Source organism: Proteus terrae (assembly GCF_003144325.1).
GTDB lineage: Bacteria > Pseudomonadota > Gammaproteobacteria > Enterobacterales > Enterobacteriaceae > Proteus > Proteus terrae.
This window is the reverse complement of the sequence record NZ_PENS01000004.1, coordinates 230,686-288,356: the sequence shown is the minus strand read 5'-3', so window position 1 is coordinate 288,356 and position 57,671 is coordinate 230,686. Positions and strand designations below refer to the sequence as shown.

52 protein-coding genes, 1 tRNA gene and 2 pseudogenes (2 of these 55 only partly in view) are annotated in these 57,671 nt (G+C 39.0%); 29 read left to right on the top strand and 26 right to left on the bottom strand.

The window, feature by feature from the left end:
- The 4 genes in view from pilQ to DK857_RS04695 are tightly spaced (each overlapping or abutting the next) and all read right to left on the bottom strand, a layout consistent with a single transcriptional unit that may run on beyond the window.
- Positions 1-47, bottom strand: the 5' portion of a protein-coding gene (gene pilQ, locus DK857_RS04710) for a type IV pilus secretin PilQ (protein ID WP_109401675.1). 1,027 nt of this gene lie to the left of the window's left edge; 47 of the gene's 1,074 nt are visible here — the first part of the coding sequence; it begins with the start codon at positions 45-47; the stop codon falls past the left edge of the window.
- Complete coding sequence (locus DK857_RS04705; protein WP_109401674.1) at positions 44-574, bottom strand: hypothetical protein; 531 nt, start codon at positions 572-574, stop codon at positions 44-46. The genes pilQ and DK857_RS04705 overlap by 4 nt, the downstream gene beginning before the upstream one ends.
- Positions 571-1,146, bottom strand: a complete 576-nt coding sequence (locus DK857_RS04700; protein WP_109401673.1) for a fimbrial assembly protein — start codon at positions 1,144-1,146, stop codon at positions 571-573. The genes DK857_RS04705 and DK857_RS04700 overlap by 4 nt, the downstream gene beginning before the upstream one ends.
- Entirely contained in the window at positions 1,134-1,958 is an 825-nt protein-coding gene (locus DK857_RS04695; RefSeq protein ID WP_109401672.1) for a type IV pilus biogenesis protein PilM, read from the bottom strand. The genes DK857_RS04700 and DK857_RS04695 overlap by 13 nt, the downstream gene beginning before the upstream one ends.
- A 115-nt stretch (positions 1,959-2,073) precedes the next feature.
- Here DK857_RS04695 and mrcA point away from each other — a divergent pair, with 115 nt between their 5' ends.
- Positions 2,074-4,608, top strand: coding sequence for a peptidoglycan glycosyltransferase/peptidoglycan DD-transpeptidase MrcA (gene mrcA / locus DK857_RS04690; RefSeq protein ID WP_109401671.1), 2,535 nt, complete (start codon positions 2,074-2,076; stop codon positions 4,606-4,608).
- Positions 4,609-4,654: 46 nt separating this feature from the next.
- Here mrcA and nudE read toward each other — a convergent pair whose 3' ends face one another.
- On the bottom strand, positions 4,655-5,206 hold the full coding sequence (gene nudE, locus DK857_RS04685) for an ADP compounds hydrolase NudE (protein ID WP_109401670.1): 552 nt from the start codon (positions 5,204-5,206) through the stop codon (positions 4,655-4,657).
- Positions 5,207-5,559: 353 nt separating this feature from the next.
- Between nudE and umoB the strand changes: the two genes are divergently transcribed.
- The 4 genes from umoB (at position 5,560) to pckA (ending at position 10,888) form a co-directional block, all read left to right on the top strand.
- Entirely contained in the window at positions 5,560-7,668 is a 2,109-nt protein-coding gene (gene umoB, locus DK857_RS04680) for a flagellar biogenesis regulator UmoB (protein WP_109395206.1), read from the top strand.
- A gap of 71 nt (positions 7,669-7,739) precedes the next feature.
- A complete protein-coding gene (hslR, locus tag DK857_RS04675; protein WP_109395207.1) occupies positions 7,740-8,153 on the top strand; it encodes a ribosome-associated heat shock protein Hsp15 in 414 nt (137 codons plus the stop codon).
- A 26-nt stretch (positions 8,154-8,179) separates the two neighbouring features.
- The gene (hslO, locus tag DK857_RS04670) at positions 8,180-9,064 is read left to right on the top strand and encodes an Hsp33 family molecular chaperone HslO (protein WP_109395208.1); all 885 of its coding nucleotides are present in this window, start codon (positions 8,180-8,182) and stop codon (positions 9,062-9,064) included.
- Positions 9,065-9,268: 204 nt separating this feature from the next.
- Positions 9,269-10,888, top strand: a complete 1,620-nt coding sequence (gene pckA / locus DK857_RS04665; RefSeq protein WP_109395209.1) for a phosphoenolpyruvate carboxykinase (ATP) — start codon at positions 9,269-9,271, stop codon at positions 10,886-10,888.
- A gap of 198 nt (positions 10,889-11,086) precedes the next feature.
- Here pckA and DK857_RS04660 read toward each other — a convergent pair whose 3' ends face one another.
- Together DK857_RS04660 and DK857_RS04650 are read right to left on the bottom strand one after the other, a co-directional pair.
- A complete protein-coding gene (locus DK857_RS04660; RefSeq protein WP_109401669.1) occupies positions 11,087-11,788 on the bottom strand; it encodes a pirin family protein in 702 nt (233 codons plus the stop codon).
- 618 nt (positions 11,789-12,406) lie between these two features.
- The gene (locus DK857_RS04650) at positions 12,407-13,606 is read right to left on the bottom strand and encodes a BaiN/RdsA family NAD(P)/FAD-dependent oxidoreductase (RefSeq protein ID WP_109395211.1); all 1,200 of its coding nucleotides are present in this window, start codon (positions 13,604-13,606) and stop codon (positions 12,407-12,409) included.
- Between the two features lie 309 nt (positions 13,607-13,915).
- Here DK857_RS04650 and pitA point away from each other — a divergent pair, with 309 nt between their 5' ends.
- Complete coding sequence (gene pitA / locus DK857_RS04645; protein ID WP_109395212.1) at positions 13,916-15,415, top strand: inorganic phosphate transporter PitA; 1,500 nt, start codon at positions 13,916-13,918, stop codon at positions 15,413-15,415.
- Between the two features lie 66 nt (positions 15,416-15,481).
- Here the strand turns inward: pitA and uspB are convergent, their stop codons facing one another.
- Positions 15,482-15,814 (bottom strand): universal stress protein UspB, encoded by a 333-nt coding sequence (uspB, locus tag DK857_RS04640; RefSeq protein ID WP_075672586.1) that lies wholly within the window; start codon positions 15,812-15,814, stop codon positions 15,482-15,484.
- A gap of 406 nt (positions 15,815-16,220) precedes the next feature.
- Here uspB and uspA point away from each other — a divergent pair, with 406 nt between their 5' ends.
- The 3 genes from uspA to DK857_RS04625 all read left to right on the top strand — a co-directional run bounded on the left by uspA (position 16,221) and on the right by DK857_RS04625 (position 19,149).
- The gene (gene uspA / locus DK857_RS04635; RefSeq protein WP_023583131.1) at positions 16,221-16,652 is read left to right on the top strand and encodes a universal stress protein UspA; all 432 of its coding nucleotides are present in this window, start codon (positions 16,221-16,223) and stop codon (positions 16,650-16,652) included.
- A gap of 255 nt (positions 16,653-16,907) precedes the next feature.
- Entirely contained in the window at positions 16,908-18,248 is a 1,341-nt protein-coding gene (gene gdhA, locus DK857_RS04630) for an NADP-specific glutamate dehydrogenase (RefSeq protein WP_075672585.1), read from the top strand.
- Between the two features lie 151 nt (positions 18,249-18,399).
- Positions 18,400-19,149 (top strand): SDR family oxidoreductase, encoded by a 750-nt coding sequence (locus tag DK857_RS04625; protein ID WP_109395214.1) that lies wholly within the window; start codon positions 18,400-18,402, stop codon positions 19,147-19,149.
- 74 nt (positions 19,150-19,223) lie between these two features.
- On the opposite strand, the gene rsmJ is transcribed toward DK857_RS04625, so the two are convergent.
- The gene (gene rsmJ / locus DK857_RS04620; RefSeq protein ID WP_109395215.1) at positions 19,224-19,970 is read right to left on the bottom strand and encodes a 16S rRNA (guanine(1516)-N(2))-methyltransferase RsmJ; all 747 of its coding nucleotides are present in this window, start codon (positions 19,968-19,970) and stop codon (positions 19,224-19,226) included.
- Positions 19,971-19,973: 3 nt separating this feature from the next.
- Entirely contained in the window at positions 19,974-22,016 is a 2,043-nt protein-coding gene (gene prlC / locus DK857_RS04615) for an oligopeptidase A (RefSeq protein ID WP_109401668.1), read from the bottom strand.
- A 241-nt stretch (positions 22,017-22,257) separates the two neighbouring features.
- Here prlC and DK857_RS04610 point away from each other — a divergent pair.
- Both DK857_RS04610 and DK857_RS04605 read left to right on the top strand, forming a co-directional pair.
- A tRNA-Sec gene (locus DK857_RS04610) sits at positions 22,258-22,352 on the top strand.
- A gap of 164 nt (positions 22,353-22,516) precedes the next feature.
- Positions 22,517-23,714: pseudogene (locus tag DK857_RS04605) on the top strand (tyrosine-type recombinase/integrase).
- 396 nt (positions 23,715-24,110) lie between these two features.
- On the opposite strand, the gene DK857_RS04600 reads toward DK857_RS04605, so the two are convergent.
- Genes DK857_RS04600 through DK857_RS04580 form a run of 5 tightly spaced genes read right to left on the bottom strand, consistent with a single transcriptional unit; the run spans position 24,111 to position 31,089 of the window.
- Positions 24,111-25,235 carry a hypothetical protein gene (locus DK857_RS04600; RefSeq protein WP_109401667.1) on the bottom strand — a complete coding sequence of 375 codons (1,125 nt, stop codon included), beginning with the start codon at positions 25,233-25,235 and terminating at the stop codon, positions 24,111-24,113.
- A complete protein-coding gene (locus DK857_RS04595) occupies positions 25,232-25,495 on the bottom strand; it encodes a PAAR domain-containing protein (RefSeq protein WP_109401666.1) in 264 nt (87 codons plus the stop codon). The genes DK857_RS04600 and DK857_RS04595 overlap by 4 nt, the downstream gene beginning before the upstream one ends.
- A 13-nt stretch (positions 25,496-25,508) precedes the next feature.
- The gene (locus DK857_RS04590) at positions 25,509-26,468 is read right to left on the bottom strand and encodes an SEL1-like repeat protein (RefSeq protein WP_109401665.1); all 960 of its coding nucleotides are present in this window, start codon (positions 26,466-26,468) and stop codon (positions 25,509-25,511) included.
- Positions 26,469-26,471: 3 nt separating this feature from the next.
- Positions 26,472-28,391 (bottom strand): phospholipase D-like domain-containing protein, encoded by a 1,920-nt coding sequence (locus DK857_RS04585; protein WP_109401664.1) that lies wholly within the window; start codon positions 28,389-28,391, stop codon positions 26,472-26,474.
- A gap of 1 nt (position 28,392) precedes the next feature.
- On the bottom strand, positions 28,393-31,089 hold the full coding sequence (locus DK857_RS04580; protein WP_109401663.1) for a type VI secretion system Vgr family protein: 2,697 nt from the start codon (positions 31,087-31,089) through the stop codon (positions 28,393-28,395).
- Between the two features lie 370 nt (positions 31,090-31,459).
- Here DK857_RS04580 and DK857_RS04575 point away from each other — a divergent pair, with 370 nt between their 5' ends.
- A complete protein-coding gene (locus tag DK857_RS04575; protein ID WP_109395222.1) occupies positions 31,460-31,711 on the top strand; it encodes a hypothetical protein in 252 nt (83 codons plus the stop codon).
- 195 nt (positions 31,712-31,906) lie between these two features.
- Here DK857_RS04575 and DK857_RS04570 read toward each other — a convergent pair whose 3' ends face one another.
- From DK857_RS04570 to DK857_RS19470, 3 genes are all read right to left on the bottom strand, one after another.
- The gene (locus DK857_RS04570; RefSeq protein ID WP_109401662.1) at positions 31,907-32,116 is read right to left on the bottom strand and encodes a helix-turn-helix transcriptional regulator; all 210 of its coding nucleotides are present in this window, start codon (positions 32,114-32,116) and stop codon (positions 31,907-31,909) included.
- Between the two features lie 105 nt (positions 32,117-32,221).
- Positions 32,222-32,821, bottom strand: coding sequence for an inovirus Gp2 family protein (locus DK857_RS04565; protein WP_109401661.1), 600 nt, complete (start codon positions 32,819-32,821; stop codon positions 32,222-32,224).
- Positions 32,822-33,059: 238 nt separating this feature from the next.
- Positions 33,060-33,191 (bottom strand): hypothetical protein, encoded by a 132-nt coding sequence (locus DK857_RS19470; RefSeq protein ID WP_264371806.1) that lies wholly within the window; start codon positions 33,189-33,191, stop codon positions 33,060-33,062.
- A 110-nt stretch (positions 33,192-33,301) separates the two neighbouring features.
- On the opposite strand from DK857_RS19470, the gene DK857_RS04560 reads away from it, so the two are divergent.
- Positions 33,302-33,622: a hypothetical protein gene (locus tag DK857_RS04560; RefSeq protein WP_109401660.1), complete on the top strand. Its 321-nt coding sequence runs from the start codon at positions 33,302-33,304 to the stop codon at positions 33,620-33,622.
- Positions 33,623-33,788: 166 nt separating this feature from the next.
- On the opposite strand, the gene DK857_RS04555 is transcribed toward DK857_RS04560, so the two are convergent.
- Together DK857_RS04555 and yajD are read right to left on the bottom strand one after the other, a co-directional pair.
- Positions 33,789-34,151 (bottom strand): YibL family ribosome-associated protein, encoded by a 363-nt coding sequence (locus DK857_RS04555; protein ID WP_109395225.1) that lies wholly within the window; start codon positions 34,149-34,151, stop codon positions 33,789-33,791.
- Between the two features lie 105 nt (positions 34,152-34,256).
- Positions 34,257-34,604: an HNH nuclease YajD gene (yajD, locus tag DK857_RS04550; protein WP_006534437.1), complete on the bottom strand. Its 348-nt coding sequence runs from the start codon at positions 34,602-34,604 to the stop codon at positions 34,257-34,259.
- Between the two features lie 185 nt (positions 34,605-34,789).
- On the opposite strand from yajD, the gene DK857_RS04545 reads away from it, so the two are divergent.
- Both DK857_RS04545 and DK857_RS04540 read left to right on the top strand, forming a co-directional pair.
- Entirely contained in the window at positions 34,790-35,323 is a 534-nt protein-coding gene (locus DK857_RS04545) for a DUF2058 domain-containing protein (protein ID WP_109395226.1), read from the top strand.
- 107 nt (positions 35,324-35,430) lie between these two features.
- Positions 35,431-35,907 (top strand): cold-shock protein, encoded by a 477-nt coding sequence (locus DK857_RS04540; RefSeq protein WP_161710725.1) that lies wholly within the window; start codon positions 35,431-35,433, stop codon positions 35,905-35,907.
- Between the two features lie 10 nt (positions 35,908-35,917).
- On the opposite strand, the gene DK857_RS04535 is transcribed toward DK857_RS04540, so the two are convergent.
- Positions 35,918-36,625 carry an RluA family pseudouridine synthase gene (locus tag DK857_RS04535; protein ID WP_109401659.1) on the bottom strand — a complete coding sequence of 236 codons (708 nt, stop codon included), beginning with the start codon at positions 36,623-36,625 and terminating at the stop codon, positions 35,918-35,920.
- A gap of 121 nt (positions 36,626-36,746) precedes the next feature.
- Here DK857_RS04535 and DK857_RS04530 point away from each other — a divergent pair, with 121 nt between their 5' ends.
- The 7 genes from DK857_RS04530 to DK857_RS04500 all read left to right on the top strand — a co-directional run bounded on the left by DK857_RS04530 (position 36,747) and on the right by DK857_RS04500 (position 43,726).
- On the top strand, positions 36,747-36,992 hold the full coding sequence (locus DK857_RS04530; RefSeq protein WP_098944033.1) for a DUF2543 family protein: 246 nt from the start codon (positions 36,747-36,749) through the stop codon (positions 36,990-36,992).
- 197 nt (positions 36,993-37,189) lie between these two features.
- Positions 37,190-37,930, top strand: a complete 741-nt coding sequence (locus tag DK857_RS04525; RefSeq protein WP_098941581.1) for a MurR/RpiR family transcriptional regulator — start codon at positions 37,190-37,192, stop codon at positions 37,928-37,930.
- Positions 37,931-38,264: 334 nt separating this feature from the next.
- Complete coding sequence (locus DK857_RS04520; RefSeq protein WP_109395229.1) at positions 38,265-39,821, top strand: PTS transporter subunit EIIC; 1,557 nt, start codon at positions 38,265-38,267, stop codon at positions 39,819-39,821.
- A gap of 11 nt (positions 39,822-39,832) precedes the next feature.
- Entirely contained in the window at positions 39,833-41,203 is a 1,371-nt protein-coding gene (locus tag DK857_RS04515; protein ID WP_109395230.1) for a class-II fumarase/aspartase family protein, read from the top strand.
- Between the two features lie 262 nt (positions 41,204-41,465).
- Entirely contained in the window at positions 41,466-42,302 is an 837-nt protein-coding gene (kduI, locus tag DK857_RS04510) for a 5-dehydro-4-deoxy-D-glucuronate isomerase (protein ID WP_109395231.1), read from the top strand.
- 83 nt (positions 42,303-42,385) lie between these two features.
- Positions 42,386-43,147, top strand: coding sequence for a 2-dehydro-3-deoxy-D-gluconate 5-dehydrogenase KduD (kduD, locus tag DK857_RS04505; protein WP_109401658.1), 762 nt, complete (start codon positions 42,386-42,388; stop codon positions 43,145-43,147).
- 66 nt (positions 43,148-43,213) lie between these two features.
- Positions 43,214-43,726, top strand: coding sequence for a YgjV family protein (locus DK857_RS04500; RefSeq protein ID WP_109395233.1), 513 nt, complete (start codon positions 43,214-43,216; stop codon positions 43,724-43,726).
- A 74-nt stretch (positions 43,727-43,800) separates the two neighbouring features.
- Here the strand turns inward: DK857_RS04500 and kdgR are convergent, their stop codons facing one another.
- Positions 43,801-44,622: a DNA-binding transcriptional regulator KdgR gene (gene kdgR / locus DK857_RS04495; RefSeq protein WP_109395234.1), complete on the bottom strand. Its 822-nt coding sequence runs from the start codon at positions 44,620-44,622 to the stop codon at positions 43,801-43,803.
- 423 nt (positions 44,623-45,045) lie between these two features.
- Here kdgR and kdgK point away from each other — a divergent pair.
- The 6 genes and pseudogenes from kdgK to DK857_RS04470 form a co-directional block, all read left to right on the top strand.
- Positions 45,046-45,960, top strand: a pseudogene (gene kdgK, locus DK857_RS19330) (2-dehydro-3-deoxygluconokinase); the annotation flags it as partial.
- Positions 45,955-46,626 (top strand): bifunctional 4-hydroxy-2-oxoglutarate aldolase/2-dehydro-3-deoxy-phosphogluconate aldolase, encoded by a 672-nt coding sequence (locus tag DK857_RS19325; RefSeq protein WP_227003119.1) that lies wholly within the window; start codon positions 45,955-45,957, stop codon positions 46,624-46,626. The pseudogene kdgK and the gene DK857_RS19325, both read left to right, overlap by 6 nt.
- 34 nt (positions 46,627-46,660) lie before the next feature.
- Positions 46,661-47,134 (top strand): YhcH/YjgK/YiaL family protein, encoded by a 474-nt coding sequence (locus DK857_RS04485; protein WP_109395235.1) that lies wholly within the window; start codon positions 46,661-46,663, stop codon positions 47,132-47,134.
- Between the two features lie 340 nt (positions 47,135-47,474).
- A complete protein-coding gene (locus tag DK857_RS04480) occupies positions 47,475-48,485 on the top strand; it encodes a TRAP transporter substrate-binding protein (RefSeq protein ID WP_109401656.1) in 1,011 nt (336 codons plus the stop codon).
- Between the two features lie 52 nt (positions 48,486-48,537).
- A complete protein-coding gene (locus DK857_RS04475; RefSeq protein WP_109401655.1) occupies positions 48,538-49,098 on the top strand; it encodes a TRAP transporter small permease in 561 nt (186 codons plus the stop codon).
- Positions 49,099-49,100: 2 nt separating this feature from the next.
- Positions 49,101-50,408: a TRAP transporter large permease gene (locus DK857_RS04470; protein WP_109395238.1), complete on the top strand. Its 1,308-nt coding sequence runs from the start codon at positions 49,101-49,103 to the stop codon at positions 50,406-50,408.
- 117 nt (positions 50,409-50,525) lie between these two features.
- Here the strand turns inward: DK857_RS04470 and DK857_RS04465 are convergent, their stop codons facing one another.
- Positions 50,526-51,842 carry a sodium-dependent transporter gene (locus DK857_RS04465; protein ID WP_109401654.1) on the bottom strand — a complete coding sequence of 439 codons (1,317 nt, stop codon included), beginning with the start codon at positions 51,840-51,842 and terminating at the stop codon, positions 50,526-50,528.
- A gap of 614 nt (positions 51,843-52,456) precedes the next feature.
- Between DK857_RS04465 and fdhF the strand changes: the two genes are divergently transcribed.
- Positions 52,457-54,625 (top strand): formate dehydrogenase subunit alpha, encoded by a 2,169-nt coding sequence (gene fdhF / locus DK857_RS04460; RefSeq protein ID WP_109401653.1) that lies wholly within the window; start codon positions 52,457-52,459, stop codon positions 54,623-54,625.
- A gap of 83 nt (positions 54,626-54,708) precedes the next feature.
- Here fdhF and fdoI read toward each other — a convergent pair whose 3' ends face one another.
- The 3 genes in view from fdoI to fdnG are tightly spaced (at most 10 nt apart) and all read right to left on the bottom strand, a layout consistent with a single transcriptional unit that may run on beyond the window.
- A complete protein-coding gene (gene fdoI, locus DK857_RS04455; protein WP_109401652.1) occupies positions 54,709-55,368 on the bottom strand; it encodes a formate dehydrogenase cytochrome b556 subunit in 660 nt (219 codons plus the stop codon).
- A complete protein-coding gene (gene fdxH, locus DK857_RS04450; RefSeq protein WP_099659236.1) occupies positions 55,365-56,294 on the bottom strand; it encodes a formate dehydrogenase subunit beta in 930 nt (309 codons plus the stop codon). The genes fdoI and fdxH overlap by 4 nt, the downstream gene beginning before the upstream one ends.
- A 10-nt stretch (positions 56,295-56,304) precedes the next feature.
- Positions 56,305-57,671 carry the final stretch of a formate dehydrogenase-N subunit alpha gene (fdnG, locus tag DK857_RS04445; RefSeq protein ID WP_109401651.1) on the bottom strand. The gene runs 1,681 nt beyond the window's last position, so 1,367 of the gene's 3,048 nt are visible here — the last part of the coding sequence; the start codon falls outside the window, past its right edge — the gene reads right to left on this strand; its stop codon occupies positions 56,305-56,307.

Genomic DNA, 57,671 nt, shown 5'->3' with positions numbered 1-57,671 from the left:
ATGGCGGTTGTCATACATAAGATGATAATTAAAATTCCTATCTTCATGATATATCACCCTGTATTGCGCTAGGATAACTTAGCTCTGTAAGGCTCATTTTTACTGAAATTAAATGGGTTTCTATTGGAATAATATTCAGAGAAATAAGCGCTAAACTCGTTTGATTAAGGTATTCCAATAGCGCTAAAAATTGTGAGTAAGACAAAGTAAAAGTAAGTTTATATAAAGAGTTAGGCATAACTTCCCAAGTCTCCGGTATAAAGTGATAAGCCATCAGTAAGCGTTGTAATTGCTCACTAACTGGTGAGTTATTTAATGGGATGTCATAATCTATTTGCTGTGTGATCAGTGAATTAATAGAAGGCATTGTCTCTAACGTACTTTGATGGTGATTAATGCGCTTTAGCCTTTGTGCAATTTCTATATGTTGTTGGGTTATCTCTTGTTGGTAGTTTGTGTAGATAAAGAGGTAATAAAATAGAAAGGTAATAAAAGGTATAATTAAGCTCAATAAAGTGAGTTTCCACTTAGGTAAAAATGCAATAAATAACAACCATTGTGCATTTATTTTCATTGGATTCCCTCATCTTCTTCATTTTCGTACCCTCGATCTTGCTCTTCTGATTTTCCGTTTAAGTGTACTTCTGTATAAGACGGATCAGCTTTGCTTTGTTTTAAATAACTCAATGTTAAAGAGGATAAAATAGGGTGAGTTTTAAGGTTGGTAATAAAGGAGAGTGATTGTGTATTGGGGAGAGTGAGATACAGAGAGCGTTGATTATCTGCTTCATCATAGTGGTTAATCCAACCTGTTGAAGGAAGATGCGTTTCGATAGCTCGAAAGAAGCGAATGTAATGTAAATAGCGCAGCCAGTTTTGATAATAGAGTGAATAGTTTTGATAGTGTAAAAGTGTCTGCTTTCTTTGTTCTTGATATATATCGAGCTGTTTTAGTAATAAATCTTCTTGTTGTTGTGTTTGACGTTGTTGTGTCGTTATGAGTGTTCGTTTTTGTGTCAGATGGTAAGTGTAATAGCTACAAATAACGAAAGTGATTGTGACCAATGATAGCGTTTGAGAAAGCCATAACATTGCTTTCTGTCTAAATAACCGGTGGCGCCAAGGTAGGTAATTTACTTGGTACATAACACCTCTTCAGGGCGTAATGCCAAACCCAAAGCAATAAGTGGAATGAGATCTTTATTTGACGTTATTTTAAATAAGTCGTGGGAATGACAGGGCCAAATAGGCATTAACTGGCTAAAATACTCCTCATTATCACCCGTTAAGTAACAGTGCTCTAATGACCAATGATATTTTTCTATTAACTGGTCAATACATGCTTGTTGTTCTTGTTGGTTTTCATAGGCGAGAGAGCCGTAATGGGGCATGTTTTCATCAGATGATACCCAAAGTAGCATTTTGTTTTTACAGTATAAAAGTGGATCTTGAGGTGAGATATCAAGGTAAGTTGCTAAGTAGCGTAGTGCACATGCAGGGGTATCAATCGCAGTTATTGTTAAGTTTATTCGAGAAAATAAGTCAATATACTTATCTAAAATTGGTTTATGACATAGATGAATAGCGAGTTTCCCTTTATTTTGCCGATAATCAAAATTAACAGGGATTTTCGTGTTTTGTGTGTAAGATGTGGCTCGTAGTTGCGCTAACCGATAACATGCTGCTGATGTAAGGGAAATAGCATGAGGTAGTGGGATAATTTGATAATTTTCATAAATATCCGGTAGAGAAAGCGTAACATTATTAACAGAGGGTAATTTTTTACGCCAATCTATTAGGATTTTTCTTAATTTTATATCATTCAAATCGTCATTAAGAGGTAAAGGGAATTGCCAAAATGCACTGATCTTCCATTGATTATTCTGCTGAAATACCAAAACTGCATTGATATGATGAGTGTTAATTTCAATACCAATCTGGTAATTGTGTGTTTCCATAAATGATATCCATATCTATTGATGAGTAATTGCCTATTTTCAAAGTGGCGTTACCTTTATACTACGCACTGTTTGTTTATAAACCGCCCAATTCACACTACATGGGAAATTTAAGGTGAAGTTCTTAAAATATTTTTTCATCTTCGTTTTTGCTTGCATAATTTTGGGAGGAGCCTCGATATACGGTATGTATAAGTATGTTGAGCCTCAGTTACCCGATGTCGCGACATTAAAAGATGTTCGTTTACAAACCCCTATGCAGGTATTTAGTGCAGACGGAGAGTTGATCGCGCAATACGGAGAAAAACGTCGTTTACCGTTAACATTGGAGGAGATGCCTCCTCAACTTATCAATGCCTTTATTGCAACAGAAGATACACGTTTTCGTGAACACCACGGTATTGACCCTATTGGGATCACTCGTGCTGTTGTCGTGGCATTAACATCAGGACAAGCCTCTCAAGGCGCAAGTACCATCACGCAACAATTAGCTCGAAATTTCTTTTTGACACCTGAAAAGAAATTAATGCGAAAAATTAAAGAAGCCTTTTTGGCGATCCGCATTGAGAAAGAGCTTACTAAAGATGAAATTTTAGCGTTGTATCTAAATAAAATTTATCTAGGTAACCGTGCTTACGGTGTGGGTGCTGCAGCTTATGTTTACTTTGGTAAAAGTGTTCATGAGCTTAGTCTAAATGAAATGGCAGTGATTGCTGGTTTACCAAAAGCGCCATCGACACTTAACCCGCTCTATTCTTATGATCGTGCCTTAAAACGTCGTAATATTGTTTTACAGCGTATGTATGAAGAGAACTATATCACTCGTGCACAGTATGAAAGTGCAAGAGCAGAGCCGATAGTTGCTAAATACCATGCACCGCAAATTGATTTCTCTGCACCTTATCTAACAGAAATGGTGAGAATGGAGATGTATGAGCGCTATGGTGAAAATGCTTATACAGATGGCTATAAAATCTACACTACGGTTGTTCGTAAAGATCAACTAGCAGCAGAAAAAGCGTTGCGTGACAATGTTATCGACTACGATATGCGTCATGGTTACCGAGGTGCTCAAGAAGTTTTATGGAGTGAAGGGCAAACGCCATGGGATAACGAAGCTATCAACAAGAAATTAAAAGGGATCCAAACGTATGGCCCTTTAATTCCGGCTGTTGTGTTATCCGCGGATGCTAAAGAAGCTAAAGTTATCTTAAAAACGGGTGACAACATTACGCTAGATTTAAAAGCGGTTCGTTGGGCTCGTAAATTTATTTCTGATACCGCTCAAGGTGCAACACCGACAAAAGTTGATGCCGTTGTCCATGTTGGTGAGCAAATTTGGGTACGTCAAAATAACGAAAACAATTGGGTATTAGCGCAGCTTCCGGGTGTTAATGCTGCATTTGTTGCATTAGATCCAATCAATGGTGGGATTATTGCGCTTGTTGGCGGTTTTGATTTTGAGATCAGTAAATTTAACCGTGTTTCTCAATCTTTACGCCAAGTCGGTTCAAACATTAAACCTTTCTTATATGCTGCGGCGTTAGATAAAGGGTTGACGTTATCAACACTGCTTAATGATTTACCTATTAGCCGTTGGGATGCTGGGGCAGGAACAGATTGGCGCCCTAAAAATTCACCGCCAACTTACGCAGGCCCTATTCGTTTACGTCAAGGTTTAGGTCAGTCTAAAAACGTAGTGATGGTACGCGCAATGCGTGCAATGGGTGTGGATTATGCTGCTGATTATCTATTGCGTTTTGGTTTTCCTAATCAAAATATTGATAGAACAGAATCTTTAGCATTAGGATCACCATCATTTACACCAATGCAAATGGTACGAGGGTTTGCTGTTATGGCAAATGGCGGATATCTCATTGAACCTTACTATATCCAACGTATTGAAAATGCTGATGGTGAAGAACTGTTTACTGCAAAACCAAAAGTAGCTTGCCCAGATTGTACTGATATCCCTGTTATTTACGGCGATACTATGCGTTCTATTGCATTATCTGATGACTATATGGAAAACGTTGCTCAATCTCATCAGTCTCAGTCTGTCAATGTAGCTCCTGAAATTGAATTAGAACAAGCACCACTGGCTGAGACTGTAAAAGAAAGCCCTTATGCACCACATGTTATCAGTACACCTCTTGCTTATTTAATGCATGATGCATTGAGAACAAACCTTGTGGGTGAGCCGGGATGGTCTGGTACAGGTTGGCGTGCTGTTCGTGATCTTAAACGCCAAGATATTGGTGGTAAGACAGGAACAACAAACAGCTCTAAAGATGCGTGGTTCTCTGGATATGGTGCCAATATTGTTGCCACAGCTTGGATTGGCTTTGATGACAGTAGCCGCAATTTAGGTCGAACCGCTGCTAGTGGTGGTGAAGCGGGTGCTAAAACAGCGCAACCTATTTGGAACGACTTTATGAAAGTGGCTCTGGATGGAGTACCCGTTAATATGATGCCTGTACCAAAAGGTGTCGTGGCTGTTCAAATTGATAGAAGAACAGGAAAACTGGCAGGTGATGGCGCTTCAATGAAAGAATATTTTATTGATGGCACTCAACCGACAGAAAGAGCAAAAAATGAAGTGGGAACAAAGATTTTTGAGGATAATGGTGAATCTAACGAGCTATTCTAATTAATCGAAAATAAAAACCGGATGTCAAAGTCCGGTTTTTTATTATCTACTTATTTTGTAATAGATAGCGATGTGCTAAGAAGAGAGCACTGACGCTACGAGCCTCAGTGAAGTCTGGATGATCGAGTAAGTCCATCATTTTTGCGATAGGCCAACGTATTTGGAACAATGGTTCAGGTTCATCACCTTCAAGTTGCTCTGGATAAAGGTTATGTGCAATAACAATGTTCATTTTGCTAGAAAAGTAAGATGGCGCCATAGAAAGCTTTGCAAGCTCTATTAATGAGTGAGCACCATAGCCAATTTCTTCTTTTAGTTCGCGGTTCGCGGCTTGTAGGGCATTTTCACCAGGATCAATAGCGCCTTTGGGAAAACCAAAATCATAATTTTCGATACCTACGGCGTATTCGCGAATAAGAATAAGATTGTCATCAATAATAGGAACAATCATAACGGCTTCACGATTAGCAGGTTTCATTCGCTCATAAGTACGCTTTTCTCCGTTACTAAACTCCAGATTAACGGATTGGATCTGAAATAATCGAGAACGGGCGATGTTATCAACGTTTAATATATTGGGTTTTTTTAGTTTTTTCATAACAGCCCCTGGCAGAATAGAGATTAACCTGAATTTAACACACTAATGACAAAATAAATCTAACAATTAGATTTAGCTTTTAAAGAAAAATTGAGTACACTCCGCTATCAAACCTAGTTATTTATTGATTTTTTGAGAATATTATTATTTATTGATTCGCTATTTTACCCGAAGATAGCATTGTTAGCGGATATAAACTTGATAAGAGATATAAATTATAACGCGGCAACAAGAATATAATCTATTGTATTTAAATAAAAAATAGAACAAAAGAATAGGAATTGCCTTATGTTAGGCAGGGTTTTAAATTTGTTATTGTTACTACGCAGCATCAGTATAAGTATGGGGAAAAAATGAGATTATCAGTCATTATATTGGCTATCTTGATGATAAGCCTATTTATAATGGCCGCCTTTCTATTCTTTAAAAGAAGGCGGCTTGATGGCTCACATCATCTCCCATCTCTCGCTAAACCTACTTATCGCAAGCTCACTTCTGATGACTATGGGCTTATTAGTGATTATTTATCTTATTTTGGTACATCTGACTTCTCTTCTGGCTATTCATTACAAAACTTCCCCGAGATGCCAATTAAAGGCGAAGTCGTTACTACATTAAGAAATATCGTTAATCGCTTTGCGGGCTCTAGTGAAGGATTAAATCATTGGCGCTACTATATTGATGCTGTAGAAATTCATATCCCCCCGCTGCTTGTTCCTTATCTTCAGCAAGAAAACGTTCTTGATGTTGTCTGCACCCCATCGATCCCCATCGTGGTTGGCGTGAATGGCCATTTTTTAAAAGATGAAAAAATTCATTTTTCTGCTTTAAGTTTAAAGCAGCTTTCTGAGCCTATATTGGCAAATGGTTCATCAACAATTCAAAAGAATGAAGGTGATGCGGCTCACTTATTACAAATCCGAGAAGAAACAAACGAAGAATATCGATTACATAACTCATCTGGTTTTTGGGATGGTTCTTTTATTTGTATAGGGCTTACTTTGTGCCTAACAGCCTTAATGATGCCTCAAGTTTTTCTTCCTTGGATTTTAGCGACCGGTAGTGCTTTTCTTGCTGTTGGTGTTTTTCTGATCCACAACCCTTTGATCAAACCTCGTAAACAAGAAATCCACTGCTTTAAAGGTCGTTTAAAGCGCTGGGGGCTTTTTGGCAACTTTGATCATGGTCAGGTAAAGAATGTTTCTTTAGGGGGGATTGATCTCGTCTACCCGCCTCATTGGGAGCCTTATATTCAAAGCGATATTGATAAGGTGACTTATTTAGAAATGTATCCAAGTCATCATGTTGTAAAGCAAGGAAATTACCTTTCATTGCATGATGAAGAGAAAAATTATCCATATAAACGCTATATTAAAAATATTATCTTCGTTTTTTGGAGCCTGTTTATTATTTGCATGTTGTATCTCTATCAGCCTCTTTCTCTTTCAATGAAACTCAGTTTTTCATGGCTTAAAGATACAGAACCTCATTTAGTCACTAATTTTACTGAGTTGGAAACAACTGATTTGCATGTAGGAGACATTATTCAAGCGAAAGGCGTTGGGATGTGCTACATGCCACCTAATTTATCAAGTAAGAATAATAAAACGATTTTTGCACCTTTTGATTGTTCTGGAATTTATTGGAATAACAGTAATCCCATGCCAATGCCTGAGTCGAGCACGATAGAAAAAGCTGCCGCGTTATTGCATATGGTTGAAGAACAATTACATCCCGTTTCTAATAACCGAGTTAACCCGAGTTTAGGCCAAGCGATTACTAAATCTGGGATGAATCTGTTAGATAATTTTGATGGCATTGTGTTGAAAACACAGGATTTATGCCCAAGAGAAAATGAGTGTATTCGCCTTAAAATGGCGTTAGTTAACCTAAGTAATGTCAATGATTGGGCTGCATTAGTTCAACGAGCTGAAAGTGGTAAATTAACCGGAACCAATGTTTTATTGCGTGCTGTGAGTGCTGAGGCCTTGGAAAAGCTTATCGACACCACCACATCTTCTTTTATCTACCGAGAAATAGATAAAGCCGCAATACTGTTAAACAGTCCTCCACCGGGTGGTGTGCTGTTAATCAGTGATGAAAGAAAACAGCTTGTTGATTACGCTTCAAGTTCAAACTCTGTGTTTGAACCTACTCCGTTAGAACAGTGGCGAGAACTACAACGTTTATCCGATATTTTATTACATACACCTTTTGATACAGGTGGCGTAATAACCGGCATGGTTGTTGATGCGAATGGTACGTTACAGATATTTTTACATAGCCTGCCCGATTCGATGACGATGTTATATTACATCGGGAATACGTTATTATTGTTTATCGCTATTGGGTTCTTAATATTGAACCTATTTCTTATCATCCGGCGTCGGCGACAAAATAACCAACGCATGAATAAAATCAGTCTCTACTATGAGCACTGTTTTTATCGCCCTCCTCAGTAAGTCCCTTGTTGTGGAAGGCTATGTGTTTACACTATCGCCTTCATAAAGAAGTTGAAGTTAAGGAGAAAGGGATGAGTCAACAATCGCAAGAAAGTGGCGTCCGTTTAGATAAATGGCTTTGGGCTGCACGTTTCTATAAAACGCGCGCAATCGCTCGCACAATGATTGAAGGTGGCAAAGTTCACTACAATGGTGTGAGAGGTAAGCCAAGTAAAATCGTTGAAGAGGGCGCTGAAATACGCCTACGGCAAGGTAATGATGAACGGACGGTAACCATTCTTATGGTCAGTTCACAGCGACAAGGTGCTACCCAAGCACAAGCTCTTTATTGTGAAACACTAGAGAGTATTGCTAAAAGAGAAAAAATTGCTTTAGCAAGAAAAATGAATGCGTTAACAATGCCTCATCCTGAACGTCGCCCCGATAAAAAGGAAAGACGCACCTTACTTCGCTTCAAACAGACAAATTTACAAGAATCGGATTAACCGATTCCCTGAAATGAGAGAAAATCATGTCTAAAAAAGACTCTTTATCACGTTTTTTATTCGAAAAAAACGCGGTACGTGGCGAATTGGTCAATGTGACTGAAACCTATCAATCAATGCTTGAGAATCACCATTATCCTGAGCCAGTTCAACACCTTCTGGGTGATTTACTGGTGGCTACCAGTTTGTTAACAGCTACGCTTAAATTTGAAGGTGATATTACGGTTCAAATACAAGGTGATGGCCCTGTGCGATTGGCAGTGATCAATGGAAATAACAATCAACAAATGCGTGGTGTTGCACGTATTGGGGATGATGTTAAAGCGGGTAGTACCTTAAAAGAGATGATCGGGAATGGTTTTATGGTCATCACGGTAACACCTGAAAAAGGTGAACGTTATCAAGGTATTGTTGCTCTTGATGGTGAAACTATTGAATCCTGTATTGATAACTACTTTAAGCAATCAGAACAGTTACCTACGCGCGTATTTATTCGTAGTGGTATGCAAGCGGGCAAACCAGCTGCAGCGGGTATGTTATTACAAGTATTGCCAGCATCAGAAGAGTTCACCGCAGAACATACTGCTGAACATTTTGAATTGCTCACACAGTTAACACACACAATTAAAGCGGAAGAGCTATTTACGCTAGATACTAAAGAGATCTTACATCGTTTATATCACGAAGAAGATGTCACTCTTTATGATCCTCAAGTTGTTGAATTCCATTGCACTTGTTCGCGCGAACGTTGTGAAAATACATTAGTAACATTGTCGAAAGAAGATGTGAACCACCTGTTGCAAGAACAGGGAAATATTGATATGGAATGCGAATATTGTGGAACACATTATATCTTCACTGAGAATGATATTAACAATATCAATAAGTTGGATGAGTCTGAATTGCACTGATTCGATTTAGCAAGACTGTTTTATCAAAAGGACGCTATTTTGCGTCCTTTTTTATTCAACAATTTTTCTGTAGTTTTGTGCATTAGCTCTCGTTCTTAACATAAAAAAATTATAAATTTTCAAAATATTGATAACAATCGCTGTTAATTACTCGTAACACCTTAATATTATTCGTAGAAAGGTCTATTTATCAGGAGCGAAACTATGAGCGTTAAAGGTCTTACCCCTAAGGATCTCCAGCAGTACGGTATTAAGGACACGAGTGAAATCATTTATAACCCAAGCTATGAGCTGTTATTTGATGAAGAAACCAAGCCAGGATTAACAGGTTACGAGCGAGGTACACAAACCTCGTTAGGCGCTATTGCCGTTGATACAGGTATATTTACTGGACGTTCTCCGAAAGATAAATACATTGTTCGTGATGATGTTACTCGTGACACCGTATGGTGGGCTGATCAGGGTAAAGGTAAGAACGATAATAAGCCACTTTCACAAGAAGTGTGGACTGACTTAAAATCATTAGTCACTAATCAACTATCAGGCAAACGTTTGTTTGTTGTCGATGCGTTTTGTGGTGCGAATGCGGACACACGTTTAAAAGTGCGTTTTATCACAGAAGTTGCTTGGCAAGCGCATTTTGTTAAAAATATGTTTATTCGTCCTGAACAAGAAGAGCTGGAAAATTTTACACCAGACTTCATTGTGATGAACGGAGCGAAATGTACAAATCCAAACTGGAAGGCGCAAGGTCTGAACTCAGAGAACTTCGTTGCTTTCAATTTAACTGAACGCATTCAGTTAATTGGTGGTACTTGGTACGGTGGCGAGATGAAGAAAGGTATGTTCTCTATGATGAACTACTTCCTTCCTCTTAAGGGTATAGCTTCTATGCACTGCTCAGCAAACGTTGGTGAAAGTGGTGATGTTGCTATTTTCTTTGGCCTATCTGGTACAGGTAAAACTACTCTTTCGACCGATCCTAAGCGTAAGCTAATTGGTGATGATGAACATGGTTGGGATGATGACGGTGTGTTTAACTTTGAAGGTGGCTGTTACGCAAAAACAATCCACTTATCAAAAGAAGCCGAACCCGATATCTATGGTGCAATTAAACGTGATGCATTGTTAGAAAATGTGGTTGTGTTATCTGACGGCTCTGTTGATTTCGACGATGGCTCGAAAACAGAAAACACCCGCGTTTCTTACCCTATTTATCATATCGATAATATCGTTAAACCTGTTTCCAAAGCAGGTCACGCTAAGAAAGTTATTTTCTTAACGGCGGATGCTTTTGGTGTGTTACCTCCTGTTTCACGTTTAACACCAGAACAGACGCAATACCACTTTTTATCAGGTTTCACCGCAAAACTTGCGGGAACTGAACGTGGTGTAACAGAACCAACGCCAACATTCTCTGCTTGTTTTGGTGCAGCATTCTTATCTCTGCATCCAACACAGTACGCTGAAGTATTGGTAAAACGTATGCAAGCATCAGGTGCAAAAGCTTACTTGGTTAATACAGGTTGGAACGGTACAGGTAAGCGTATTTCAATTAAAGATACACGTGCGATTATTGATGCCATCTTAAATGGTGATATTGATAAAGCACCGATGAAAACATTACCAGTGTTTGATTTAGAGATCCCAACAGCATTGCCTGGTGTTAACAGCGAAATCTTAGATCCTCGTGATACTTATGCTGATAAAACACAATGGGATACCAAAGCAGATGATCTTGCCGATCGCTTTGTGAAAAACTTCGATAAATATACGGATACCCCAGCAGGTCAAGCGTTGACTAAAGTTGGACCAAAACGTTAATTACTATTAGCGTTAATAAGAACATAACGTTAATGTTAATAAAAACACCAAACTCACAGGATGTGATTTTGGTGTTTTTTTATTTTTTTGAGAGCTTTGAAAAAAAAATCCCTGAAATGCGAGAAGATTTCAGGGAATAGAAAAATAAAATGAAATAGGTTATTAGAGAAAAAGTGGCTTTAGAGGGTGATAGCCCAACTATGCTGTTACAGGAGGTAAGTCAAACAGTAAGATTTCACTATCTTCATCACCAACGAAACGGATCATATCTTCATTAGCAATTGCTACACCATCACTGGTGGTCGCAATAATGTCATTAATCGTTATTTTACCTTTCACAACTTGTAACCAAACATGACGACCCGCTTCGGCTTGATATTGTGCTTTTTCACCTTTTTTCAGGTTCCAGCGCCATAGCGTCATATCTTGGAAGACTTTTAAAGAGCCATCACGGGCATCTGGCGATAAAATAAGCTGTTTGCTTACTGTCGTATCAAAACGGCGTTGATCGTAACGTGGTGTGATACCGACGGTGTTTGGCATAATCCAAATTTGGTAAAAATGCAGTCCTTTATCACTATTCGGATTATATTCTGAGTGAGTAATACCTGTACCTGCACTCATTATTTGAAACTCACCAGCAGGAACATTTTCTTTATTACCCATGCTGTCTTTATGCTCGATATTACCTTCAAGCACATAGGTTAAAATTTCCATATCTTTATGTGGGTGAGTACCAAATCCTTCACCGGGTATGACGCGATCTTCATTAATAACTCGTAGTGCAGAAAATCCCATAAAGTCACGATCGTAATAATTTGCGAAAGAGAAGGTATGCCAGCTATCTAGCCAACCATGATTAGCGTGTCCTCTTTCATTTGCTTTGCGTAGATAAATCATAATGTGTTTCCTTCTCTGAAGTTGTTGAACACAGTTTACTCAATAGCGCAAAGTAAAAAAGCGGAGGAATTTAACCTGAGGATCCAAATAATTTGAATAAGAGGAAACAAAAACATCGAATAAGTTTTAGAAAAGAAAAAGCCAGCACCCGGCTGGCTAAAGTAAAACACTGGAAGCAATGTGAGCAATGTCGTTCTTTCATATGACCCTGAAGGTGGTGCATCTGAAAGTGTTATTGATGATAATGGTTCTCAGTATCATTTGTAAAGCCCTTTTTTTAAGCAAATTAGAAAAAAGAGTCAAAAAAGTCTTAACTCACTGATTAGCGAGTTATTTTATTTTAATAATTTTTTAAAACATTAATATAACCAAATAGTTAACAATATTCTTTATAAGGTTATTTATAGGAAAAATAAGAGAAAATACGGCATAAAACCAGATAAAAGGAAAGGGTATAAGGTATTTTTAATCGCTACTAAGAAATATAAGAAGAAAAAGCCATCACTGATTGATGATGGCTGGTTTTTATTCTGTATGACTTATAAGTTTAAAGAATTATGAAGCCAATATTTATAACTTTAACATTTGCAAATTTATTCATTATTACTCAACAAAAGTCTATTTTGGTGTAGAGATAAGGCTCTGTGCACAGGCATAAGCTGAACTCCATGCCCACTGGAAGTTATATCCACCTAACCAGCCTGTTACATCGACCACTTCTCCAATAAAATAGAGTCCTTTTACTTTTGTGGCTTCCATTGTTTTAGAGGATAGGGCTCGAGTATCTACGCCACCCAGTGTGACTTCTGCGGTGCGATATCCCTCAGTACCATTGGGCTGAACTTGCCATTCTTGTAGTAATGTTGCAATTTGCGTAATACGTTCGTTACTAAGTTGAGTCAGAGAAATATCAGGTAACTGTTTATTTTCTATCATTATTTCAATAAAGCGCTTTGGTAATAAGCGAGAAAGCGTATTTTTTAATGATTGATTCGGATGCTCTTGACGTTTTTCTTGTAAAAGGCTTTCAAGGTCAGTGTTCGGAAGTAAGTTAATACTCACATACTCACCTGGTTGCCAATAACTAGAGATTTGCAAAATAGCAGGGCCTGAAAGACCGCGGTGAGTAAAAAGAATGTTCTCTTTAAAACTCGTTCCATCCTTTGCTGTCACAATAGCGGGTACAGCTACCCCTGATAGTTGGCTTAATTGCTCAAGTTGAGGTTTATGCAATGTAAAAGGAACCAATCCTGCACGCGTTGGTAAAACTGAAAGCCCAAATTGCTCTGCAACTTTATAGCCAAAAGGGGTAGCACCTAAACCGGGCATAGAAAGCCCCCCACTGGCAATCACCACCGAAGGTGTCGTAATAGCTTTTCCATCAACCCAAACAGTAAAGCCTATATCTGTTTTCTCTATTTGCGTGACTTCACTACGTAAGCGAACACTTACTTTTCCTTTTTGGCATTCAGTGAGTAATAAATCAACAATTTGTTGTGCTGAATCATCACAAAATAGCTGCCCTAGCGTTTTTTCATGGTAGGCAATGTTATGTTTTTGCACTAACTCAATAAAATCCCATTGTGTATAGCGAGCAAGTGCTGACTTACAGAAATGTGGATTCTCTGATAAATACGCCGAAGGTTCGATATACATATTGGTGAAATTACAACGTCCACCACCTGACATTAGAATTTTACGGCCTGCTTTTTTACCATTATCGAGGACTAAAACAGATAATCCTGCTTGTCCTGCTAAAGACGCACAAAAAAGCCCCGCGGCACCTGCACCTATAATTACTGTATCGTATGATCCCACAATGATGTCTCGTTCTTGGTTTTCTCTGACTACTTAATCAATGATTTTCGCGTAAGATCAGAGTGTTTTTGTAAAATTATATGGAGAAATCTGCATTTTTCACCTAAATTCGTATTAGCAAGGAAAAAATTTGTCAGAAATTTACTTTTTTTTTATTTTTATTAATTAAATGATATATAAGGAATTATCTTAAAAAGACTCTGATTTTCATGGTTATCAAATCAAAAAAAGGTTAAATTTCGCTTCCACCGTTCGCATTTGTCGCTGATAATGCGCCGCGTTCATGTCCAACTAACTGGCTTAACGTCTATGCTACATTTGTTTACTGACCTAGAATTTCATACAGGTTTAATGTTGATTTTAGCACTGTTATTTGTGCTATTTTATGAAGCTATTAACGGCTTCCATGATACCGCAAATGCGGTAGCAACTGTTATCTATACTCGTGCTATGCGTGCGCAATTTGCGGTCGTAATGGCGGGTGTATTTAACTTCCTTGGAGTTTTGCTCGGTGGATTGAGCGTAGCTTATGCTATCGTTCACTTGTTACCGACAGATCTTCTGCTGAATGTGAGCTCAGCTCATGGTCTTGCCATGGTCTTCTCGTTGCTGTTAGCCGCCATTATCTGGAACTTAGGTACATGGTATTTCGGTATTCCAGCATCAAGTTCACATACGCTGATAGGTGCTATCATTGGTATTGGTTTAACAAATGCTATCGTGACAGATTCGTCTATCGTTGACGCATTAAACATACCAAAAATGATCAGTATCTTCCTATCACTCATTCTTTCACCAATTATCGGCTTGGTTATTGCAGGCGCGATGATTTTCTTACTGCGCCGTTACTGGAGTGGTACGAAAAAACGTCGTCGTATTCACCTGACACCAGCTGAACGTGAGAAACAAGATGGTAAGCGTAAGCCGCCATTTTGGACTCGTACTGCACTAATTTTATCTGCAGTTGGAGTAAGTTTCTCTCATGGTGCAAATGATGGGCAGAAAGGTATCGGTCTTATCATGTTAGTATTAATTGGCGTGGCGCCTGCGGGCTTTGTCGTCAATATGAGTGCGAGCGGATACGATATCACCAAAACTCATGATGCAGTTGTACACTTACAACAATATTATGAGAAACACCAGCCAGCGCTACAGCATGCTATTGAGAATACACCAGTAGTACCAGCACAAGCTGATGCTAGTGATACAGATTTCCATTGTAATAGCGCAAGAACGCCAGTTGTTCTGAATCAAACAGAACAGATGCTTGCAAATATTAGCTCTTATGATGAGCTAACAGCAGACCAGCGTGCTCAAATGCGCCGATTGCTTATGTGTATCGCTGATACCGCAACAGAAGTGGCTAAATTACCAGAAACTAGTTCCCAAGATGCACGGTTCTTAAAAACATTGAGTCGTGACCTGCTAAACACAGTGGAATATGCTCCGATTTGGATCATTATCGCAGTGGCATTAGCGCTCTCTATCGGGACAATGGTAGGTTGGAAACGCGTTGCAGTAACAATTGGTGAGAAGATCGGTAAAAAAGGTATGACTTATGCTCAAGGGGTTTCTGCTCAGGTTACAGCAGCAGTTTCCATCGGTGTTGCAAGTTATACGGGTATGCCTGTATCAACAACACAAGTTTTATCATCTGCAGTAGCTGGTACGATGATTGTTGATGGTGGTGGTGTTCAAACGAAGACAGTGAAAAACATTGCACTGGCTTGGATCTTAACATTACCAGTAAGCATTGGTTTATCAGGTTTACTTTATTGGATATCACTGACATTTATTGTGAATAGCTGATAACAGTAATTTACCCAAGTTTGTTTATAAACGGTGACTTTTAGTCACCGTTTTTTGTTTCTGTCACTACCAGAAAAGCATCGCAATTAAACTTGCGACAGCCAAAATACAAAAACGGCTAACAAGATAAAATTGCCGATATATTCGTTCGCAACGCATAATAACTTCAGGATTATGATGGTTGATGTATTGGCGTTGGTTAATATAGCGGATAAGTCGCAACTGTTTTGAAAATTGCCCATGCATAGTAAAAAATCCATTGCCATCCACCGATTGGTAGAGCAAAGGATCTGATTGGCGCAATATGGTGAGTAATACCCGAATAGATGAGAAATAACGCACCATATTAATCAGGCAAAGAATACATAGCGCCCAAAAGACAACAATGACATTAAACATAATCCCCTCCCTAGAATAATAGATTCTGAGATGAGAAAACCTTTACCAACAAAGGCTACTTTTTTCTCTAATTTAAGTTTAGGTGAAATTAAGCAATAAACAAAAGTGACTTTTTCAAGTTGTTTCCTTTTTCAGAAAAAAAGATAAAAAATAACTCTAAAAGGGTGTTTTTGTTGTTTTTTATACTCAATTCTCATTATTATGATGATATTGTCGCTGAATGACATCGTGCTAATCTAAAATGGTGTATATTGTTATTTATCGATAGATGCTTTCTTGATGAATTTGACATAAGTTGTGATCAAGGCGACATCTAACTTTCATCTTAAAACGTTATATTTAATACATAGGATTTAGGCTTAACCGCCTTTCCAACCGATTAATCAGCTTATGGAAGGAGTTCACGATGGCTTATAAGCATATTCTAGTGGCAGTTGATTTATCCCCTGAGAGTAACGTCTTAGTACAGAAAGCTGTATCTATGGCAAAACCCTATAATGCCAAAGTTTCCTTAATTCACGTTGATGTTAACTACTCTGATCTTTATACCGGTCTAATTGATGTCAACCTCGGTGATATGCAACAACGTATTACTGATGAAACCCGTAACGCGTTAAAAGACCTCTCTGATAAATCAGGTTATGAAATTCAGGAAACCCTGAGTGGTAGCGGTGATTTAGGTCAAGTTCTGGTTGATGCGATTAAGAAATACGATATGGATTTAGTCGTTTGTGGTCATCACCAAGACTTCTGGAGCAAATTGATGTCATCAGCACGTCAACTAATTAATACTGTGCATGTTGATATGCTAATTGTTCCTCTGAAAGATGATGAATAATAATCGCTTGCTTTTTTAAGCAAAAAAAATGCCTGCTTATGCAGGTATTTTTTTGCCTAAAATTCCTATTTTTCCTGCTGTTAAATAGAGTCAACCTTTTTTTTTTGTCTAATTATGAAAAAAATGTCTTGAAGTGTGAATACATTTTAATGATATATTCAAGAAGCAAAACAACATCAACCTCACAAAACCCAAAAATATTCCGAATAAATGAGGTTATGCCAACATCACATTACACAAAAAAGGAATAGCTGAATGAATATATCTGGCTCATTATCTTCGTTTTTAGAAGGGGTAGAAAAATATAACGCTCATCAGCCTGAGTATCATCAGGCGGTTCGTGAAGTTTTTACCACTTTGTGGCCTTTTTTAGAGAAAAACCCACAATATCGTGAACAATCATTACTTGAGCGCTTAGTTGAGCCTGAACGTATTATTCAGTTTCGCGTCTGTTGGTTAGATGATAAAGGTCAAGTGCAAGTTAACCGTGCATGGCGCATTCAATTTAACTCAGCCATTGGACCTTACAAAGGTGGTATGCGTTTTCACCCCTCAGTGAACCTTTCCATCCTAAAATTCTTAGGTTTTGAGCAAACATTTAAAAATGCATTAACCACATTACCGATGGGAGGAGCCAAAGGAGGTTCTGATTTTAATCCTAAAGGCAAAAGTCATGGGGAAGTGATGCGTTTTTGTCAGGCACTAATGACTGAACTTTATCGTCATTTGGGCGCTAATACGGATGTTCCTGCCGGTGATATTGGTGTAGGTGCTCGAGAAGTCGGCTTTATGGCAGGCATGATGAAAAAGCTATCTAATAGCAATGAATGTGTCTTTACAGGTAAAGGTCTTTCATTTGGTGGTAGTTTAATCCGCCCAGAAGCCACTGGGTACGGTTTAGTTTACTTTACGAATGCGATGCTTAAACGTCACGGCATGTCTCTTGAGGGAATGCGTGTGGCGGTTTCTGGTGCAGGTAACGTTGCACAGTTTACTATCGAAAAATGTTTAGAGTTAGGCGCTAAAGTCATCACTGCATCAGATTCGGGCGGTACTGTGGTTGATGAAGCTGGATTTACTACTGAAAAACTAGCTCGTCTCACTGAAATTAAAAATAATTACGGTCGTGTTGAAGAGTACGCAAAAGAATTTGGTTTAACGTATCTTGAAGGGCAACAACCTTGGGCTGTTCCTGTTGATATTGCTTTGCCTTGTGCGACACAAAATGAGTTAGATTTAGAAGCAGCCAAAGTACTTATCAAAAATGGCGTTAAAGCCGTTGCTGAAGGCGCAAATATGCCAACAACAATTGCAGCAACTGATGCTTTTATCGAAGCCGGTGTCCTTTTTGCACCAGGTAAAGCTGCCAATGCGGGTGGTGTTGCAACTTCTGGTTTAGAGATGGCGCAAAATGCGGCACGTTTAAGCTGGAAAGCAGAGAAAGTGGATGCTCGCTTACATCACATCATGTTAGATATTCACCATGCCTGTGTGAATTACGGTGGTGAAGGTAAGCAAACTAATTATATTCAAGGTGCGAACATTGCTGGCTTTGTAAAAGTTGCGGATGCAATGTTGGCGCAAGGCGTGCTGTAAATCTCATTGATTCTGAACGGGTGTTTAACACCCGTCAGATCCCCTTGAATCTGCTACCCTCGTTTACCTATCTTATCTTTTTCAAATTTTTCATCTGCTATCCTTAAAAAAGAGGCACTTTATAAAGTGGTTATTTTTATGGGAGAAATTTATGGCAATGCAGATCGATTTTACTCTACCAAATAAAGTCGCTGTTATTACTGGTGGAGCCGCTGGAATAGGGTTATCTATTGCTAAGATGTTTATTCAGAAAGGGGCTAAAGTCGCGTTATTAGATAGATCAGATAAAGTAGAACAAGTTGCTCAGCAATTAAATAGTGCGGTTGGTATTCAATGTGATGTCACAAATGAAGAGTCTGTACATCGTGCAGTTTATTCTGTAATTGAAGAATTTGGCCATATTGATATTTTGGTGAATTGCGCAGGTATTGTGGCGTTAGCGCCCGCAGGATCACTTTCTGTTGCGGACTGGAATAAAACGCTATCAGTTAATTTAACGGGGACATTCTTGTTATGCCAAGAAGTGGGACAATATATGTTACAACAAGGGCAAGGGAAGATTATCAATTTAGCCTCTCAAGCGGGAGTGATAGCTTTGCCTGAACATATTGCTTATTGTGCCACTAAAGCGGGTGTTATCGGTATGACTAAAGTGTTAGCGTTAGAATGGGCACCTAAAGGTTTACAAATCAATGCAATATCCCCCACTATTGTGATGACCGATTTAGGAAAGCAGGCTTGGGAAGGAGAGAAAGGCGAAAAGATGAAAGCTCAAATTCCAGCTCAACGCTTTGCTGAACCTGAAGAGATTGCTGCTGCCGCTGTCTTTTTAGCGAGTAATGCTTCAGATATGATAAATGGTCATAATCTTGTTATTGATGGTGGGTATAGTATTCAATAATCAGAAAATAGAAGAAAAGTAGTGGTGGTGTAATAAAGGGGCTATAAAAGCCCCTTTATAATAAAAGGATAGCCTTAAACACAAGGATAAATATCAAAACGGTGATTTTTGGTTGTTACATTGGCATGTGCAGGCTGATTATTTAATGGCTCTGCATAATCAGGTCGTTTTACGACGACACGCTTTTTAGCTAAAGTGATTGCTGGTTCGAGTAATGCATCTGCATCTTCATCAGCACCCACTAAAGATTGAAACACTCGCATCTCTTTTTTTACTAATGCGCTTTTCGCCTTATGTGGATACATCGGATCAAGATAGACGACATCAGGAGGAGGCGTGATCTCAGCGAGTGCTTGAGCAGAAGAGGCATGAATTAATGTCATTCTCTCTTGCATCCATTCGCCAATATCTGCATCAAGATAGGCACGCTTTAGGCCGTCTTCAAGTAATGCAGCAACGACAGGGTGGCGCTCTACCATTCTGACTTTGCAACCAATAGACGCTAATACAAACGCATCTCGACCAAGTCCTGCCGTCGCATCAACAACATCCGGTAGATAGTCTTTTTTGATCCCGACAGCTTTTGCGACCGCCTCACCTCGACCACCGCCAAATTTACGCCGATGTGCCATTGTGCCTTCTACGAAATCGACATAGATGCCCCCTAATTTAGGTTCATCTTGCTTGCGTAATTCAAGGTGAGTAGGTGTTAACACTAAAGCCATGATTTGCGTTTCGTCGTGAACTAATCCCCAACGTTGCGCTAAATCAGATAAGGCGCTGTTATCAGCGCCTTCTTCACAAAGTAAACAGATATTCACATATCATCCTTTAATGCCGTAGCCTTTGAGCATAGCATCAAGTTTTGGCTCACGACCACGGAAGCGTTTGAACAGCTCCATTGGCTCTTCTGAACCACCACGAGTTAAAATATTATCAAGGAATGATTGACCTGTTTCGCGGTTAAAAATACCTTCTTCAGAGAAGCGAGAGAAGGCATCAGCAGCCAGGACATCCGCCCATAAATAGCTGTAATAACCTGCGGCATAGCCACCGGCAAAGATATGGCTAAAGGCATGAGGGAATCGCGCCCAAGGTGTTGAAGGAACAACAGAAACTTGCTCTTTCACACTGGTTAAGGTTTCCATCACACGAGCCCCTTTCTCGGGATCATATTCAGTATGTAAACGGAAATCAAACAGACCAAATTCTAATTGGCGTAATACAAACATTGCTGACTGATAATTTTTTGCTTTGAGCATATTATCAAGCATTGCCTGTGGTAATGGTTCGCCAGTTTCATAATGACCAGAAATAAAGGCTAACGCTTCTGGCTCCCAGCACCAGTTTTCCATAAATTGGCTTGGTAATTCAACGGCATCCCAAGGAACGCCATTAATACCTGCAACATCAGCAGTATCAATTTGCGTTAACATGTGATGTAAGCCATGACCAAACTCATGAAACAGTGTGGTGACTTCATTATGAGTAAACAGAGCTGGTTTATCACCTACAGGTTTATTGAAGTTACAGGTGAGATAAGCAACTGGGTTTTGTAGCTTGCCATCGGCATGACGCATTCTTCCCATGCAATCATCCATCCAAGCACCGCCACGTTTGTGTTCGCGTGCATATAAATCAAGATAGAAGCTACCACGTAAGGTGTTGCTTTCATCGTAAAGCTCAAAGAAACGAACATCATCATGCCAAGTGTCGATGTCGTTACGTTCTTTAGCTGTTAAACCATAGATACGATGAACAACTTCAAATAAGCCACTTAAAGCACGTTGTTCTGGGAAGTAAGGACGTAGTTGTTCATCATCGATTGAGAATAGGTGTTGTTTTTGCTTTTCGCTGTAGTAAGCCAGATCCCATGACTCTAATTTATCAACGCCATAGTGTTCTTTTGCAAATTGAGTGAGTTCAGCTAACTCTTCTTCACCTTGCGGATGAGCTCGTTGTGCTAAGTCAGTTAAAAAGCTAAGGACTTGCTCTGGAGACTCAGCCATTTTAGTAGCAAGTGACTTTTCAGCATAATTTTTAAAACCAAGCAGTTGAGCGAGTTCGTGGCGTAGTGCGAGGATCTCGGCAATAATTTCGCTATTATCCCACTGACCTGCATTTGGACCTTGATCGGAGGCACGCGTGCTATAAGCGATGCTCATCTCTTTTCTAAGTTCACGATTATCCGCATAGGTCATGACAGGAAGGTAGCTTGGCATATCAAGTGTTAATAGGTAGCCGTCTTGTTCTTTAGATTGTGCGATAGCTTTTGCCGCATCAATAGCGCTTTGAGGCATACCTGATAAATCTTCTACATCAGTAATTAGTTTAGACCAACCCATTGTGGCATCTAATACATTATTACCGTATTTAGCACCTAACTCAGACATACGCGCACTAATTTCACCAAAACGCTGTTGTTTCTCTTTTGGCAAACCGATGCCTGATAATTCAAAGTCACGTAATGCATTTTCAACCGCTTTTTTCTGTGGTTGAGTTAACGCATTAAAATCAGCACTTTCTTTAATTGATTTATAAGCTTGATATAAGCCTTCGTGCTGTCCCATCCATGTACTGAATTCAGATAGTAACGGTAAACTTTGTTCATAGGCTTCACGTAGTTCAGCACAGTTTTTAACAGAGTTTAAATGGCTAACAGGGGACCAAACACGAGAAAGCTTATCGCCAGCTTCTGCTAATGGTTGGCAAAGGTTATCCCAGTTAAATTGAGTATTATCAGCCAGTAATTTTTCAACTGTTTCACGATATGTGGTTAAAACTTCGTTTAGTGCAGGAACGACATGTTCTGGTTTGATAAGGGAAAATGCAGGTAATCCCGTTGTGCTAAGTAATGGATTTGACATAAAAAACATCCTGTATTTTGGTTTGCAGTGACGTAAAACACACCACTGAGTTTATTCGTTATAGATAGTAAGATGAGGATGAAACTGTATAAGTTCAATAGTATCGCGGTAATTATCGGAGGTTTTACTCAAAAACGGGATTATTTTATTTGAAAGGGGTTTTATTGATTTGATGCACTTGGGATTAAAAATAATTCAGCGTATAATCATCCCGTTATTTCATTTTGACCCATTCAAAAATGGAAGATCATCGTCCCCGGTGGGGCGGCTGGACTTCAAATCCAGATGGGGCCGCCAGCGGTCCTTGGCAGGTTCGACTCCTGTGATCTTCCGCCACTTAAGTTCAATACACCTCCACAAAAATCAAGTAACCCATTATAATACCTGCTATTAATACACTTTCTAGTCTCCTGATATCAACCAAGGTCAACCTACATCAATAGGTTTTTGGGGGCATATCAGAGGGCACTAAAAATTCACCCCGAAATGAGATGCCCCCAATGACATTAACAGCCCGTCAGGTTGAGACTGCAAAGCCGAAAGAGAAGTCATATAAACTCTTTGATGGTGGTGGTTTATACCTTGAAATTACCGCTAAAGGCTCATGCTACTGGAGAATGTGGCGGTAAAGAAAAAAGATTAGCTTTTGGTGTTTTTCCTACCGTGACACTTGCTGAAGCACGTGAAATAAGAAACTAAGCAAAAAAGGTACTCGCTGCTGGTGGAGATCCGGGAGAGGTCAAAAAAGAAGAGAAGGCGATTCAAAAGCTTAGTACAGGAAATACGTTTGAAGATATTGCTTGCGAATGGCATAAATCGAAAGCCGATCGCTGGTCACTGCGTTACCGTGATGAAATTATTGATATCTTTGAAAAAGATATATTTCCTTATATCGGTAAACGCCCAATAGCGGAAATTAAGCCATTAGAGCTGCTAGAAACTCTGCGAAAAATGGAGAAGCGCGGAGCCTTAGAGAAGATGCGCAAAGTCCGCCAGCGTTGTGGTGAGGTCTTTCGCTATGCAATTATTACCGGTCGAGCGGAATATAACCCAGCCCCTGATCTAGCTTCTGCTCTAACTTCACCAAAGAAACAGCACTTCCCATTCTTAACAACTGAGGAGTTACCTTACTTCTTGAAAGATCTAGCTGGTTATACTGGCAGTGTAATCACTAAAACAGCGACTAAAATTATTTTGCTAACGGTCGTTCGGACACAAAAACTCCACTTTGCTCGTTGGCAGGATATTGATTTAGAAAAAGGTATCTGGGAAATACCTGCTGAAGTAATAAAGATGAAACGCCCACATGTTGTGCCGTTATCAAAACAGGTGATTGAGCTGTTTAATTCACTTAAGCCGCTATCAGGGCGTTATGAGCTAGTGTTTATAGGCCGTAACGACCATAGAAAGCCAATCAGTAAGGAAAGTGTGAATCAGGTTATTGAGTTGTTGGGGTATAAAGGAAGGCTGACAGGACATGGTTTTCGCCATGCGATGAGCACGATTTTGCATGAGAAGGGATTTAATTCTGCTTGGATTGAGACACAACTTGCACATATCGATAAGAACGCGATCCGTGGCACGTATAATCATGCTCAGTATATGGATGGACGCAGGGAAATGATGCAGTGGTATACAGATTACATGGATGAGTTGGAGAGGTGCTTGGATAATGTGTTGAGTGTGAATTTCAAATAATACTAATTAGTCATCTTTGTGTCCAGACGTAAAGGTGGCTAATATATGAGTTATTTTTTATACGTTTTAGCGATATTTGAGTCTGCGCGTAGTGTGTATGGCAAGAATACAGGATTTATACAGCGCCTACAGATGTAGGCTGATCACATGGAAGGCTTGATACAATGCATTAAATCATTAGTGTTTTGATTTATTGTGATTCTATTTTTAATTTTATACTCAACAGTGTGCTTATTTAGAACAAGACTCCACCAGAATAGTGCTGACAACATTCTTCTAAGTGAGTTAAAAGAACATTAAGATTAACATCATTATAATCGGGCATGCAGGCTGTATAAAATAAGTACGCATCAATAATCATCCCCCTTCATCTATTTATTTATCGACGATGTACCGTTAGATAATGACTTGTTGCAATAACAGGTTATTTCCATTTTGATACGTTATCAGTACGGGCTTCAGGGCTTCACTAGCCAAAGAGAGTGTTACGCTATGTCTTGCTAAACCACCTATACCCAAAAATACGTTTGAGTCATAAAAATGCTCAGAAAGACAATTTATATTTTGTTGAATATAGTGCGGAATACATTCTCCTTGATCACTCTCACTCACATTACTGTGCCAGAGAGCGGTTAATTGAGGACCACTTAATTGAAATTCACATTGTGTCTTTAATGCATCAGCAAAAGTATCTCTCTCTGTGGCTATCGGACGTAGAAGTTTTGCTTTAATCGGGGCGTTCAGTTGTTCATAAAGCCCTTGGGGGGCAAGCAATAGGCTCGTGGCTTCTTCGCTGGCCGTCGGATCTAACTGAAACGTTAATATCGCGTATACTTTAGGTTCAAAAGCATTTTCATACAGCGCTAATAGCCATTCACTGAACGACGCGTAGGGCAAGATTTCGACAGTATCTAGCGGTAATGATAAGTATACCGCTTCTTGTTGAATAAGCGCTTGCCAATCAGTCTCTTGTTCTTCCGCTTGCCAATATAATGTTAGTGGTACAGTCAGATTGTATTGATGATAATACTCTGCAATCGGAGCCAATAATTTTTGCACCACCCTTTCTTGTTTTTCCCATAAAGAACATGATTTCAACTGTTCGAGCTTAAGGATATTGCCTTTATTGGGAGCCAATGAAGATAAAGGCTCATCTTCTTTTCTCTCTTCATCAATATGCGTTAATCGAGCATGCGTTAATAACCCAAGATGCTTACCCGCCCAGTGACGCCACTTTTGTCTTGCATCATCAAGCATGTCGGTAAAAAGTTGATGACGATAAGAGGCAAAAGAATAAATAAAGAGTCGGATTAACCCCGTTAATAGCGCGGGACAAAGCGCAAAGACAACGATTAGCATGGTGTTATTTATTGTCGGTGATAGCATTTCACTTATGGATAAATAAAGGCCGAGTGCAAATCCAATTGCTCCCATCATGATCATGATAAATAACCAACGTATAAAACGAGGAGGTTTAGGGGCGGGTGGGTGCGTTAAGGAAGGGATGTTCCAACTTATCATGATTGCTCACCTGACGCTGATAAGCTGGCAATCAGTGTACAACCACATTCGGTTTGAAAACCATTGAGTGCAACTCGACGCCCTGACATTATCATACGCGTTGAACCGGGCAAAATAGCATTTATTCCATGTCCTTGCTTAGGGCAATTTACCTTATCGCCGACAAGTGCTATTGGTTTACCGTACATGATGGAACCCGATGCGGTAATCACTTCACCGCCATGGGTTGTCTTGTCCCCTAAACGAATAATCGCGCGCATACTCAAATCCTTTTTATTGGTTTACCTGTTTTTTATACTCAAAGGTGCCATCCCATTCGGGGAGTTCAGCAGGAGGAAGAGGGACAATTTTATCAATATCGGGAAAGCGTGCCTCGGGGTTATTTCTTATTTCTAATTTGATAGATTCATAACGGAGAGAACGTTCAGGATCTGGTTTTACAGGTAAATAATAGTAGGAGTTTTCTTTTACATTAGGCTTAAATGCGCCTTCAAATGTTGACGCAGCAGATCTATATCCATTTTTTGTAGATAGCTGATAGTATTTTAATGTTCCACTAGTATCTTCTTCAACATTCCATAAATAATTTGCTAGACGATATGCAGCCTCTCCATTACCTTGATTTGCAGAACAATCCAGCATTTTTTTTCCAATATCAGGTCGATAAGTAGGATTATCATTATCCCCAATTCGTTGTGAGATAAAAATATCCCCAATCACATATTGCGCTTCAGGATTTCCTAAATCAGCGGCTTGGCGAAAATAAGCTAGCGCGCGGGTTCTATCTCTATCAACACCATAGCCGGTATCTAAATAGTGCCCCATTTGGTAATAACCATAGCTAATATTGAGTGTGGCCATTTTGCGGGCAATATCCCACGCTTCTTGCGCGGGACCTTTTCCTGCAAGGGGTGCTACTTTACCATAGCTAATTAAGTTACCCAGGTTTAACATGGCTTTAGGGTGATTACGGTCAGCCGCTTTACGATAGAGTTCACCAATTTGGGCATAGTCGCGTTGGTATTGATTGACCTTTTCAAGCTTACGGGCTTGTTTAAACCAATGGTCAGCTTCAGGGTCAACAGGCGGTAACGTGTCTTTTTCATAGACACAAGTAAAGGTTAAATCGGGTTCTGTCTTTTGAGTCACCGTGATATCCTTTTTTTCAATGGGCTTACAACCCGCAAGTAAAATAAAACTTAGCAATAATGCCGTCATTATTTTGTTTTTCATGATTTAATCCGAATTTTTTAGATTAATGGTTTTATCTTCAAAAGGGATAAGTGAACTTATGGGTGTTTTTTTATCTTTTTTTAATCCTTTGTTTTTATTAGCGATATCAGCCCATTCATCAAATTCCGTCTCTGAATCATCAGAAATATTTCCTATTCCTTTATGCAACCCCCATAACCTTTTTCTTAACGGTTTAACAATGGGAAAGTCGTCGGTATCTTGCAATACCACAGCAATTTCACTATCAAATGCCATACTGCGTAGATTAATATTCGCAGAGCCTTGAATTAAAAGCGTATCGTCAACTAAGGTTAATTTGCTGTGCACATATACGGGTTGCCATTTATCTGAATCAGGCGATACCAATGTACAAATCATGGTTTCTAGACCTTCAATTTTTTCAGGTTTAATATCATCAGGACTTTTTATATTCTCATCGGGAATATAGGTTCCCCAAAAACCTGATTTTATTTTATAGTTATAGTCGAAAACGTGTTCTTTCATTAAATCTCGACGGCCTAATTGATCTAACATCTTAAAAGTTTGATAACCGCCGACTTCATTAGACTCACCTACACTCGGTTTTTCCGTTGAATTCGTGACCACAAAAAGATAAAACGGGGGAGGATTAAGACCTTGTAACTTGCTATCGGTGGTTGCGGCTTCGGCAAAACGCTTATTACGTTCACTGACCATATCTCGCAAATTTTGTGCAATAGATGACAAGCGAAAATATTGGTTCTCAAAATAGATATAATGACGAGCATGTTTCACACCATGGTCGTAAGCTTTTAAAATATCGTATTCGTTATATTCAGGTTGAGTACGGCAAATTTTACCACTGGTCTTTATTAGGGGTTGTTTTAAAAAAGAATAACGGTTAGCGATAGCATTAATTTGTGCATCACTAGGCGTATAATCACAACGTGAGCAGTTTTTTCTTTGGGAAAGCTGTTTTAAGTCTTCTTTATTTGCTGATCCTGCTTTTTCCCATGCCGTCACAAAGTTATCATTTAAATCATATAATAACTCGCCATACACACAATTCGAGGTATCTTGCCATGCAGTAGGGCCATCACGTCCTTGATTAGGAGCACAACGTTCAATGCTATGAGCATCTTGATCCCAATATTGAGAATGCATATTGTGTCCCATTACAAAACCAATGGCATCGAGACTCTCTTCATAATCAATTAATACCATTTTTTGATGATGGGTTGAGCCACCAGCAAGTGCTGCCCATCGAATACTTAACTCTGATTCTTCACTCGAAAACGGATGGTTTGTTTGTTTAGTGACGTCGGCTAATCGTGAGCCAGGGATACTCATAGAAAGGGCGCGTACTCGTACAGATAGGTTGGGAATTTCTTGTCGTAAGACTTTCCTTGTCCAAGCAATATCAAATTGGTACTGTTTCTCTGATTGATAACCTAGCTTTTCACCGAATACATTATAGTCATTAGTATTAAAATGCGTATATTCAGGTAGCTGAAGTGGCTGCCCCCAACCCGGAAAGCTTTTTTCTGCTAATTTTCCCACATGGTCAAACCAAACTAACACCCGAACTTGAATACCTTTATTGGCTTTTTGCACTAATAATTCACCAATATTGGGGTAACGTCCTGTCGATACTGGACCACTCTCTCTTTCAAACCACATAGAAGGCTGAAACCCCCAAGTAATAATATCGATGCTTTTTTTCGCTTTTCGTATTGCTTCAGCAACGGCTGCAAAGGTCTCTTCGCCGTTAACCAGTGGAGAATAAGCGAATAGGCTCATGGGGTACTTTGTTCGTTCAGGTATCCAACTTGGCGTTGCTATTGTCTGCATACACTGAGAAACGGGGATTTCAATCATCGGCGGTGTCGCTGATTGAGGGAGTTTAACTCCTATCGGAAATTGATCCCATGGATTGCCAGCCATATTACTTATCCCCCTTGTCGGTTGCTAAAAATTGAGCCAGATTTTCACTCCACTGATTGCCTATTCTCGATACTTCTCTATCTTGACTTGGGGCGCTAGTTCTAAAACCTTGATTGACCGGTAAATTCTCGCTCTCCTCATTCTCTTCATTTTCACTTGTTGGGATGGTGATGTCATAGCGATCGCCACTCAATAAACACAATTGATAACTTTCGGTTGAGATATCGTGATTAATTTGGATATTTCCCTCTGCATCACTTACCCCTTTATGGATAAGCGCGCCATTGGTATAAAGCTCATAAGGCTCAAATGCTCTCGCTTTCATGGGGCTTTGGGGAGAGGCACTTAATTGAAAGCGTAGCGTTTGTTTAGGTAAGGACTGAGGAAAATGGGGATGTGTGATATCCATAGATTCAGGGCCATTGACCACCCAATTAGTGGCTTTTACCGTTTGATTTCCTGGGCTACCGTACTCAATTTGTCCCCCTTTTAAGCGAATAAACGCCCCGCCACAGGTGAGTAATAGCTCATCTTTGGCGGCTACCACGGTTTTCCCTCCCGTACTGGTGACGGTTAAATCTTTTAGCGATGTTAAATGCATTTCATCACTTTGTGCTTGCAGTTCGACCTTTCCTTTTGCCGCAAAAGCTTTAATACCACTGCTTTGAGCAAATAGACTGATGGCCTTGCCCGCGGCTAAGGTGATTTTTTTGCCCACTGAAATATCCGCTTGGTGTTGTGCTGTTAGCACAATGTTTTCACCGCTATTGACATGAACCGTTTTAGGCGATGTGAATGCCATCCCCGCAGGTGCACTTAACAGCATGGCATTTTGTTGTAATTCACTGATTGATTGCGTTAATAAATGCTGTTGGGCTTTGACATTGGCTAATTCTGCTTTTGCTACCTCGGCGGCTTCACGCAGAGAATCGACTAAATGAAGTGCATCTTCTAACTGTTGTTTGGCTTCACGAATATCCAGTTGTTCAGAAGACGCTTTGGTGCGTAAATCGGTACTAATAAACAGCCCTTTACCCGCTCTGATAGCACCCCAACTGTCGGTGCGTAATTCAAAGCCGTCACCGCGCTTTTCACGCCCTTGGTTAACCAAATGCCCTAAATTGAGTTGCGTTTTTCCGCCATACTCAGTACTCAGCTTGATATGTTCTTCACCCCGTTTGTCTTCCATTCGCAATTTATTATTTGCAGGAGTACGAATCACATTACGGGTATTATTTTTATCGGTGATGGGATCAGGGTGGCGAGAATCATGCAATGCATGGGCAATATAAGGGCGGTCAGGGTCGCCTTCATGAAAGGCAATGGCGACTTCGGTGCCTTGAATTAGCGGAAAATGCATACCGTAGGTGTCGCCCGCATAAGGTTTGGCAAGCCGCACGGGCATACTTTCATACCCCATGGGTTTATCGTCACGGTCGGCATCAAATTTCACCCAATAAAAACCCGCATCATTTTGATGAGCATAAATATCGTTATCTTTCGCGCTAGTAATACGTGCGGTTAACGTTCCTGTGACGACAGGACGTGGCTTTAATGCCGGTCGCCAACACAGGGTTTCACTGTAAGGAACAGCGTTAAATCGTACTTGCAGTGCTTTTTCTCGTCCGCCACTAAAGCGTAAACGAGTGATTAAAATCGGTGATTGAAATACGGTAGGTAATGAGGAAGTTAAACTGTTATCCGTAATGGTGAACACTTGTAATGGTGATAAGAAATCCGCATTACTCTCGCCTTTTAAGCGCGTTTGATGAGTAAGGAAACGCTCATGATCAAGACGTGCCCAAAAATTGGCGCTTTCCACCTCGGGATTGATTTTATCACCGCGGGTCAAATGACGTGCTTGATAGTGATAGACCTCGCCATAATGAATATCATCGGCATCACCCCGCGTCATATCCGTGACGGCTGAAATCAAGGTATCTTGTGCTTGGCGGTGGTTGTAATCTTTAGTTAAAACACTTTGTTCGACCACTTGGTGATGTAATGATAATCCCCACACACTTTCTTGATGATTATCATTCATGCCTGATGGGCTATTTAACGGCAGGGTTTTATCAAAGGCATACGCACTTTGGCGGTCGGCAAAACGGATCACTTCGGTTTGAGCGTCATCTTGCAGATAAAAGGAGTAGAAAATCCCCACTTCACTTAGTAAACGCTCAATAAATTGACGGTCGCTTTCGTTATATTGGTTGATTTGCGCCCGTTTGGGGTAATCTTGCTTAAGGATAAATTCAAATTCCCAATCTTTAAAATTATGCTCACGTAAGATTTGACTTACCACATCAGGCACCGATTGATTGAGGAAAAATCGATGGCTACGAATTTGATGACGCAATAAAGCAAACATTGGCTCAATCACCAATTGATAGCGCGCTTCATCAGCAGAGCCAGATAGACGACGAAATTGAGTCACAACACCATGAACTTGTTTAGTGACAGGAGGTTGGGAGACTAAATCACCCAAGCTATTCAGTGGTGGCGTAAAAGCGAGTGTGGCGCTACGGCGAAGTAACTGTTGCGGTTGTAAATCTTGAGCATCACAAGTGAAGGTAATTTGGTAATAGTAGGTATCACTGATAGCTTCATGCCCTGTGAAGTGCTCGACATCTAATAATGCCTCACAGCCTTGTACCGTGAGATGATAACGATCCTGAGATTGTATAAAAACATCCATGCTTATTTCCTTTCAGATGCAGGGTGGCAACTGAAAATAAAGCAGACCATTCCGTTATCCACCGCATTTATTTCACATATTTACTTTAAGCTAGCAAGTTGTTTCAGATAAGCGCAAGCTAAATAGTAAATAAATTTAATCTATATGCCGTAAATAAGACTTATCTGTACAAAGTGAGTGGTCGATGTGATTGGGTGAAGAAATCCATAGGAGACGTTATTCTTTGTTTGCCACAAGGCGATAATGAGCACTCGAGTAGGTTTATTTACTGTTATGTCTATAAATCCTTATGCAGTAACTTAGGATGAATTGGAGGTGGTAAAGACTTCAGAGGGCTCTTCACCTTTTGAGGGGGTGTAATGAATATATTATGTGCGAGCTTTTAGCAGAGAAAGGGCGTTATAGCGTGGTAAAAACTCAGCTACCTAGAGATTGTGGATCAGGTGGAATTTGGGCTGTTAACGTTAAGAAGAAACAAGCCGTCTTTATGCCTAATATGATTCACTGTGATTTTGATATAGAAAAAAATGCGGTAATTATTTATCCGCAGCAAGGGTATGCCAATATTTATCAAGGTAGCACGAATGCAACACCTAGTATTAGTGAAGTCGAGTTACCTTAATTAAATAATGATCTTATGATTCCTGTAACCCACCCGCTATATTTAGGCTGGTGGGTTACGGATTATAGATAAATGTATTAATAATAGATACGACAGATACAGTTATTCCTCATGAATTAACATGATAAGAGTGATTGAAATGGAATAATTTAATTAATGGATAAGGAGAAGATAATAAATAAAAATAAGAAGTGATTATTTTCTTGATTTAGAAATTTGTTCTTTTAGCCAAGTTTCTACTTCGTGTTTGTACCAACGAGAACTTCGTCCTAGTTTAATGGGTTTAGGAAACTGACCGTCTTTAATGAGTTTATAAAACCATTTATCGGTGAATTTAGTAAATCGAGTAATGAATTTCATATCGATTAATTCACCGTCTAATAAAGAAGTGGGTTGTGTACTCATGATAATGCTCCTGTCTTTTATGAGAATAAAAAAGCAGAAGTCGTCTCTTAATTAAGGGAAGAGTATGACTTCTATATCATTACCCTTCTGTGTAAAAAAAGACTATTAGAGGCTATAACCAATCGAACGATAAGCATCGTTATAGTCTTTTGTATGATGTTTAGCTAAGTATTTAACTCGTATTAAAATGGAGCTTAAGTCTTGTTTAAAAGAAGGTGAGTTTCTATCTAAATAATATTTACCTTGCTCTGTAAAATGTACTAAAGAAGCATTGGCAGGGTAATTAATATTAAGTGCGCTACACCAAGCAGATTGTATAATGGAAGATAAGCCATTATCACTTTCATTATATCGACCTAATGTGTAATAGATGTCTTTATTCAATAATAAAAGAAGATGGTAATGTTTTTGTTTATTCCTTTCACTGTATTCTCTTACCCAAACATAATGTAATGGATTATTGAGACGCCTACCCCAAGCTTTCTCTTTTCTTCTCGTGTCACTGATTAGTTTTGCTTTGAGTGATTCGATAAAGCGTGTCATTATTTTATTATTAGGTGGAATATCAATAGAGGAATAAGGGAAACGTAGATCAACACGAATAGCAATAATACGTGATAATGAATTCAACGCATCATTAATCACATTGTGAATGATTGTTAGGTAAGACGAATTGTAACTCTCGTCAGGGTAGTTAATAAACATGATATTTATCCTTGATAATGGGTTTGTTCATATCAATGGATATAATGTTTATTTTTTACTTTGTAATTTATTGTTAATGGTTTAATTGAACAGCTATTGGTGAGTTAATATGAATGCTTAATATATATTACTGCGAGAGTGCTTAGTGATGACTTACTCATCTTTATCACTGAGAGAGATATCAGTAAAGTAGTCATATAAGTAAAGTGGATATGTAACAAAGATAATCATGTAACAATCATAGGTATATTACTATACCAACAAAAAGGAGTTTACCCTCAGCTTTTGTTGAGAAAAAAATGCTTTCTATACCCTCTTTTTTTGCGTTTCCTTTCCCCGTTTTTACTCTGATATTAGCTTTAATCATCATCTATTTTTCCTTTTGTTTTCGAGATAAAGTGATAACTTGTACATTTTAAATATGATAACTATTGTGTTTTTATAGATAACATCTATTTTTAATATGATAAGGTTTGTGTGATGATTTTAAAGGAAATGAGAGAAGACTTTTACTTTGTGTTACCTGACAAAAAAGATACTTATATTGAAGTTAAGGCTGACAAGGCGTTGATAGAAAAAATAGAAAGATTAATGCAGGATTACTGTTTCTTTATTGAGGTAGTGGATCAAGGTAAGGTAGTTTTTGGATCAATATTAAATTATTTATATGAGTATTATTTCAATAATTATAACTATGATGTTCCCAGAAAAATTTTAAACTTTTTACATGAACAAATCTATAAAAAGGCATTACTCTATAGAAAGATAGATAGTTCGATTAGAGGGAAAATGTCAGTTTAATCGTAATACTCTACATTACAACTTCTCAATGATTGCTAGGTATTACAATACCCAGAGGGTAGTAAGAAAACTACGGATAACTGACGGTTCATAACAACAAAAAGTATATTAAGAACCTTTCAGTATTAGTCGTTCATGACAGGTTTTAGTTGAGGTTATTTTCTCACTAGAAATCAGTCTTAGAAAAACCGGTCATCCCCTCTAGCTCCATTTCGCGCCCTAATGCTGTCATTGGATGGACAATTATCAATCCTCGTACGGCTTTCTTCAGCTTGCCAATATCAGCTTGTTCTTTCTTAGTGATGAGGCGTTTGAATGGCATACCCTCTAATTTCTGTGCTTCTTTACTGAGTTTATTGTTACGTACTGCTTTCAGACGAGCGATTTCAGTTTCCAGTTCTACTTTTTCTTTCTCAAACTCTGCATATTTTTCCGCTTCGTCTGATAACGAAAGGCTTGCCATCTTGTGACGAATAAAGTCTAAACGGTCGCTGAGGAGTTTGATTTTTGCTTTTTCGTTTTCTTTCATTATTAATTAACCATGAACAAATTTATGGTTGGCAAGTATACACTATTCTGTGTAAGAGCGTGAAAAGGGAGCTGGTTGGTTGCACCAAAGCAGACAATATCTTCACTATTTTTTCTTATTAAGCATCGACTTTAAATCAGCAAAAGGATTATAGGTTGCTGCACCGACATCATCTTGTGCATCTTCACCGGCAACAACCGTTGTGCCGTATTGGTCTGCTTCTGTGTATTTAGAGTGTTCATGATCATGGCAAAATAGACACAATAACTCCCAGTTACTGCCATCCTCTGGGTTATTGGTATGGTCGTGATCAATATGATGAACGGTGAGTTCACGTAAGTTCGAGTAGACAAATTCACGCGCACAACGTCCACATACCCATGGGTAGATTTTCAGTGCTTTTTCACGGTAGCCACTTTCTAACCGTGCATAGTTTTTTGGGATCAGAGCCATTGTTAGTATTACCTGTTATAAAAGAAAGTTTGATAATAGTTTTTCCAATATACTCTGAATGTGCGGATAGGTTCAAATTTCACAACTCCAATTTCTCTCAATAAACCACTAATCTTACAATCTGATGCACTCTTGGAAATTACAGGTATAATTTCAAAAATTATTGAGCAGATTTAGGCATAAAAATGGCAAAACTTACCTTACAAGAGCAAATGTTAAAAGCAGGGCTTGTGACCAGTAAAAAAATGGCAAAAGTCCAAAGAACAGCAAAAAAATCACGCATTCAGGCACGAGAAGCAAGAGAAGCCGTAGAAGAAAATAAAAAAGCCCAACTTGAACGCGATAAACTGCTTAGTGAGCAACAAAAACAGGCCACTTTATCTAAAGAATATAAAGCACAAGTTAAGCAACTTATTGAGATGAATAGAATTACGCCAGCAAAAGGCGATATTGATTTTAACTTCACTGACAATAATGTGATTAAAAATATCGTGGTGGATAAGTTGACGCAATCTCAATTGATTAGTGGACGTCTCGCGATTGCTCGTCTGGATAATGCGGATAAAACGGAATACGCAATTATTCCAGCCAGTGTTGCGGATAAGATTACACAAAGAGATGTGGACTGTATCTTGTTAAATAACGCACTTAGCGAGACAGAACAAGATGAAGACGATCCTTATGCTGATTTTAAAATTCCAGATGATTTGATGTGGTAATAAGCAATGTAGCTTATTAGCTCAAAGGCATAGTCTGTATAAGCATTGTGCTTTATACTGCATCTGGAAATTTTTGTAGATAAACGATTAAGTAGGCGATAATGGCAATGAACGGAATAATCACGAAGTGGTTTGAAGATAAAGGTTTTGGATTTATTAAAGATGAAAACGGGGATAACCGTTATTTTCATGTGATTAAAGTTGCCAACCCTGCTTTGATAAAGACAGATGCCAATGTCACGTTTGAGCCAACCACAAATACCAAAGGTCTGTCGGCTTACGCGGTGAAAGTGATCCCAGACAGCAAATATGTTTATATTGCTGGTGAACGAATTAAACTGACATCCATTAAATCATTTCGAATTTTTAGTGAAGATGTGTCCGCAGATACGCATATCAATAAAGAAAACACCGTACTTTCTGTCGGTACTTTAATGAATAGCATCAGACCAAAATCAGCGGATGGCGCTAATAATATGCGTACGTTGAGAAAGCTTGCGATCACCACAATGCACGGAACAGAAATAGTTTTTACTGAAGATGAACTTGATATCGATGAAACAATAAAAGCGCTTAAACTGTAATTATCGATATTTAAAACGGGCTCTTGTTGTACGCTTTTATTGGTACTTGGCTAATGGGGTGAACAAAATGAAGTTCACTCGCATGAAGCATCAGTCGCAGAGTCCGTTCAGTTCCGTCCATTAAACCCCCATCGCACCCACCATATAAATCACAACCTAAAATAGGATGCCCTATAAATTGGCTGTGAATACGAAGTTGATGCGTCCTTCCTGTTTCAGGCACAAATTGTACCCGTGTTAAAGGCAACAACCTTCCATCTTCTAACGTATGATAAAAACGCTCAATAACGTGATAACGAGAGCGTGCAGGCTTGCCATTAATCGGACAAATTGACATGCGCGGGAACAGAGCCGGATCTTTTGCAATAGGTGCATCGATTATTCCTTCATTATCATTCAAATGTCCACATAGTAGTGCGTTGTATACCTTGGTTACACTGCGCTGGCTAAATTGCTGACACAAAAGGGCATTAACTGCTTTATTGCGTGCCACAACTATCAATCCAGATGTGCCAAAATCAAGCCGATGCACAAGAGTACATCCCGGAAATAGCTTCACTAATCGATAATGTACCGAGTCTATATTTTGTGGATTTTTTCCTGATAAGCTCAATAATCCTGTCGGTTTATTGATAAGGACTAAGTGCTCGTCTTGATAAAGGATCTCGATTTCATCATGGCAGGGTGGAGCAATAAAAGTATCGATAATCGTAGACATCAGCTTATCCGCAAAAAAGAAGGAAGTGGATGATAGCGAATTTTAAGTTAACAGGCGAATGTAGAGATATACTCTTAATAATTTGAATATAATGATTATAAACTAACCTTGGGGATAACCAATGAACAATGAAATCCATTTTAAATATTATGATATGGTCGAAGAGTATGCGATGGAGTCGATAGAGCCTGTTGCTGAAGCAGAAGAAGATGCGCTTGCCCTCTACTTCCAACTGCTACTCACCCGATTAATGAATAACGAAGAAATTAGTGAGAACGCGCAGCAAGAGATGGCAAAAGAAGCGGGTATTGATAAAAAGCGCATTGATGATATCGCCATGTTTCTTAATCGCTGGGGTAACGAATAACACGTATTGAGCTCATTAAAAAATGGGCTCAATATTATCCTATTTCACAAAATACCACTCTGATCCTACATAACTGTATGATTTAACGTATACTCGTTATGCACTTTATTTCACATAAACTCGCAAAAAGAACAGAACTGCTTTTTTGATGTGTGCTGTCTTCATAAGATGTTTTAGATTAATTTATTGGGTGAGATATGCTGGATTTTTTAAAAAATTATGACAATTTAACCATCAGCGAAAAGAAAGTATTAAAATATCTCACCGATAATATTGCGGATATTCCGTATTTAAATATTAATGATTTAGTTGCCAAAACATTTGTATCAAAAACGGTTATCATTAATTTATCGCAAAAATTAGGATTTAGTGGATTTAAAGAGCTTAAATTCCAAATTAATAATTATATCTTGACGAGAAATAAAGTCGAAAAAACTAATGCGGCGTCTTATAAAAAACAATTAGAAAAAAATATTCATAAAACATTCACCTTAATTAATGAAGAGCAAATTCAGGAGTGCGCGAAGACTTTACGTCATTCTAGAAATATTTTTATTGTCGCAAGAGGTACGAGCAAAGCGGTAGGGTATTACCTTGAACATCTATTGTTTGCATTAGGTCTACATTGCTTTTTTATTAATGATTACAACTTATCTGATTCGTTTACACGCCTTGTTAATGAAGACGATACGGTTATCTTTATCTCGCTTTCTGGTGGTACCAAGAAAATCATTGAGACAGCAAAAATTGTGCAGTTAAAAGATGCCAACATCATTAGCATGACAGCATTTAATACTAATGAATTAACCACTTATGCAACTCATGCTCTATTTTGTTTTGCTGATAATCATGATACTAAAAAAGATGATACCAAATCGCGTATTGGCTTTTTTATGCTGGTGGATTTACTGATTAATGAGCTGGAAAATCTACTTTAAAAAGAGATAACAGTGTCTATATGATTTATTAGATCCTCTTTCTAATGATTAAAGCGTGAAGAGTATTAATATATTCCGTTAGATTAATCATCACTTATTCTAAAATAGCCTTTCTTTTCAATCTTACTTCTAAGCTCTAAAATAAATATTATTTAATAGAATAAAAATTTTTATTCATTGTTTTTTATTAAATCGATTTTTAATAAAAAGACCTAAGTCATAAAGTATGACCTGAGATAATATTTAAAACCAGCGCGCCATTCATTTCCTATAATCCCTAAGATAGAGTACATCGGTAATTCTTTTATATTCGAGAAGTCATAAGGAAAAAAATATGGCCAGGAAAAAGTTCAGCGAATCTATTCAGCGCTTTGGTAGAACCCTACTTCTACCTATCGGCGTATTGGCACCTATTGGTATGATCTTAGGTATCAGTGGTGCTTTAGTTCAGTCTTATATGATTGCACGCTTTCCTTTTCTAGGAAATGAAACAGTCAATGCTCTATTAGTTAGTATCCGTACTATTGCCGGCGTGGTGTTTGATAATATTCCACTCTTATTTGCAATGGGTGTGGCATACGGTATGAGCCACAAAGATAAGGGGATAGCGGTCTTTGCCTCCGTTGTCGGCTATTTGACCTTGATAAGTACTATCAATATCTGGCTGGTATTGACAGGAAAGCTTGCTGATCCTGCGATTATGACGCAGGTGGGGCAAATCAAGGTACTTGGTATACAAACCATGAATATCAGTGCCGCAGGGGGGATTATCACGGGATTAATCGCTGCATGGGCAACGGATAAATTCTATAACCTTGAATTACCGACGGCATTTGCCTTCTTCTCTGGGAAAAAATCTGTCGCCATTATTATGGTCGGATTGATGATCTGCGTAGGTGCATTACTGCCATTTATTTGGGAAGTATTAGTGATGGGCTTAACTAAGCTCTCGGTAGTCTTCTTAAGTCCTGTCGGGCCTTTCTTTACTGCGGGCGGTGAACGCCTATTTATTCCATTCGGTTTACACCATGTCTGGAACGTTCTGTTTAGATTTACCGAAGCTGGTGGTTCTTATGTGATTGATGGACAAACCTATGTGGGCGTTGTTCCAGCAATGACAGAAGTGTTATTTAACCAAGGGCCAAGCAGTGAATATTGGGCAATGATGCCAAGCCTAACGCGTTTTATGGCTCAGCAACAAATGTTGGTTACGCTATTCCTGTTCCCAGCAATTGCATTAGCGATTTATAAAACCTCGAAAAAAGAGAACCGTGCTGAAGTTAAATCAATGCTGGTGACGATGGTTTTAACAGCAATGTTAGGTAACGTTACCGAACCGCTTGAATTTACCTTCGTCTTTATCGCACCGTTACTTTATTTAATTTACGCGATTATCGTGGGTATTGGTGCAGTTCTGCTCTCTTTTGCAGGTGTTGCGATCGGTTATATCCGAGGCACAGTCTTTGACTTCACCATCTTTGGTTTACTGTACGAACACACTAACTGGATCTTCTTAGTGCTTATTGGTAGTGCGCTTGCTGTTGTGACCTACTTTATTTTCTACTGGGCTATCGTCAAATTCGATATCAAAACACCGGGTAGAGAAGAATCAAGCAATATGAAAAATACGCTGATCAAAGAAAAACGTTATGGCGAAATCGCAGAGATCCTTATTAAAGCCTTAGGTGGTAAACAAAACATTCGTAATGTTGATAACTGTATTACACGATTACGTATCGACATTAATGAAGTTAATCAAATAGATAAAGAATTAATGTTGGAGTCTGGATGTACAGCATTCTTCTTTCCGGCAGCAAACCATGTCCATGTCGTTTATGGCCCTAAAGTCGAATTTGTTCGCAATGCTGTTGATGAAGCAATGAAGAAATAAAAGGATACATGATGAGAGCGTTATACGATTCTAAAAGCAAAACAATCGACGATCGCGGTATTAAAAATCTGCTGTCCAATGAAGCTAAATATTCAACTTGGTTGATGTTTGAAGCAATGTTAGCGCAAGCACAAGCTGAACACGGTTTTATTCCACAGTCTGCCGCTGATGAAATTAAAGAAAAGGCGATTATTGAGAATATCGATTTCGAAGAGATGAACCGCATTTATCAAAAAATCGGTCATGGCTTTGTACCTTTCTTAAAAGTGCTGGTGAATGCGTGCTCTGAAGAGAGCGGTAAATACGTGCACTACGGCATTACCACGCAAAACATACAGCAAAGTTCACAGCTGTATATGATGAAAACCGTACACAATAAGTTCATGTTATTGTTGAGCGAAATTATTGAAAACTTATCAAATCTCGCTGAAAAAACAAAACATATGGTAATGGCAGGTAGAACACACGGTCGTCATGCTATTCCTATCACTTACGGGTATAAAGTTTCAGTGTGGATCAGCGATTTTATTGATTGCTACCAGCGCATGAAAGAGAGTGAGAAACGTGTATTCACCATTATGATGGGTGGCGCAGTAGGTGCTTTTAACTCAATGCCTGAAGTTGGGATGAAAGTACAAAAACGTGTTGCTGAATTAGTGGGTATGCAGGCAATGGAAGTACCATCACGTAACCTAAGTACGCATAAATTAGAGTACATGATGAACTTAGCACTGATGGCAAATATCTGTCATAAAATTGGTGAAGAAGTTTATAGCACTACATTAGAAGAAATTGCTGAGGTTTCTGAAGGGTTTACAAAAGGCACTGTGGGTAGTAGCACGATGCCTCATAAAATTAATCCAAAATTAGCGAAAGGTATTATTGCTAACTCACAGAAACTGTACTCATTACCTAATGTGGGAATGTACTCTGCGGTAAGACCTTATGAAGGTGACAGCAGTTCTTATATGTTATTCGATGGCTTAATTGAAGAAGCATTAGAATTAACAACAGAAATTTTATTAAGAACAGAAGAGCTTTCAAGAACCATCGTTCCTCATGAAGAGAGAATGTTACATAACGTGATGAGAAATAAGGGATTAGATAATACCGAATACGTTATGATGAAAATGGCAGAAAAATTGGGTAAAGATAAAGCGCATTCACTGTTATATGAAGAAGCTATTAAAACGGCTGCAGACGGTGAAGATTTTTATACTAACCTGATGAAGAATGAAACCATTACGGCGGCCTTTAATGCTGATGAAATTAAGGCAATGCTTGATCCTCGTTCTTATATCGGTTTATCCGTTGAACTTGCTGAAAAAGAAGCAAAACGTGGGTTAGCAATTTCTCAAGAAATTAAAAAAAGTTATAAATAAATAGTAAAAACCATCAAGTATCTATAAAAAATCATTATCAGTTAAGTCAAGAGCCACTCATTTGAGTGGCTCTTTTTTTTATTTAAGCAGTAAAAAAATTTACCTTTTTCTATAAAAAGAACGATATCTTCAAAAAAATAAAACAATGTTTTATATTTTTATTGCTGGTTGTGTTTTTTATTGATATCGTGTCCCTATAAAAAGAGATGCATTTTCACACATTATCATTAATGCCTATCAAGGCTAGGAATTGAGGTTCATTATGCAAACTCGTCAAAGCATTCATAGCGACCATGCCAAACAACTAGATACAGAAGGCCTGCGCCGCGAGTTTCTGATAGAAGAAGTTTTTAGCCCTAATAAACTGACGATGACTTATAGTCATATCGACCGAATTGTATTTGGCGGAATTATGCCAGTAGACTCTACACTCACTTTTTCTAATGAGTTAGGTAAGTCTTTTGGTGTCACCTATTTTCTAGAGCGCCGTGAATTAGGCCTTATTAATATTGGTGGCGCAGGTATGATTACGGTTGATGGCACAAACTATGAAGTGGGTAAAGCAGAAGCGCTTTATGTAGGAAAAGGCGCTCGTGAAGTGAGTTTTAAGAGTGTTGATCCTGCACATCCTGCCAAATTCTATTATAACAGCGCACCTGCACACACCACTTACCCAACACGTAAAATCACACAAGATCAGGCTTCTCCTGAAACATTAGGGGATGCAAGCACCAGTAATCGTCGTACTATTTATAAGTATTTAGTTCCTAACGTATTACCAACCTGCCAATTAGTAATGGGTATGACTCAGCTAGAGGAAGGAAGCCTTTGGAATACCATGCCTTGTCATACACATGAACGCCGTATGGAAGTCTATTTCTATTTCAATATGAAAGAAGATGCTGCGGTATTCCATATGATGGGTAAACCAGATGAAACTCGCCATTTATTAGTTCATAACGAACAAGCCATTATTTCACCAAGTTGGTCTATTCACGCAGGTGTTGGAACACAAGCTTATACCTTTATTTGGGGTATGGTGGGTGAGAATCAGGTCTTTAGCGATATGGACCACGTTGCGGTTCGCGATCTGCGCTAATCAGATAAATGTATTACTCATAATAAAGTCGCCACCAATTATATGAATTGGTGGTACATATTTCCTATATTCGAGGTAATAGTATGATCCTGAATGCATTTGATCTGAAAGGTAAAGTCGCCATTGTGACTGGCTGTAATACAGGTTTAGGCCAAGGTATGGCATTAGGACTTGCTCAAGCGGGTTGCGATATTGTGGGGGTCAACCTTGTTGAACCGACAGAGACTATCGCCGAAGTAGAAGCGCTTGGTCGCCGTTTTTTAAGTTTGCAAGCTGATGTGAGTAAAACAAATGAGTTGCCAGGGCTGGTGGATAAAGCAGTCGCTCATTTCGGACATATTGATATTTTAGTCAACAATGCCGGTATCATTCGTCGAGAAGATGCGATTAATTTTACAGAAAAAGATTGGGATGATGTTATGGATCTCAATATTAAAAGCCTCTTTTTCATGTCTCAAGCAGTGGCTAGAAAATTTATCGCTCAAGGCACTGGCGGTAAAATTATTAATATCGCATCAATGCTTTCATTCCAAGGTGGCATACGTGTGCCGTCTTATACTGCATCTAAAAGTGGTGTTATGGGCGTAACCCGTTTATTAGCAAACGAATGGGCAAGTAAAGGCATTAACGTTAATGCCATCGCTCCGGGCTATATGGCAACAAATAACACTGCGGCTTTACGTGCTGATGAAGAGCGTAATGCGGCTATTTTAGAGCGTATTCCGGCTGAGCGTTGGGGTGTTCCAAGTGACATGATGGGGCCTGTTGTTTTCTTAGCATCTTCGGCTTCTGATTATGTTAATGGCTATACCATCGCAGTCGATGGTGGTTGGTTAGCGCGTTAATACGCTATTGTTGAAGAAGGCGCCCAAAGGCGCCTTTTTTCGTTGAGCTGGGAATAAGGGGGCTGCATGTTTTTTGATAACTATTGGTTTGCCCAAGGTATTGGTGTTCTGGGGTGTCTTATTGGTGCAACTGCCTTTATGCAACGACAAGATAGCAAATTGAGATTTCAGCTCACGCTCAATGGCCTTTTGATGTCGATTCATTTCTTTTTAATTGGTTCCACGGTAGGCGCCATTAACTGTTTGCTTTGTGCAATACGAAATTGGGTATCGGGTTATTCGCGTAATATTGGGATCATGTTGATCTTTATTACATTGGCATGGTTTTTAGTGATCCCGAAAATCATACATCCAATACAGATCTTAACGTTATTTGCGACAACATTAACAACCTATGCACTATTTCGCTTTAACGGCATTGTGCTTAGGTTGTGTATGTTAACCAGTACGCTATGTTGGTTAACGCATAATATTTGGGCGGGTTCAATTGGTGGAATAATACAAGAAAGTCTTTTCTTGGTGGTGAATAGTCGAACTATTTTTAATCTCTATAAGGCGAAATTACAGGGTTCGTTGTGACAAAGAGAAATAAAAAAATCCATTAATAATGTATTAATGGATTTTTAGTATAAATAAAGAGTTAGGTTTTATTTTTAAATATTCTCAGCCAAGACATTGGTGTCTGTGTAGCTAAAAGGGTAGTCGTGGAAACCTAATCCAGCAGAAATATTGGCTGCCGCTTCATGTAATTGCGCGATTAACGCAACTTTACTCTCTTCTTGGAAACGAATTAAAGGTAGAGATAAAGAGAGTCCCGCAATAATTCTGCCCATACGGCTATAAATAGGCACAGCAAAACAGCACAAGCCATGTTCCATTTCTTCTTTATCTTCTGCGTAACCTTGTTTGCGAACTTGTTCTAATTCAGCGAGTAAAGCATCGATATCTTTCAGTGTATATTTTGTAAAAGGTTCAAAAGTCACATTAGCCAAAATAGCGCGAATTTCCGTTTCTGGTAGCCAAGCCAGCATAATTTTACCTAGCCCAGTGCTATAAAGCGGACGGCGGCGACCAATGCGAGAATACATCTGTAAATTATATTCAGAGTCTATTTTATGCAGATAAACAATGCTGTCTTCGTCTAATGTACCGAGGTGAAGCGTTTCTTTGGTTAGTTTTCCAAGGCGATACATCTGCTCATCAGCAAGTTTAATCAAGTCTTGGTTTTCAAGTGCTTTTGCGCCTAACTCAAATAATTTTAAGTTAAGAGAATACTTATCTGTTTCACCTTCTTGGGAAACATATCCTAACGTTTTCATCGTTTGTAAAAAACGATAGACGGTGCTTTTAGACATCATGATCCGTAAGGATAACTCTGTCACACCAATCACTTTTTCCTCGCCAAGTGCTTGTAATATAGCGAATACTTTGAGTACAGAGGAAACTGAATCAGGAGTGTTTTCTATTTCAGACATTGTGAGTCCTAAAAAATGATTTATTGTTTCATTATATTTGAAATATCATAAAAATTATAGTGATTAGCGATGATGATTCAATAAGGTTAATGATTTTTCATCATGTAACGTGTTGCTAATCACAATATTTTTAAACAAAAAAATATCTAAATTTGATATTTTTTCTGTGTGTATCACTTTGAATTTAAAGTAGATAGAGATAAATAACCGCCATGGTTTTGTATATGCTATTGGGTATCTGAACACGCGATAGCATGATGAGTACTTTATGGCTTTTTATGGATCTTCTTTAAACTTACTTTCTTATGAATTTTGAAAATAATGACAATATCACAAAATTAATGAAATGTTGTTTTAAATCTTTTTAATTGAATCGATTTAAAATAAAATGACATCACTGCTAATGTGAAAATGGAAAGCGCTATGGCTATCAATGTGGCTGTTATTGGCGAATGTATGATTGAACTATCCGAAAATCAGGCGAATATTGTACGCCATTTTGGAGGAGATACTCTTAATACTGCTGTTTATTTGACTCGCGTAAACCCCAATTTATCTGTTCATTATGTAAGTGCGTTAGGTACAGACTCAATGAGTAGTGCCATGTTAGCGCAATGGCAAGAAGAAGGCGTACATACTGAATTAGTCCAGAGATTAGACAATAAATTACCCGGACTTTATCTCATAAATACAGATAGCCAAGGAGAGCGTACCTTCCATTATTGGCGTAACGATGCTGCCGCGCGATATTGGTTACGATCACCAAAAGCTCCAATGATTTTTCAACAACTGCTTGATTTTGATTATATCTACTTAAGTGGTATCAGCTTGGCGATTTTATCTCCTGAAGATAGAGAACTGCTTTTACAACAATTAGCGAAGTGTCGAGAAAAGGGTGTGAAGATCACCTTTGACAATAACTATCGACCAAGATTATGGGAAAGTCTCGATGCTGCGCAAAAAGCCTATCAAGCTATTTTGTCACTCACTGACTTGGCTTTTCTCACATTAGACGATGAATTCCTTCTTTGGGGGGATAGCGAAGATGCGCAATGTGTGTCCAGAACGATTGAATTTGGTGTTGGGGAAATCGTTATTAAAAAAGGCGCAGAACCTTGCCTAATTATACAGCAAGGACATTGTGATGAAGTTCCTGCTATAAAACTCGATAAGCAAAGTGTGATTGATACAACTGCAGCCGGTGATTCATTCAGTGCTGGTTATCTTGCTACGCGATTAGCAGGTGAGTCAGTTGTGAAGTCTGCGCGTTATGCACACTTACTTGCAAGTACGGTTATTCAACATCGTGGTGCGATTATCCCAATAGTCGCGATGCCACACTCCTCAATAAACACGCCACTTATTCATTCAACGAGACACACTATGTCAACATTACTTGAACAACTTTCGGCACTAAAAATTATTCCTGTTATCGCAATTAAAAATGCAGATGACATTGTTGCATTGGGTAAAGCATTAGTTGAAAACGGTATGCCTAGTGCGGAGATAACCTTTCGTACCCCTGCGGCTGCGGAGGCTATTCGCCAGTTAAGAAATGAATTTCCGAAAATGATCATTTGTGCAGGTACGGTATTAACGAAAGCACAGGTTGATCAGGCAATTGAAGCCGGCGCGGATTTTATTGTGAGTCCAGGATTTAACCCTCGTATTGTGCAGTATTGCCAGCAACGAGGCACTCCTATCATTCCGGGTATTAATACGCCAAGTTTAGTCGAAGAGGCAATGGAACTCGGCATCAATTTATTGAAGTTTTTCCCTGCGGAACTTTCTGGCGGTGTTGGCATGCTCAAAGCATTGAGTGCCGTTTATCCCGTTTCCTTTATGCCAACAGGTGGGGTTAATGCCAGCAATGTGAAAGATTATCTCGCATTACCTCGTGTTGTTGCTTGTGGTGGTACATGGATGGTGCCTTCAGATCTCGTCGATAATCAACAATGGGAAAAAATAGGCGCTCTTGCTAAGGAAGCAATGGCAGCTTTGTAATTGAATTTAAACACGGATTTAAGAGGGTAACCTGATGATCACTGGAAATTTAAAGCAACTTGATGCAACAATGCTGCCGCCCGCACTATTAAAATTACTCACTAAAAAAGAGTTATCGTTAAACGCTTTGCAAGAGAAGAGTGAAGGGACATATAACATTATTAATAATGATGTTTTTTATATTATTTCCACACCGACTACCGATCGTGAAGAAAACTTAAAAAGTGAGTTTCATGACCATTATCTTGATATTCAAGTTGTACTTAAGGGTCAAGAGATGATCTCTACCAGCACAACGATTACCTATCCTCATCAATATCAAGAAACAAAACCGGATTTGATTTTCTTAGATAACCCACCTATTACAACCCGTTTATTACTTGATACAGGGGATTTTGCCATTTTTTATCCTGGAGAAGTTCATCGACCTACTTGTCAGGTAAATGCTTCGCAAAAAATTAAAAAGGCGGTTTTTAAAATCAGCAAAACATGGCTGGCAACTCAGTAATAATAACTAAGAGTTTCATCCTATCATTCCCCATTCAAAATATGATTATCGGCTACTTTTTTGCTTAATAAGTAGTCGGTAATTCAGATTTAAAGCGATTCTATAGTTTATTTCAGAAGATATATTTCCTATTTTTTCACAGATAAATTATCTTTTTTTGATATTTTAATCCTTATTTATCAATAAGTTATTTTATTTTTGAAATTGCAAACATAAAATTGGTAATCTATTTTCAAAAAATAGGAACGCCATTTCATTTTCTTGAATTCGATCACTGAAATATCGTCAAATTCAAGTAGCATTAACACTATCAAAATACGCAAACCCATAAGGGGTTCACATGCATACAATGAATGTTTTGCCTAAGTTATCTCTTATCAGCACCGTTGTAGTCGCTAGCCTTTTTTTATCGGGATGTGGTGAAGATGACAAAACAGATAGTCCTGTTGTTTTGAAAACGGCTTTTAACCAATCTGAAAAAAATCCTCAATACAAAGCACTGGAAGATTTCAGTCAAAAATTAGAAGCTGCGACGGGGGGGAAATATAAACTCGAAATTCATCCGAATGAATTATTGGGTGACCAACGTGCCGCTCTTGAATTAGTTCAATCAGGAGCCATTCAATTGGCTGTGGTTGCAAATCCTCTTGTTGAAAACTACAACAAAAACTTCTCTGTTCTGGCGATGCCTTATATCTATAACGACTCAGAACACCAAAGAAAAGTTTTTACAGGTGATATGTTAGATGGCCTATTTAGCTCAACCAAAGGAAATGGTTTCGAGGTACTTACTGCCTATACCGCGGGTGCTCGTAGTATGTATGTGAAAGGAACACCTATTAAAACACCTGAAGACATGAAAGGAAGAAAGATCCGGGTTATGCAATCTGACACTATGGTGAAAATGCTGTCTTGCATGGGAGGAACAGGTGTTCCTATGGGACAGGGTGAAGTTTATTCCGCTATCCAACAAGGTGTTCTTGATGGTGCAGAGAATAACGAAATCACTTATGCTGACTTAAAACAGTATGAAGTTGCACCTCATTTCTCTTATACCCGCCACGTCATGGTTGCCGACTTACTTATCGTGAATGAAGCATTCTTAAGCAAGATGAGCCCTGAAGATCAGGCGACTTTCCGTAAGTTAGCGAAAGAAAGTACGGTTACTGAGTTTAATCTCTTTAACCAAGCGTTAGACACGGCTCGACAATCTGCTATTAGCCAAGGTGCAACATTTACTGAGGTTGATATCAAGCCATTCCAAGAGCGTTGTAAACCGCTGCAAGAATCGATGCTGACCACACCAGAACAGAAAGATATCTACAATAAGATCCGCGCATTAGCCAACTAATGCCGTTTGTTACAAGGGGCTAAATTTTTAGCCCCTATTATAAGGATCAACCATGGAACCTTCAGAGAAATTACCCTCTTCAAACGACTTTAATACGCCTGTTGCAAAAAAGGATTTTTATACTTTTTTAACAAGCATTAAGCTAAAAATAGATACCATCGTCGCTTATTTTTGTATTTTTCTTGTGGGTTTAATGACGATATTGGTGACTTACCAAGTTATCACCCGTTACCTATTTAACGATCCTAGTGCAGTCAGTGAAGTGCTTTCTCGCTACCTATTTATCTGGTTAATTTTAATTGGTAGTGCTTATGTGTTTGGATTACGTGAACATATCGCGATTACGTTTATGCGTGATCGTATGCCTCGTAAAGTCCGTATTTTCCTTGAAATTTTAGGTGAGTTCGCCACAACCGTTTTTGTGTTATTGGTGCTCACTATTGGTGGCTACATCGGTATGAGTCGCCAAATGGGACAACTTGATTCGGCACTGCAAATCCCTATCGGGGTTATCTATGCAGCTATACCTATAAGCGGTGTTCTCTCTATTTTTTATTGCTTATATAACCAATATGGATTGGTTAGACAATTTTCTTCAAAGCAAAAGGTGTAACCATGGATATTGCAATTGTTGTTGCCCTAGTCATGTTTATTGGTGCATTCCTTCTCTTATTTATTGGTACACCAATCAGCGTCAGTATTGGACTTTCTTCTTTCTTCGCCATGGCAATGATATTGCCTTTTGATGGTGCGATTTTAACCTCAGCTCAACGCGTGTTTGTAGGGTTAGACTCTTTCGCTCTGTTAGCAATCCCGTTCTTTATTCTGGCGGGTAACTTAATGAATAACGGCGGTATCGCTATTCGTTTAATTAACTGCGCTAAGTTAGTTAGTAATTTTTTACCGGGGCCTTTAGCGCAAACTAACGTTGTTGCAAATATGCTATTTGGTTCAATCAGTGGCTCTGGTGTTGCGTCTGCGGCGGCGATTGGTGGCATCATGTCTCCAATTCAAAAGAAAGAGAATTACGATCCCGCTTTTAGTGCTGCGGTTAATATTGCATCAGCACCAACTGGCATGTTAATTCCCCCAAGTAACACACTGATTGTTTATGCCACTATTGCAGGGAGTGTTTCGATTACAGCTCTGTTTATGGGGGGCTATATTCCCGGTATTTTATGGGGACTGGGTGTGATGTTAGTGGCAGGTTTTATTGCTAAACGTCGCGGTTATGTTGCTGAAAAGCGTACCATGAAAGGACAAGCCTTTAAGCTCGTGCTTGATGCGGTTCCTAGCTTAATGATGATAGTGGTTGTTATCGGTGGGATCTTAGGCGGAATTTTTACCGCAACAGAAGCTTCAGCCATTGCTGTTGTATACTCTTTAATCTTGGGTATGTGTTATAAAAATATCAAAATAAACCATTTGCCTGCTATTTTCTTAGCAACAGCAAAAATGACGGCAATTGTTATTTTGATGCTTGCAACATCATCCATTATGTCTTGGGTAATGGCATTTACTAAAATACCTGCCATTATCGCATCAGGTTTACTCTCTTTTACCGATAGCTTTTTAGTTATCTTACTGATTATGAACCTAGTTTTACTGTTGGTTGGTACTTTTATGGACCCAACGCCAGCGGTGTTAATCTTTACTCCAATTTTCCTACCGATTTGTGCTCAATTTGGTATGGACCCGGTGCAATTCGGTATCATGATGGTGTTTAACCTTTCATTAGGTACGATAACACCGCCAGTAGGTCCTATTTTATTTACCGGTTGTAAGATAGGTGAAATTAAGATTGAAGGTGTAATCAGACCGCTATTACCTTTTTTTGCAGTTATCGTTCTTGTACTGTTACTAGTGACATATATTCCTGCAATTTCTATGTTCTTACCTCAAGCTATGGGATTGGTTGGGTGATCTTGATAAACCAGCTAGGGAAAAAGTAATATAAAGTATCCAAAGAAAACAAGCAGAAAGAGAGGGCCATTTGACCCTCTCTTTCTATTTAATAAACGTTTTTTACAGGGAATTTATTTAGCCAATCAATCCATGAACTAAAATGATTCCTATACAAACTGGACCAATATAACGCCATACCAGTAATAAGCTTTGACGTTTTAACCCAGTGATGTTTTCAGGAATAAATGCATTCGCTTTACTTGACCAGCCAAAGATCAAACACATCGCAATACCAAATAAAGGCATCAAGATATTGGATGTCAGATAATCCAATAAATCAAAGACCGTCTTGCCCCCTAATGTCATATCACTCATAGGTCCAAAAGATAATGAAACGGGAATACCCATCAACATAATAGAGGCTGTAACCACTAATCCAGCACGGCGACGAGTCCACTGAAAACGCATCTGCACATAAGCTACGATATGCTCAAGTAATGAAATTGCAGAGGTTAACGCTGCCATTAATAACAAGACAAAGAAAGTTACTGCTAAAATATTACCGCCGGGTAAGTTGGCAAAATAAACCGGCATAGTCATAAAGGTTAAACCGGGGCCTGCATTCGGCTCTAAACCTGCGGCAGATAATGCAGGGAAAATCATTAATCCGGCAAGTACACACACCATACAAGATAAAATAACGACCCACATACTGGAGTTGGCGATCCCTTTGTTATCCGCCAAATAAGCACTGTAAGTGATGTGAATACCTAAACCGATAGACAGTGAGAAGAAGGCTAACCCTAATGCATCTAATACACCTTGAGGGGTTAACTTACTGAAATCAGGGTATAAAAATAATTTTAAACCTTCAGAAGAACCCGGTAAGCTAATACCAACAATAATCAATAAAATCATAATGATAAATAACATTGGCATCATGATTTTGACGGCTTTCTCTAATCCACGTTGTACACCCGCTAAAACCACAAAACAGGTTAATCCAGCAAAGGTAAGGTGAGCCAAAATAGGCCATAAAGGATCACTAATAAAGCGGGTAAAAATACCAGTTAATTCAGTGCTATCTGTAATATTCAACTGACCTGTTGCCGCCATAACGGTATAGCCAATTGTCCAACCACCGACAACACTATAGAAGCTATAAATACACCATGAACTGAATACACCAATAACGCCAATAATGACCCAATTGCGTCCCATCATTCTTTTAAATGCGTTCACGGCTTCAGCGTGTGTGCTACTGCCCAAAATATTCTCAGCCAGTAATACAGCAAGCCCGATAACAAAACTAAATAACAAGAAGACAATTAAAAATGCACCGCCCCCATTATTGGCTGCGACATAAGAAAACTTCCAGATTGCGCCAATACCGATTGCAGAGCCTGCGGCTGCTAAGATATGACCGACTCGTGATGTCCATTGTTGGCTCATTTTGCCTCCTGCTTCATTTGGTTTGTTATGAAAGGCATTGCCATACAGTGGCTTATTGGTAAGACGTTGTAACTCATCATCCTAATGGTGAAACTAAACATCATAGAAACTCCCCTAAAAAACAGTTCCACCAGTAGGGGCACAACAAAAAGCCACCTGACTGGTGGCTTTTGCAAAAAAATGAACGTGCTCGGCCACCTAACGAAGGAGTAGTAGGTTTAGGCCTAGGAGTCGGTTATTGGTGTTCATATTCATCTTTTTGCTCTTTATTGAAATGGATGTAATCGCAATGCAATATGAAATATTGTTTTTCAAAATGCGTATTTATTATTTATATCATAAATTCAAACTAAAGAAATAAATTTTATTAGAATTCAGTATTAATTTTTATTTCCAAATGTTCCCCTGATGCTAATTGCCTAATTCCGTAATAAGTTAGGGTATTAACCCTATTTGTGTAAAGTGAGCATCGACAAAAATGACGAAACGATTATCAAATATTATTTTTTTTTGTATCTCATTGATTATATTTTGAAAATTAATTGGCATAATTCCTGCTTAGTTAAATGTTCTTTATGACTCTTTTACTCCCTAGTTAGGGGAAAGGATATCAAATGAACAAAATCAACTCCGTCTGTCCTTACTGTGGCGCTGGCTGCAAAATCAATCTCTGTGTCGAAAATGGTCGCATAATCAAAGCTGAAGGTGCCAATGGTGTCACCAATCAAGGAGAACTTTGCTTAAAAGGGCTCTATGGTTGGGATTTTCTTTATGACAATAAATTGCTGACCGCCAGAATTCATGAACCCATGATCCGCCGACAAAAAGGGGCTGATTTTGAAATTGTAAGTTGGAATGAAGCGATTCAATATACGGCAAAAAAATTACTGGAAATCAAAGAAAAATACGGTGCAAAATCCATCATGTGTACAGGATCTTCTCGGGGAACTGGGAATGAAACCAACTTTGTGATGCAGAAATTTGTTCGCGCAGTATTAGGTAATAATAATGTCGATTGCTGTGCGCGTGTTTGTCATGGCCCTTCTGTTGCGGGTTTACAAGAAACACTCGGCAATGGTGCTATGAGCAACTCGATTGCGGATATTGAAGATTCAGATTGCTTATTAGTTTTTGGCTATAACTGTGCTGACTCTCATCCTATTGTGGCGCGTCGGGTTGTAAAAGCGAAACAAAAAGGTGCAAAAATAATCGTTTGTGATCCTCGTAAAATCGAAACAGCCAAAATCGCTAATCAATATTTACCATTAAAAAATGGGACTAATATGGCGTTAGTCAATGCCTTTGCGTATACGCTAATTGATGAAGATCTTTATGATAAAGATTATGTCAGTCGCTATACCGAAGGTTTGGAAGAATATAAAAAACAACTCGCAGACTATAGCCCTGAAGCGGTACAAGATATTGTCGGTATTCCTGCAATTGAAATCCGTAAGGCAATGCGTACTTATGCGGGAGCTAAAACAGCCACAATTATGTGGGGAATGGGGGTCACGCAATTTGGCCAAGCGGTTGATGTGGTTAAAGGCTTATCTGGTCTTGCATTATTAACGGGTAATTTAGGTAAACCGCATGTTGGTGTTGCACCAGTTCGTGGACAAAATAATGTTCAAGGTGCTTGTGATATGGGGGTTTTACCGAATATGTTCCCAGGATATCAATATGTCACTGATGAAGAAACACGTAAAAAATTTGCTCAAGCGTGGAATATTCCTGTGGAACAACTTGATCCTGAAGTGGGGTATCGGATTACTGAAGTACCGCATTTAGCCATTGAAGGTAAAGTAAAAGCGTATTACATCATGGGTGAAGATCCATTACAAACCGAAGCCGATTTAGGCTTAGTAAGAAAAGGCTTTGAAGCTCTCGATTTTGTGGTAGTCCAAGACATCTTTATGACTAAAACCGCTGAGCAAGCCGATGTGATTTTACCGTCAACGAGCTGGGGTGAACATGCAGGCATCTTTACCTGTGCGGATAGAGGTTTTCAGCGCTTTGAAAAAGCTATTGAACCACGTGGCAATGTAAAACGTGACTGGGAAATCATTAGCTTATTAGCCACAGAAATGGGCTACCCGATGTCTTATGAAAATAATGAAGCGATCTGGAATGAAGTCAGAGCATTATGCCCACTGTTCTTTGGTGTCACTTATGAAAAACTAGCAGGTTTAGCTCATATTCAGTGGCCTTGTACTGATATTGAAGATAAAGGGACACCTTATTTATATTCAGGTAATCAATTCACCACACCATCAGGCAAAGGTCAGTTGTTCGCGACACCATGGCGAGCGCCTGCTGAATTACCTGATGCTGATTATCCAATGATTTTATCTACAGTGCGTGAAGTTGGGCATTACTCTTGTCGCTCGATGACAGGTAACTGTAAAGCATTGGCATCACTTGCAGATGAACCTGGTTATGTTCAAGTTCACCCTGATGTCGCCAAAGAAGCCGGTATTTGTGATCAAGAGATTGTTTGGGTTGAATCACGCCGAGGTAAAGTAATGTCTCGTTGTAATGTGAATGAGACAATCAACAAGCAAGCGATTTATATGACTTATCAATGGTGGATTGGAGCATGTAATGAGCTGACTCAAGATAATCTTGATCCTGTGTCAAAAACGCCGGAAACTAAATATTGTGCAGCTAGAGTGATTAAAATTGAGGATCAAAAATGGGCGGAAAGCCAAGTTTCTCAACACTATCACACAATGAGAAGTCGTTTAATTAACTTAGTGGAGCAAGCAAAAACAGTGGCACATTAAGTTAATCGTTGATTAAAAATAGAATGGAGGCTATTAAGCCTCCATTTTTCTCTCATATCTATTTTATAGAAAAAAACAGTCTATTATTTTTGGTTTAATTTACTTTCTGCTTCTTTTTTTTCTTCTTCTAAAATCTCACGATACCAACGTGGATGGTGCTTTTTCGCCCAACCTCGAGTTACCCAACCTTCAATCATGCTACGAATTGAACCTTTTACCCAAAACGCAGCATAAGCATGAACAATCACTGTTATGATCAGTAAGATAGCGGACAGTGAGTGAGCTAGTAAGGCAATGCGAATAACGGGGATCGAGAAATAATCCGCAAAATAAGGACGCCAGATAATCACACCACTGATGGTAAGGACGATAAGACTAAGACTTAATGTCCAATAAATCCCTTTTTGACCTAAGTTATAATGCCCAATATCACCAGCTTCTTCGTTTTGTAGCACTTTATGGATATTCTTCGCCCATACTAAGTCGTCTTTATCAACAAAGTTATACTTTAAGTATCTAAAAAACATAAAGATAAAGAAGAATACCATCGCGACACCCGTAAATGGATGCAGTAAACGCGAAAGCTGTGGGGTGCCTAAAATATTCATAAACCAGTTTAGAGATGGGAAGAAAAAGCCCAATCCACTAAAAGTGGTAAAGATAAAGAAAATCGCCACAACCCAGTGATTAATACGCTCTGAGGCAGTATGACGAAGGATTTTATCACTTTTCTTCTTCATTATTTCTGCTCCTCTTTATTCACTGAATTTTGTGATGCTTCCATCTCTTTTTGTGCCTCTTCTTCATCTTCTTCTGTGGTGTGGTTAGGGCCAATACCTAAATAATGGAATATTGCACCCGCAAAAGTGGCTGCAAAACCAACCGCTGCTAATGGTTTCCAAATACCTTTCCAGAATTTAACCGTTGAGCTAATTTCTGGATTTTCAGGTAAGCCATGATACAAATTAGGTCTATCTGCATGATGAAGTACATACATAACGTGAGTTCCGCCAACACCTTGAGGATCGTATAAGCCTGCTTTGTCATAACCACGGGTATTGAGTTCAGCGACTCGCTCATTGGCAAGATGAGTCATTGCTTCTTTAGAGCCAAAATGAATCGCACCTGTAGGACAGGTTTTTACACAAGCGGGTTCTTGACCGACTTCAACACGATCAACACACAATGTGCATTTATAAGCGCGGTTATCTTCTTCATTAATACGAGGAACATCGAAAGGACAACCCGCAATACAATAACCACAACCAATACAGTGTTCTGATTGAAAATCGACAATACCATTAGCGTATTGAATGATGGCACCTTCTGCTGGACACGCTTTTAAGCAACCTGGATCAGCGCAGTGCATACAGCCATCTTTACGAATTAGCCACTCCAGCTTGCCGTTTTCTTCGACTTCAGAAAATCGCATTACGGTCCACGATTTAGCGGTTAAATCCATTGGGTTATCATAAACACCGACATTAAGACCGACTTTATCGCGAATATCGTTCCATTCAGAACAGGCAACCTGACAGGCTTTACAGCCAATACAGGTTGTCACATCGATAAGCTTTGCCACTTCTTCTTTAAAGTCACGTACTTGTGGTGCAGGCGTGAGAGAATTTGTAGCAGAACGACGAATAATATCTTGAGATTGCAATGACATTAGTTTCCCCTTATGCCTTTTCGATATTGACTAAAAACGCCTTATATTCAGGTGTGAATGAGTTCGCATCACCCACAGATGGCGTTAATGTATTGGCAAGGAAACCTTTGCGAGTTGCCCCCTCAAAGCCCCAGTGACAAGGAATGCCGATGGTATCAACGACTTTGCCATTTATCGTTAGAGGTCTAATTCGCTTAGTCACCACGGCTTTGGCTTTGATATAGCCACGTTTCGCACTCACTTTAACTTCATCACCTTGAACAATGCCTTTACGTGAAGCAAGTTGTTCACCAATCTCAATAAATTGATCGGGTTGTGCAATAGCATTAATTAATGAGTGTTTTGTCCAGTGACGGAACAATTCAGTAATTGAATAGGTTGTTGCCACATAAGGGAATTCATCTGCTTTACCTAAATGTTCGGCATCGTAGCTATATAAACGTGCAACAGGGTTACGAGAGACTTTTGGGTGCAGAATATTATCTTCTGTTGGCGATTCAAACGGTTCGTAGAATTCAGGGAATGGACCATCAGCCATTTTATCAACAGCAAATAAACGTCCCATACCTTCAGGTTGCATAATGAACGGGCCTACACCGCTATTAGGCGCTGCATTGCTATAATCGGGTACATCAGGGCCAACCCATTGATTACCATTCCATTTGATAAGCTGACGCTTTGTATCCCAAGGCTGCCCTTGTGGATCAACTGATGCGCGGTTATATAACACACGACGGTTTTGAGGCCACGCAAAAGCCCAACCCGGTGTACAACCTAGTCCAGATGGATCGGCGTTATCACGGTTCGCCATTTGGTTGCCTTTTTCAGTCCAGCAACCAGAATAAACCCAACAGAAACTCGCAGTTGAACCATCTGATTTCAGTTGATGAAAACCATCAAGCTGTTGTCCTTTTTTAAACAACAATTTGCCTGTTTCATCAAAGATATCTTGCATGGCTTGACCATTCGCTTCTTTCGCCACTTCTTCAGGTTGTGGATCGTAAGGGTCAACGTAGTTCCAAGAAAGATTCATTACAGGCTCAGGGCAAACGCCACCTTCTTCACGATAAAGCTCGCGCAGACGCATTAATAAATGCCCTAAAATTTTACCATCATGCCATGCTTGTGCTGGTGGTTTAGCACCCGCCCAATGCCATTGTAACCAGCGGCCTGAGTTTGCAATTGAGCCATTTTCTTCAGCAAAACATGATGAAGGTAAACGGAAGATTTCAGTTTGAATATCTTTTGGTGAGACTTCATTCATCTCGCCGTGGTTTTGCCAGAAATTAGATGATTCAGTCACTAATGGATCAATGACAACCATATATTTCAGCTTGGCTAATGCGGCGCTACATTTATTTTTATCGGCAAAAGCGG

Coding starts and splice junctions, on each gene's coding strand:
- DK857_RS04705 (WP_109401674.1), bottom strand. CDS start 574: ATGAAAATAAATGCACAATGGTTGTTATTTATTGCATTTTTACCTAAG.
- DK857_RS04700 (WP_109401673.1), bottom strand. CDS start 1,146: ATGTACCAAGTAAATTACCTACCTTGGCGCCACCGGTTATTTAGACAG.
- DK857_RS04695 (WP_109401672.1), bottom strand. CDS start 1,958: ATGGAAACACACAATTACCAGATTGGTATTGAAATTAACACTCATCAT.
- nudE (WP_109401670.1), bottom strand. CDS start 5,206: ATGAAAAAACTAAAAAAACCCAATATATTAAACGTTGATAACATCGCC.
- umoB (WP_109395206.1), top strand. CDS start 5,560: ATGAGATTATCAGTCATTATATTGGCTATCTTGATGATAAGCCTATTT.
- hslR (WP_109395207.1), top strand. CDS start 7,740: ATGAGTCAACAATCGCAAGAAAGTGGCGTCCGTTTAGATAAATGGCTT.
- hslO (WP_109395208.1), top strand. CDS start 8,180: ATGTCTAAAAAAGACTCTTTATCACGTTTTTTATTCGAAAAAAACGCG.
- pckA (WP_109395209.1), top strand. CDS start 9,269: ATGAGCGTTAAAGGTCTTACCCCTAAGGATCTCCAGCAGTACGGTATT.
- DK857_RS04660 (WP_109401669.1), bottom strand. CDS start 11,788: ATGATTTATCTACGCAAAGCAAATGAAAGAGGACACGCTAATCATGGT.
- pitA (WP_109395212.1), top strand. CDS start 13,916: ATGCTACATTTGTTTACTGACCTAGAATTTCATACAGGTTTAATGTTG.
- uspB (WP_075672586.1), bottom strand. CDS start 15,814: ATGTTTAATGTCATTGTTGTCTTTTGGGCGCTATGTATTCTTTGCCTG.
- uspA (WP_023583131.1), top strand. CDS start 16,221: ATGGCTTATAAGCATATTCTAGTGGCAGTTGATTTATCCCCTGAGAGT.
- gdhA (WP_075672585.1), top strand. CDS start 16,908: ATGAATATATCTGGCTCATTATCTTCGTTTTTAGAAGGGGTAGAAAAA.
- DK857_RS04625 (WP_109395214.1), top strand. CDS start 18,400: ATGGCAATGCAGATCGATTTTACTCTACCAAATAAAGTCGCTGTTATT.
- prlC (WP_109401668.1), bottom strand. CDS start 22,016: ATGTCAAATCCATTACTTAGCACAACGGGATTACCTGCATTTTCCCTT.
- DK857_RS04600 (WP_109401667.1), bottom strand. CDS start 25,235: ATGATAAGTTGGAACATCCCTTCCTTAACGCACCCACCCGCCCCTAAA.
- DK857_RS04595 (WP_109401666.1), bottom strand. CDS start 25,495: ATGCGCGCGATTATTCGTTTAGGGGACAAGACAACCCATGGCGGTGAA.
- DK857_RS04590 (WP_109401665.1), bottom strand. CDS start 26,468: ATGAAAAACAAAATAATGACGGCATTATTGCTAAGTTTTATTTTACTT.
- DK857_RS04585 (WP_109401664.1), bottom strand. CDS start 28,391: ATGGCTGGCAATCCATGGGATCAATTTCCGATAGGAGTTAAACTCCCT.
- DK857_RS04580 (WP_109401663.1), bottom strand. CDS start 31,089: ATGGATGTTTTTATACAATCTCAGGATCGTTATCATCTCACGGTACAA.
- DK857_RS04575 (WP_109395222.1), top strand. CDS start 31,460: ATGTGCGAGCTTTTAGCAGAGAAAGGGCGTTATAGCGTGGTAAAAACT.
- DK857_RS04570 (WP_109401662.1), bottom strand. CDS start 32,116: ATGAGTACACAACCCACTTCTTTATTAGACGGTGAATTAATCGATATG.
- DK857_RS04565 (WP_109401661.1), bottom strand. CDS start 32,821: ATGTTTATTAACTACCCTGACGAGAGTTACAATTCGTCTTACCTAACA.
- DK857_RS19470 (WP_264371806.1), bottom strand. CDS start 33,191: ATGATGATTAAAGCTAATATCAGAGTAAAAACGGGGAAAGGAAACGCA.
- DK857_RS04560 (WP_109401660.1), top strand. CDS start 33,302: ATGATTTTAAAGGAAATGAGAGAAGACTTTTACTTTGTGTTACCTGAC.
- DK857_RS04555 (WP_109395225.1), bottom strand. CDS start 34,151: ATGAAAGAAAACGAAAAAGCAAAAATCAAACTCCTCAGCGACCGTTTA.
- yajD (WP_006534437.1), bottom strand. CDS start 34,604: ATGGCTCTGATCCCAAAAAACTATGCACGGTTAGAAAGTGGCTACCGT.
- DK857_RS04545 (WP_109395226.1), top strand. CDS start 34,790: ATGGCAAAACTTACCTTACAAGAGCAAATGTTAAAAGCAGGGCTTGTG.
- DK857_RS04540 (WP_161710725.1), top strand. CDS start 35,431: ATGAACGGAATAATCACGAAGTGGTTTGAAGATAAAGGTTTTGGATTT.
- DK857_RS04535 (WP_109401659.1), bottom strand. CDS start 36,625: ATGTCTACGATTATCGATACTTTTATTGCTCCACCCTGCCATGATGAA.
- DK857_RS04530 (WP_098944033.1), top strand. CDS start 36,747: ATGAACAATGAAATCCATTTTAAATATTATGATATGGTCGAAGAGTAT.
- DK857_RS04525 (WP_098941581.1), top strand. CDS start 37,190: ATGCTGGATTTTTTAAAAAATTATGACAATTTAACCATCAGCGAAAAG.
- DK857_RS04520 (WP_109395229.1), top strand. CDS start 38,265: ATGGCCAGGAAAAAGTTCAGCGAATCTATTCAGCGCTTTGGTAGAACC.
- DK857_RS04515 (WP_109395230.1), top strand. CDS start 39,833: ATGAGAGCGTTATACGATTCTAAAAGCAAAACAATCGACGATCGCGGT.
- kduI (WP_109395231.1), top strand. CDS start 41,466: ATGCAAACTCGTCAAAGCATTCATAGCGACCATGCCAAACAACTAGAT.
- kduD (WP_109401658.1), top strand. CDS start 42,386: ATGATCCTGAATGCATTTGATCTGAAAGGTAAAGTCGCCATTGTGACT.
- DK857_RS04500 (WP_109395233.1), top strand. CDS start 43,214: ATGTTTTTTGATAACTATTGGTTTGCCCAAGGTATTGGTGTTCTGGGG.
- kdgR (WP_109395234.1), bottom strand. CDS start 44,622: ATGTCTGAAATAGAAAACACTCCTGATTCAGTTTCCTCTGTACTCAAA.
- DK857_RS19325 (WP_227003119.1), top strand. CDS start 45,955: ATGCCACACTCCTCAATAAACACGCCACTTATTCATTCAACGAGACAC.
- DK857_RS04485 (WP_109395235.1), top strand. CDS start 46,661: ATGATCACTGGAAATTTAAAGCAACTTGATGCAACAATGCTGCCGCCC.
- DK857_RS04480 (WP_109401656.1), top strand. CDS start 47,475: ATGCATACAATGAATGTTTTGCCTAAGTTATCTCTTATCAGCACCGTT.
- DK857_RS04475 (WP_109401655.1), top strand. CDS start 48,538: ATGGAACCTTCAGAGAAATTACCCTCTTCAAACGACTTTAATACGCCT.
- DK857_RS04470 (WP_109395238.1), top strand. CDS start 49,101: ATGGATATTGCAATTGTTGTTGCCCTAGTCATGTTTATTGGTGCATTC.
- DK857_RS04465 (WP_109401654.1), bottom strand. CDS start 51,842: ATGAGCCAACAATGGACATCACGAGTCGGTCATATCTTAGCAGCCGCA.
- fdhF (WP_109401653.1), top strand. CDS start 52,457: ATGAACAAAATCAACTCCGTCTGTCCTTACTGTGGCGCTGGCTGCAAA.
- fdxH (WP_099659236.1), bottom strand. CDS start 56,294: ATGTCATTGCAATCTCAAGATATTATTCGTCGTTCTGCTACAAATTCT.